Origin of the sequence: Nocardia alba NBRC 108234, assembly GCF_001612665.1 — a bacterium.
Classification (GTDB): Bacteria; Actinomycetota; Actinomycetes; order Mycobacteriales; family Mycobacteriaceae; genus Nocardia; species Nocardia alba.
In genome coordinates, this window is sequence record NZ_BDAX01000004.1 from 1 (window position 1) to 55,839 (window position 55,839).

At 66.7% G+C, this 55,839-nt stretch carries 56 protein-coding genes and 2 tRNA genes (1 of these 58 only partly in view); 27 read left to right on the forward strand and 31 right to left on the reverse strand.

From position 1 onward, the window contains the following. Positions 1-92: 92 nt before the first annotated feature. The 7 genes from rpmE to argS form a co-directional block, all read right to left on the reverse strand. Entirely contained in the window at positions 93-329 is a 237-nt protein-coding gene (rpmE, locus tag NA12_RS07345) for a 50S ribosomal protein L31 (RefSeq protein WP_067447685.1), read from the reverse strand. 260 nt (positions 330-589) lie between these two features. After that, positions 590-2,683 carry a transcription termination factor Rho gene (gene rho, locus NA12_RS07350; RefSeq protein WP_424453548.1) on the reverse strand — a complete coding sequence of 698 codons (2,094 nt, stop codon included), beginning with the start codon at positions 2,681-2,683 and terminating at the stop codon, positions 590-592. A gap of 361 nt (positions 2,684-3,044) precedes the next feature. After that, entirely contained in the window at positions 3,045-3,971 is a 927-nt protein-coding gene (gene thrB / locus NA12_RS07355) for a homoserine kinase (protein WP_067447979.1), read from the reverse strand. Between the two features lie 25 nt (positions 3,972-3,996). Next, positions 3,997-5,091 carry a threonine synthase gene (thrC, locus tag NA12_RS07360; RefSeq protein WP_067447689.1) on the reverse strand — a complete coding sequence of 365 codons (1,095 nt, stop codon included), beginning with the start codon at positions 5,089-5,091 and terminating at the stop codon, positions 3,997-3,999. Between the two features lie 94 nt (positions 5,092-5,185). Beyond that, positions 5,186-6,526 carry a homoserine dehydrogenase gene (locus NA12_RS07365; protein WP_067447691.1) on the reverse strand — a complete coding sequence of 447 codons (1,341 nt, stop codon included), beginning with the start codon at positions 6,524-6,526 and terminating at the stop codon, positions 5,186-5,188. Then, complete coding sequence (gene lysA / locus NA12_RS07370) at positions 6,523-7,944, reverse strand: diaminopimelate decarboxylase (RefSeq protein ID WP_067447693.1); 1,422 nt, start codon at positions 7,942-7,944, stop codon at positions 6,523-6,525. The genes NA12_RS07365 and lysA overlap by 4 nt, the downstream gene beginning before the upstream one ends. A gap of 34 nt (positions 7,945-7,978) precedes the next feature. Then, on the reverse strand, positions 7,979-9,640 hold the full coding sequence (gene argS, locus NA12_RS07375; protein ID WP_067447696.1) for an arginine--tRNA ligase: 1,662 nt from the start codon (positions 9,638-9,640) through the stop codon (positions 7,979-7,981). 89 nt (positions 9,641-9,729) lie between these two features. Between argS and NA12_RS07380 the strand changes: the two genes are divergently transcribed. From NA12_RS07380 to NA12_RS07390, 3 genes are all read left to right on the forward strand, one after another. After that, a complete protein-coding gene (locus tag NA12_RS07380) occupies positions 9,730-10,617 on the forward strand; it encodes a thioredoxin-like domain-containing protein (protein WP_067447698.1) in 888 nt (295 codons plus the stop codon). After that, on the forward strand, positions 10,618-11,337 hold the full coding sequence (locus tag NA12_RS07385) for a DUF305 domain-containing protein (protein ID WP_067447700.1): 720 nt from the start codon (positions 10,618-10,620) through the stop codon (positions 11,335-11,337). Positions 11,338-11,449: 112 nt separating this feature from the next. Next, positions 11,450-11,522, forward strand: a tRNA-Arg gene (locus tag NA12_RS07390). 61 nt (positions 11,523-11,583) lie between these two features. Here the strand turns inward: NA12_RS07390 and NA12_RS07395 are convergent. Genes NA12_RS07395 through NA12_RS07450 form a run of 13 tightly spaced genes read right to left on the reverse strand, consistent with a single transcriptional unit; the run spans position 11,584 to position 19,621 of the window. Then, complete coding sequence (locus NA12_RS07395; protein WP_067447702.1) at positions 11,584-12,783, reverse strand: tyrosine-type recombinase/integrase; 1,200 nt, start codon at positions 12,781-12,783, stop codon at positions 11,584-11,586. Further along, positions 12,780-12,959 carry a helix-turn-helix domain-containing protein gene (locus NA12_RS33545; RefSeq protein ID WP_067447704.1) on the reverse strand — a complete coding sequence of 60 codons (180 nt, stop codon included), beginning with the start codon at positions 12,957-12,959 and terminating at the stop codon, positions 12,780-12,782. Before NA12_RS33545 ends, NA12_RS07395 begins: the two co-directional genes overlap by 4 nt. A gap of 13 nt (positions 12,960-12,972) precedes the next feature. Continuing rightward, the gene (locus NA12_RS07405; RefSeq protein ID WP_174551056.1) at positions 12,973-14,751 is read right to left on the reverse strand and encodes a replication initiator; all 1,779 of its coding nucleotides are present in this window, start codon (positions 14,749-14,751) and stop codon (positions 12,973-12,975) included. Between the two features lie 35 nt (positions 14,752-14,786). Beyond that, positions 14,787-15,434, reverse strand: a complete 648-nt coding sequence (locus tag NA12_RS07410) for a hypothetical protein (protein WP_067447708.1) — start codon at positions 15,432-15,434, stop codon at positions 14,787-14,789. Further along, positions 15,431-15,607, reverse strand: coding sequence for a hypothetical protein (locus NA12_RS33550; RefSeq protein WP_157106382.1), 177 nt, complete (start codon positions 15,605-15,607; stop codon positions 15,431-15,433). Before NA12_RS33550 ends, NA12_RS07410 begins: the two co-directional genes overlap by 4 nt. Then, positions 15,604-16,281 (reverse strand): DNA cytosine methyltransferase, encoded by a 678-nt coding sequence (locus NA12_RS07415; RefSeq protein WP_067447710.1) that lies wholly within the window; start codon positions 16,279-16,281, stop codon positions 15,604-15,606. Before NA12_RS07415 ends, NA12_RS33550 begins: the two co-directional genes overlap by 4 nt. Beyond that, positions 16,278-16,472, reverse strand: coding sequence for a hypothetical protein (locus tag NA12_RS07420; protein WP_067447712.1), 195 nt, complete (start codon positions 16,470-16,472; stop codon positions 16,278-16,280). Before NA12_RS07420 ends, NA12_RS07415 begins: the two co-directional genes overlap by 4 nt. A gap of 2 nt (positions 16,473-16,474) precedes the next feature. Then, the gene (locus NA12_RS07425) at positions 16,475-16,795 is read right to left on the reverse strand and encodes a hypothetical protein (RefSeq protein WP_132370175.1); all 321 of its coding nucleotides are present in this window, start codon (positions 16,793-16,795) and stop codon (positions 16,475-16,477) included. After that, the gene (locus NA12_RS07430) at positions 16,792-18,099 is read right to left on the reverse strand and encodes an FtsK/SpoIIIE domain-containing protein (protein WP_067447717.1); all 1,308 of its coding nucleotides are present in this window, start codon (positions 18,097-18,099) and stop codon (positions 16,792-16,794) included. The genes NA12_RS07425 and NA12_RS07430 overlap by 4 nt, the downstream gene beginning before the upstream one ends. Further along, positions 18,099-18,278, reverse strand: coding sequence for a hypothetical protein (locus NA12_RS07435; RefSeq protein WP_132370173.1), 180 nt, complete (start codon positions 18,276-18,278; stop codon positions 18,099-18,101). The genes NA12_RS07430 and NA12_RS07435 overlap by 1 nt, the downstream gene beginning before the upstream one ends. A 25-nt stretch (positions 18,279-18,303) precedes the next feature. Then, positions 18,304-18,903, reverse strand: coding sequence for a DUF2637 domain-containing protein (locus NA12_RS07440; protein ID WP_067447721.1), 600 nt, complete (start codon positions 18,901-18,903; stop codon positions 18,304-18,306). 2 nt (positions 18,904-18,905) lie between these two features. After that, the gene (locus NA12_RS07445; protein WP_067447723.1) at positions 18,906-19,178 is read right to left on the reverse strand and encodes a hypothetical protein; all 273 of its coding nucleotides are present in this window, start codon (positions 19,176-19,178) and stop codon (positions 18,906-18,908) included. After that, a complete protein-coding gene (locus NA12_RS07450; RefSeq protein ID WP_067447725.1) occupies positions 19,175-19,621 on the reverse strand; it encodes a hypothetical protein in 447 nt (148 codons plus the stop codon). Before NA12_RS07450 ends, NA12_RS07445 begins: the two co-directional genes overlap by 4 nt. 150 nt (positions 19,622-19,771) lie before the next feature. Here NA12_RS07450 and NA12_RS07455 point away from each other — a divergent pair, with 150 nt between their 5' ends. From NA12_RS07455 to NA12_RS33555, 3 genes are all read left to right on the forward strand, one after another. Further along, positions 19,772-20,605 carry an RNA polymerase sigma factor sigma-70 region 4 domain-containing protein gene (locus NA12_RS07455; RefSeq protein WP_067447727.1) on the forward strand — a complete coding sequence of 278 codons (834 nt, stop codon included), beginning with the start codon at positions 19,772-19,774 and terminating at the stop codon, positions 20,603-20,605. Next, complete coding sequence (locus NA12_RS07460; RefSeq protein WP_067447729.1) at positions 20,602-21,411, forward strand: protein phosphatase 2C domain-containing protein; 810 nt, start codon at positions 20,602-20,604, stop codon at positions 21,409-21,411. Before NA12_RS07455 ends, NA12_RS07460 begins: the two co-directional genes overlap by 4 nt. 836 nt (positions 21,412-22,247) lie before the next feature. Then, positions 22,248-22,400: a hypothetical protein gene (locus tag NA12_RS33555; protein ID WP_157106383.1), complete on the forward strand. Its 153-nt coding sequence runs from the start codon at positions 22,248-22,250 to the stop codon at positions 22,398-22,400. Positions 22,401-23,949: 1,549 nt separating this feature from the next. Here NA12_RS33555 and NA12_RS07465 read toward each other — a convergent pair. Continuing rightward, a complete protein-coding gene (locus NA12_RS07465; RefSeq protein WP_067447731.1) occupies positions 23,950-25,029 on the reverse strand; it encodes an alpha/beta fold hydrolase in 1,080 nt (359 codons plus the stop codon). A 391-nt stretch (positions 25,030-25,420) separates the two neighbouring features. On the opposite strand from NA12_RS07465, the gene NA12_RS07470 reads away from it, so the two are divergent. Together NA12_RS07470 and NA12_RS07475 are read left to right on the forward strand one after the other, a co-directional pair. After that, positions 25,421-26,050, forward strand: a complete 630-nt coding sequence (locus NA12_RS07470; RefSeq protein WP_067447733.1) for an Rv0361 family membrane protein — start codon at positions 25,421-25,423, stop codon at positions 26,048-26,050. A gap of 86 nt (positions 26,051-26,136) precedes the next feature. Next, a tRNA-Cys gene (locus NA12_RS07475) sits at positions 26,137-26,211 on the forward strand. Positions 26,212-26,252: 41 nt separating this feature from the next. Here the strand turns inward: NA12_RS07475 and NA12_RS07480 are convergent. Genes NA12_RS07480 through NA12_RS07495 form a run of 4 tightly spaced genes read right to left on the reverse strand, consistent with a single transcriptional unit; the run spans position 26,253 to position 29,814 of the window. Next, complete coding sequence (locus NA12_RS07480) at positions 26,253-27,473, reverse strand: site-specific integrase (RefSeq protein ID WP_084472480.1); 1,221 nt, start codon at positions 27,471-27,473, stop codon at positions 26,253-26,255. After that, positions 27,473-27,682, reverse strand: a complete 210-nt coding sequence (locus tag NA12_RS07485) for a helix-turn-helix transcriptional regulator (RefSeq protein ID WP_067447735.1) — start codon at positions 27,680-27,682, stop codon at positions 27,473-27,475. Before NA12_RS07485 ends, NA12_RS07480 begins: the two co-directional genes overlap by 1 nt. A gap of 12 nt (positions 27,683-27,694) precedes the next feature. Continuing rightward, positions 27,695-29,428 carry a replication initiator gene (locus NA12_RS07490; RefSeq protein WP_067447737.1) on the reverse strand — a complete coding sequence of 578 codons (1,734 nt, stop codon included), beginning with the start codon at positions 29,426-29,428 and terminating at the stop codon, positions 27,695-27,697. Then, positions 29,425-29,814 carry a hypothetical protein gene (locus NA12_RS07495; protein ID WP_067447739.1) on the reverse strand — a complete coding sequence of 130 codons (390 nt, stop codon included), beginning with the start codon at positions 29,812-29,814 and terminating at the stop codon, positions 29,425-29,427. Before NA12_RS07495 ends, NA12_RS07490 begins: the two co-directional genes overlap by 4 nt. Before the next feature lie 113 nt (positions 29,815-29,927). Between NA12_RS07495 and NA12_RS07500 the strand changes: the two genes are divergently transcribed. The 4 genes from NA12_RS07500 to NA12_RS07515 all read left to right on the forward strand — a co-directional run bounded on the left by NA12_RS07500 (position 29,928) and on the right by NA12_RS07515 (position 33,785). Then, positions 29,928-30,713: a GntR family transcriptional regulator gene (locus NA12_RS07500; RefSeq protein WP_067447741.1), complete on the forward strand. Its 786-nt coding sequence runs from the start codon at positions 29,928-29,930 to the stop codon at positions 30,711-30,713. 5 nt (positions 30,714-30,718) lie between these two features. Then, positions 30,719-31,222 carry a GNAT family N-acetyltransferase gene (locus tag NA12_RS07505; RefSeq protein ID WP_207905653.1) on the forward strand — a complete coding sequence of 168 codons (504 nt, stop codon included), beginning with the start codon at positions 30,719-30,721 and terminating at the stop codon, positions 31,220-31,222. A 903-nt stretch (positions 31,223-32,125) separates the two neighbouring features. Further along, complete coding sequence (locus tag NA12_RS07510; protein ID WP_067447983.1) at positions 32,126-32,713, forward strand: MarR family winged helix-turn-helix transcriptional regulator; 588 nt, start codon at positions 32,126-32,128, stop codon at positions 32,711-32,713. 25 nt (positions 32,714-32,738) lie between these two features. Then, on the forward strand, positions 32,739-33,785 hold the full coding sequence (locus tag NA12_RS07515; RefSeq protein ID WP_067447745.1) for an acetate and sugar kinases/Hsc70/actin family protein: 1,047 nt from the start codon (positions 32,739-32,741) through the stop codon (positions 33,783-33,785). Here NA12_RS07515 and NA12_RS07520 read toward each other — a convergent pair. Then, on the reverse strand, positions 33,782-34,576 hold the full coding sequence (locus NA12_RS07520) for an enoyl-CoA hydratase (protein ID WP_067447748.1): 795 nt from the start codon (positions 34,574-34,576) through the stop codon (positions 33,782-33,784). The genes NA12_RS07515 and NA12_RS07520 overlap by 4 nt on opposite strands. 142 nt (positions 34,577-34,718) lie before the next feature. Here NA12_RS07520 and NA12_RS07525 point away from each other — a divergent pair, with 142 nt between their 5' ends. After that, the gene (locus tag NA12_RS07525; RefSeq protein WP_067447750.1) at positions 34,719-35,270 is read left to right on the forward strand and encodes a hypothetical protein; all 552 of its coding nucleotides are present in this window, start codon (positions 34,719-34,721) and stop codon (positions 35,268-35,270) included. A 43-nt stretch (positions 35,271-35,313) separates the two neighbouring features. Here the strand turns inward: NA12_RS07525 and NA12_RS07530 are convergent, their stop codons facing one another. Then, positions 35,314-36,273: a DUF2157 domain-containing protein gene (locus NA12_RS07530; RefSeq protein WP_067447752.1), complete on the reverse strand. Its 960-nt coding sequence runs from the start codon at positions 36,271-36,273 to the stop codon at positions 35,314-35,316. 135 nt (positions 36,274-36,408) lie between these two features. On the opposite strand from NA12_RS07530, the gene icmF reads away from it, so the two are divergent. The 3 genes from icmF (at position 36,409) to NA12_RS07545 (ending at position 41,225) form a co-directional block, all read left to right on the forward strand. Then, a complete protein-coding gene (gene icmF, locus NA12_RS07535; protein ID WP_243655062.1) occupies positions 36,409-39,618 on the forward strand; it encodes a fused isobutyryl-CoA mutase/GTPase IcmF in 3,210 nt (1,069 codons plus the stop codon). 82 nt (positions 39,619-39,700) lie between these two features. Beyond that, positions 39,701-40,768, forward strand: coding sequence for an amidohydrolase family protein (locus NA12_RS07540; RefSeq protein ID WP_067447985.1), 1,068 nt, complete (start codon positions 39,701-39,703; stop codon positions 40,766-40,768). A 49-nt stretch (positions 40,769-40,817) separates the two neighbouring features. Next, positions 40,818-41,225, forward strand: a complete 408-nt coding sequence (locus NA12_RS07545) for a DUF3224 domain-containing protein (protein WP_067447756.1) — start codon at positions 40,818-40,820, stop codon at positions 41,223-41,225. A 48-nt stretch (positions 41,226-41,273) separates the two neighbouring features. On the opposite strand, the gene NA12_RS07550 is transcribed toward NA12_RS07545, so the two are convergent. Together NA12_RS07550 and NA12_RS07555 are read right to left on the reverse strand one after the other, a co-directional pair. Further along, on the reverse strand, positions 41,274-42,023 hold the full coding sequence (locus NA12_RS07550; RefSeq protein ID WP_067447758.1) for an SWIM zinc finger family protein: 750 nt from the start codon (positions 42,021-42,023) through the stop codon (positions 41,274-41,276). Then, positions 42,024-44,861 carry an SNF2-related protein gene (locus NA12_RS07555; protein WP_174551058.1) on the reverse strand — a complete coding sequence of 946 codons (2,838 nt, stop codon included), beginning with the start codon at positions 44,859-44,861 and terminating at the stop codon, positions 42,024-42,026. 197 nt (positions 44,862-45,058) lie between these two features. Between NA12_RS07555 and NA12_RS07560 the strand changes: the two genes are divergently transcribed. The 4 genes from NA12_RS07560 to NA12_RS07575 all read left to right on the forward strand — a co-directional run bounded on the left by NA12_RS07560 (position 45,059) and on the right by NA12_RS07575 (position 46,950). After that, entirely contained in the window at positions 45,059-45,421 is a 363-nt protein-coding gene (locus NA12_RS07560; RefSeq protein ID WP_067447762.1) for a hypothetical protein, read from the forward strand. Between the two features lie 93 nt (positions 45,422-45,514). Further along, positions 45,515-46,201 (forward strand): HNH endonuclease family protein, encoded by a 687-nt coding sequence (locus NA12_RS07565; protein ID WP_067447764.1) that lies wholly within the window; start codon positions 45,515-45,517, stop codon positions 46,199-46,201. A gap of 87 nt (positions 46,202-46,288) precedes the next feature. Beyond that, positions 46,289-46,546 (forward strand): CopG family transcriptional regulator, encoded by a 258-nt coding sequence (locus NA12_RS07570; RefSeq protein WP_067447765.1) that lies wholly within the window; start codon positions 46,289-46,291, stop codon positions 46,544-46,546. Continuing rightward, the gene (locus NA12_RS07575) at positions 46,543-46,950 is read left to right on the forward strand and encodes a PIN domain-containing protein (protein WP_067447767.1); all 408 of its coding nucleotides are present in this window, start codon (positions 46,543-46,545) and stop codon (positions 46,948-46,950) included. Before NA12_RS07570 ends, NA12_RS07575 begins: the two co-directional genes overlap by 4 nt. A gap of 6 nt (positions 46,951-46,956) precedes the next feature. Here the strand turns inward: NA12_RS07575 and NA12_RS07580 are convergent, their stop codons facing one another. Next, a complete protein-coding gene (locus tag NA12_RS07580; protein WP_243655065.1) occupies positions 46,957-47,763 on the reverse strand; it encodes a sulfurtransferase in 807 nt (268 codons plus the stop codon). A gap of 357 nt (positions 47,764-48,120) precedes the next feature. On the opposite strand from NA12_RS07580, the gene NA12_RS07585 reads away from it, so the two are divergent. Continuing rightward, positions 48,121-49,323: a benzoate/H(+) symporter BenE family transporter gene (locus NA12_RS07585; RefSeq protein ID WP_067447769.1), complete on the forward strand. Its 1,203-nt coding sequence runs from the start codon at positions 48,121-48,123 to the stop codon at positions 49,321-49,323. A gap of 102 nt (positions 49,324-49,425) precedes the next feature. Here the strand turns inward: NA12_RS07585 and NA12_RS07590 are convergent, their stop codons facing one another. Beyond that, entirely contained in the window at positions 49,426-49,917 is a 492-nt protein-coding gene (locus NA12_RS07590; protein ID WP_067447771.1) for an Lrp/AsnC family transcriptional regulator, read from the reverse strand. Between the two features lie 171 nt (positions 49,918-50,088). On the opposite strand from NA12_RS07590, the gene pdhA reads away from it, so the two are divergent. The 6 genes from pdhA to NA12_RS33565 form a co-directional block, all read left to right on the forward strand. After that, the gene (gene pdhA / locus NA12_RS07595) at positions 50,089-51,171 is read left to right on the forward strand and encodes a pyruvate dehydrogenase (acetyl-transferring) E1 component subunit alpha (RefSeq protein WP_067447773.1); all 1,083 of its coding nucleotides are present in this window, start codon (positions 50,089-50,091) and stop codon (positions 51,169-51,171) included. Beyond that, positions 51,168-52,142, forward strand: coding sequence for an alpha-ketoacid dehydrogenase subunit beta (locus NA12_RS07600; RefSeq protein ID WP_067447775.1), 975 nt, complete (start codon positions 51,168-51,170; stop codon positions 52,140-52,142). The genes pdhA and NA12_RS07600 overlap by 4 nt, the downstream gene beginning before the upstream one ends. Before the next feature lie 14 nt (positions 52,143-52,156). After that, positions 52,157-53,476, forward strand: a complete 1,320-nt coding sequence (locus tag NA12_RS07605) for a dihydrolipoamide acetyltransferase family protein (protein WP_067447777.1) — start codon at positions 52,157-52,159, stop codon at positions 53,474-53,476. A gap of 108 nt (positions 53,477-53,584) precedes the next feature. After that, positions 53,585-54,319, forward strand: coding sequence for a DUF4064 domain-containing protein (locus NA12_RS33560; protein WP_132370171.1), 735 nt, complete (start codon positions 53,585-53,587; stop codon positions 54,317-54,319). Positions 54,320-54,405: 86 nt separating this feature from the next. Further along, positions 54,406-55,782: a uracil-xanthine permease family protein gene (locus NA12_RS07615; protein ID WP_067447781.1), complete on the forward strand. Its 1,377-nt coding sequence runs from the start codon at positions 54,406-54,408 to the stop codon at positions 55,780-55,782. A 45-nt stretch (positions 55,783-55,827) separates the two neighbouring features. After that, positions 55,828-55,839, forward strand: partial view of a hypothetical protein gene (locus NA12_RS33565; RefSeq protein ID WP_132370169.1) — the 5' end (the start) only. The gene runs 402 nt beyond the window's last position; 12 of the gene's 414 nt are visible here — the first part of the coding sequence; its start codon is at positions 55,828-55,830; its stop codon lies beyond the right edge, outside the window.

Consider the following 55,839-nt stretch of genomic DNA (forward strand, 5'->3'; position numbering starts at 1 on the left):
TCGAGGCCGAAAGGCCGAGAACCCGCGGCGCCCGCGCCGCCAATAACCAACGCCCGGCCTGCGTGAGCAGTACCGGGCGTCGGAAGAGGTAACTAGGAGGCGTCTTCGGCCTTCTTGGCACCCGCGCGCTTGCCGTAGCGAGCCTCGAAGCGAGCCACGCGGCCGCCGGTGTCGAGGATCTTCTGCTTGCCCGTGTAGAACGGGTGGCACTGCGAGCAGACTTCGACCGAGATCTGGCCGGACTCCTTGGTGGAGCGAGTCTGGAAGGTGTTGCCGCAACCACACACAACGGTGGTCTCGACATACGTGGGGTGGATTCCTGCCTTCATGGGCGTCCTCTCGATAATGGTCGCCGGGTCGTAGCCCCATGGAGTGGAGTACGTGAACCGGAACCGACTAGGCGGGATGCCTGCGAACTCGCAGACACACAGTTGTCCAGTATGCCAGACAGACCGCACCCTCCCAGAACACCCCCACCCCCGGCTTTGTTCCCGGTGACATGGCGGCTGGCGCCGCGTGTTCTCGGCCTGTTGGCCTAGAACGAGCAAGGGCCCCGCCGAAGCGGGGCCCTTGTCGTGGTTCTAGACGATCACTCGTCGATCGCGCCCGGTGCGGTCTTGGCGACCGTCATCAGGAACTCGAGGTTGTTCTTGGACTTGCGCAGGCGATCCATCAGCAGATCGATCGCCTGGTGCGAGTCCAGCCCCGACAGCACGCGCCGCAGCTTGTGCACAACGGCCATCTCGTCGGGCGAGAGCAGCAGCTCGTCGTGGCGGGTGCTCGACGGGTTGATGTCCACCGCGGGGAACACGCGCCGCTCGGCGATCTTGCGGTCGAGCTTGAGCTCGGCGTTGCCGGTGCCCTTGAACTCTTCGAAGATCACCGTGTCGCCGGTGGAACCGGTCTCCACCATCGCCGTGGCGATGATGGTGAGCGAGCCACCGTTCTCGATATTGCGAGCCGCGCCGAGGAAACGCTTCGGTGGGTACAGCGCGGTCGAGTCGACACCACCGGAGAGGATGCGGCCCGAGGCAGGCGAGGAGTTGTTGTACGCACGGCCCAATCGGGTGATCGAATCGAGCAGCACCACAACGTCTTTGCCCATTTCCACCAGACGCTTGGCGCGCTCGATGGCGAGCTCGGCGACGGAGGTGTGGTCGCCCGGCGGACGGTCGAAGGTGGAGGCGATGACCTCACCCTTCACCGAACGCTGCATATCGGTGACCTCTTCGGGACGTTCGTCGACCAGGACGACCATGAGGTAGCACTCGGGGTTGTTGACCGAGATCGCGTTGGCGATGTCCTGCATGATCGTGGTCTTACCCGCCTTGGGCGGGGACACGATCAGCGCACGCTGACCCTTACCGATCGGCATGATCAGGTCGATCACGCGCGTGGTGAGCTTGTTCTGCGTGGTTTCCAGGCGCAGTCGCTCGTTCGGGTACAGCGGGGTGAGCTTCTGGAAGTCCGGTCGACGACGCGCCGCTTCGAGCTCGCCGCCGTTCACGGTGTCCAGGCGAACCAGCGGGTCGAACTTCTGGCGCTGGTTGTTCTGCTCGCCGTCGCGCGGGGCGCGCACCGCACCGGTGATCGCGTCACCACGGCGCAGGCCGTTCTTGCGCACCAGGTTCATCGACACGTACACATCGTTGGGACCGGCGAGGTAGCCGGAGGTCCGCACGAACGCGTAGTTGTCGAGGACATCGAGGATGCCCGCGACCGGCTGGAGAACGTCGTCTTCGCGAATGTCGTAGTCGCGGGCCTCGGACTGGCCGCCGACGGCGGGGCCCCCATCGCGGTCACGACCACGACGACGCTCGCGGAATCGACGACCCCGGCGACCGCGGCCGCCTTCCTCGTCATCACCACCGCGGTCGTCGCGGGGTCCGCGATTGCCGCCGCCGCTGTTGCCGTTCTGGCTCTGGTTGCGCTCGTTCTGATTACGGTCGCCACCGGTGCGCTCGCCACGGTCGTTGCCGTTGCGGTCGTTGCCGGTGCGCTCGCCACGCTCGGCGCCGTTGCGATCGCGACGACGATCGCCTTGATCGCCGCCCTCGGCCTTGTCGGCCTGCTTGGTCTCCTCGGCGCGGTTCTCGGCCGGGGCACGGTTCTCGGCGGGGGCGTTGTCGCCGCCACCCGAACGGGCCTGGTCACGGCCACGACGCTGCCGACCACGGCCACGCTGACCACCGTCGCGGCCGGAATCCTCGCCTGCTTCGGCGGGGGCGTCGGTCTTGACCGGCTCGGTCGCGACCTGCTCGGCCGGAGCCTCGACAGCCTTGGTCTCGACAGCCTTGGTCTCGACAGCCTTGGTCTCGACGGCCTTGACCTCGGGGGCCTTGACCTCGGCGGGAGCCGGCTTCTCGACGGGCGCGGCCTGCTTGTCGGCCTTGGCGGACTTCTCCACCTTCGCGGGCGCTTCGCTCTTGACGGGCGCTTCGCTCTTGGCAGGCGCTCGGTCCTTCGCGGGCGCTTCGGTCGCGACAGGCGCGGCGGCCGTAGCCGCGGCGGGCTTGTCGCCCTTGGCGGGCGCTCCGGATTGATTTTCCTTGATAGCGGCGATGAGATCGCCCTTACGCATTCCGGAGGTACCTCGGATACCGAGCTCCCCCGCCAGTGCGCGCAACTGCGGCAACAGCATTCCAGTCAGCCCCGATCGTGCGACGTCGGTTTGTTCGCTCATTTTCGAAATCTGTCCGGATTCACTTTCGCGGCTGCCCGAGTTCGTAGGGTTGGAATCCACCCCGGGTGTCGCGAGCAGGTCCGTTTCTGTCACGGAAGTCCTTTCCTTCCCTCGAATGCCGTGTGCTGATTCGAGGGTTCCGTTCCGTAGACCCGGCAATATATGCCGAGCTCGGATTATGCGTCCATGTTCGACGCCTGTGCCGTACTACCCGCCGCGGGAGGACCGGAGGCCTTCGCCACCAGAAGACAGTGGTGAGGGGAGCGATTGCCCTGATGATGCACCGGCGTCTGATGCGCACGATGTACGGACTTGCTCAGAATAGCTGCCTATTGCGAACAACGGCAAGGCAGGCACGCCGTCAGTCGATCGATACCCCGTCGGCAATCCCGGGTGCGACCACGCGCAAACCGTCCGATTCGGCCTGTTTGCGCAGGTCATCGGGGAATTCTCCGGTGGTCAGGGCGAGCACGGTCGGGCCGGCGCCCGAGACGGTCGCCGCGATTCCCGCAGCGCGCAACAGCTCGATCCACTTCGTGGTGAGCGGTAGCGCGGGGGCACGCTGGGTCTGGTGCAACCGGTCGGCGGTGGCCGCCATGAGCAGATCGGGGCGTTCGGTCAGCGCGACGACGGCCAGCGCCGCCCGGCTGACGTTGAACGCCGCGTCACCGTGGGGCACCTGCTCGGGCAGCAGCCCTCGGGTGTGCGCCGTGGAGGAGCGTTCCTGGGGGATCAGCACCACCGGGCGCAGCGCGGGCGACGGGGCGAGCCGCACCGCCCGGTAGTCGCGGGCCCGCGCGGCATCGGTTTCGGTCCACGACACCACGATCGCACCGAGCACGCTGGCCGCGGCGTTGTCGGGATGTCCCTCGAACTCCGAGGCGAGCTGCACCAACCGGTCATCGTCCATGCGCAGCTCGGGGTCGAACTTCGCGGCCAGCCCGGCGCCTGCGGCCAAGCCGCCGACCACGGCCGACGCGCTGGACCCCAGGCCACGCGAGTGCGGAATCACATTGCGACACACCACGTCGAGGCCGTCGGCCCACACACCCAGCGATTCCAGCCCACGCTCGATCGCGCGAACCACCAGATGCGTTGGACCCCAGGGCACGTCGTCGGCGCCTTCACCCTCGACACGAATGTCGAGTCCCGATTCGGTGGTACGCACCACGATTTCGTCGTAGATGCCCAATGCCATTCCCAGGCAATCGAATCCGGGACCGAGATTGGCCGTGGAGGCGGGAACGCGCACGGTCACCTCGAGACCGGCGGGCAGCGTCGCTGTCATCAGCGTGGGCTCGGGTGCGGCCAACTCAGGCCAGCTCGAGTTCACGGGCGATGGCGACCGGGTCGACGGCGATCGGCTTGACCTCGGGCATTCCGGCCAGCGCGTTGTCTGGGTCCTTCAAACCGTTGCCGGTGACGGTGCACACGACGGTCAGGCCCGAATCCAGCCAGCCTTCCGCACGCGCGGCCAGCAGGCCGGCCACGCTCGCGGCCGACGCGGGCTCGACGAAGACGCCCTCTTTCGCGGCGACGAGGCGGTAGGCGGCCAGGATCTCGTCGTCGGTGGCCGCGCGGAACGCGCCACCGGACTGTTCCTTGGCTTCCATCGCACCGTTCCACGACGCGGGAGCGCCGATCCGGATGGCGGTCGCGATGGTTTCCGGGTCCTTCACCGGCGCGCCGTTGACCAGCGGCGCGGCACCGGCGGCCTGCACACCGAGCATGCGCGGCAGCACCGAGGTGATGCCGTCGGCGTAGTACTCGCGGTACCCACGCCAGTAGGCGGTGATGTTGCCCGCGTTACCGACCGGAAGCACGTGCACATCGGGCGCCTTGCCGAGCACGTCGCAGATCTCGAACGAGGCGGTCTTCTGGCCTTCGATCCGCGCCGGATTCACCGAGTTCACGAGGCCGACCTGCGGGAACTCCGCGGTCACCTTGCGCGCCAGCTCGAGACAGTCGTCGAAGTTGCCCTCGACCTGGATGATCTTGGCGCCGAGCATCACGGCCTGGGCCAGCTTGCCCATCGCGATCTTGCCCTGCGGGATCAAGACCGCGCACTCCATGCCGGCGCGGGTGGCGTACGCCGCGGCCGAGGCCGAGGTATTGCCGGTCGACGCGCACAGCACCGCCTGCTGGCCACGGTACTTGGCGTCGGTCATCGCCATGGTCATGCCGCGGTCCTTGAACGAACCGGTCGGGTTGGCGCCCTCGACCTTGAGATACACCTCGCACCCGGTGAGCGCGGACAGGTGCGGCGCGGGGACCAGCGGGGTACCGCCCTCGAACAGGGTCACCGGCTCCCAGTCGGCCGCACCGGCCAAGCGATCGCGGTAGGCCGCGATCAGACCGGGCCAGCGCGAGTGCACGCCCGACTGCGGGGCAATTCCGGTCGTGCTCATGCCATCGCTCCCTGCGTTACGACGCGACCACGCGCGTACGTGTGGTCTGCGTACGATGCGGTGCGAATGTCGGCGACGCCGCGCACATTCCGCGTCATTCTTCGGTGCCTTCCAATCTCAGAACGCTGGTCACAGCGGTGACCGATTCCATCTCCGCCAGTACCGCGACAGTATCCGCCAGCGACGACTCCACCGCATGGTGGGTGACGACCACCAGTCGGGCGCCGTCGCCGTGACCCTGCTGACGCACGGTCGAGATGCTCACCCCGTGCTGGGCGAAGGTGTCGGCGACCGCGGCGAGCACGCCGGGACGGTCCTCGACCTGCAGGTTCACGTGGTAGCGGGTGGGGGTGTCACCGATCGGCGCGATCGGCAGTTCGGCGTACACCGATTCGCCCGGCGCGCGACCACCGTAGAACTTGTTGCGCGCGGCCATCACCAGGTCGCCGAGCACGGCCGAGGCGGTGGGGGCGCCACCGGCGCCCTGCCCGTAGAACATCAGGCGACCGGCGTTGTCGGCTTCGACGACGACAGCGTTGAACGCGCCGTTGACCGAGGCCAGCGGGTGCTTGCGCGGGATGAGCGCCGGGTAGACGCGCACCGAGACGCGATCCTTGCCGCCCTGTTCCAGCGTCGGCTCGCCCGGACCGGCCGAGACGCGCTCGCAGATGGCGAGCAGCTTGACCGTGCAGCCGACGGCCGACGCGGTCTCGAGGTCTTCGGCGGTGATCTTGGAGATGCCCTCGCGATAGACATCGGCGGCGGTCACGCGGGTGTGGAACGCCAGCGAGGCCAGGATCGCGGCCTTGGCGGCGGCGTCGTAGCCCTCGACATCGGCGGTGGGGTCGGCCTCGGCATAGCCGAGCGCGGTGGCCTCGGCGAGCACATCGTCGTAGGCGGCACCGGTCTCGTCCATCGCGGAGAGGATGAAGTTGGTGGTGCCGTTGACGATGCCGACGACCTTGTTCACCCGGTCACCCGACAGCGACTGGATCAACGGCCGGACCACCGGGATCGCACCGGCGACGGCGGCCTCGAAGTACAGGTCGGCGCGGCTGCCCTCGGCGGCGGCGGCGAGCTCGCCGGTGTAGTCGGCCAGCAGCGCCTTGTTGGCGGTGACGACGGACTTGCCCGCGTTGAGCGCGTCACCGATCAGCTTGCGGGCGGGGTCGATGCCGCCCATGACCTCGACGACCAGGTCGACATCATCGCGAGCGACGAGCGCGGAGGCATCGGTGGTGAGCAGTTCGGCGGGCAGCCCGCGATCCTTGCTGATGTCGCGCACCGCGACACCGCGCAGCACGAGTGGCGCGCCGACGCGTGAGCGCAGGTCATCGGCGTGATCGCGCAGCACGCGAACCACCTCGGTGCCGACAGTGCCCATCCCGAGCACGGCTACGCCGAGCGGACGTCCCGCGTCCTTGGTGCCGTTCATTCTTCCACCTCCAGGCTGAGCAGGTCCGCCACCGTTTCCCGGCGCAGAATCAGTCGCGCCGCACCGTCACGCACCGCGACCACGGCGGGTCGGGTGAGCAGGTTGTAGCGGCTCGACATCGAGTAGCAGTACGCACCGGTCGCCGCGACGGCCACCAGGTCGCCGGGGGCGGCATCGGCCGGCATCCACGTGTCACGGATGACGATATCGCCACTCTCGCAATGCTTTCCGACCACGCGCGCGACGACCGCATGGGCGTCCGACGAGCGCGAGACCAGACGACAATCGTAGTCGGCCTGATACAGCGCGGGGCGGATATTGTCGCTCATCCCACCGTCGACGCTCACGTAGCGACGGCGTGCGCCACCATCGAGTTCGACATCCTTGATGGTGCCGACCTCGTACAGGGTGACCGTGCCGGGACCGGCGATGGCACGCCCGGGCTCGACGGCGATGGTCGGCTCCGGCAGCCCCGCCCTGGCGGCTTCGGCGCCGACGAGCGCGCGCAGATTGGTGGCGAAATCGCCCAGCGGCGGCGGATTGTCGCTCGGCAGGTACGAAATGCCGAGGCCGCCACCGAGATCCAGGGTCGAGATCTGCGCGGTGCGGTCGATGCCGAACTTGTCGATGGCCTCGCGCAGCAGGCCGAGCATGCGACGCGCGGCGATCTCGAAGCCGTCGAGTTCGAAGATCTGCGAGCCGATGTGGCTGTGCAGACCGACCAGGCGCAGGTTGTCGGCCTCGAAGACGCGCGCGAGGGCCTGCATGGCGTCGCCGCCCGCGATCGAGAAGCCGAACTTCTGGTCCTCGTGCGCGGTGGAGATGTACTCGTGGGTGTGCGCCTCGACGCCGACGGTGACGCGGACCAGCACGTCCTGCACCACACCCGCCGCACCGGCGACGGTTTCGAGCCGCTCGATCTCGTAGAGCGAGTCGACGACAACGTGCCCGACACCGGCCGCGACGGCCGCTTCGAGCTCGGGCACCGACTTGTTGTTGCCGTGCAGCGCGATGCGCTCGGCCGGGAACCCGGCGTTCAGCGCGACCGCGAGCTCGCCGCCGGAGCACACGTCGAGGGAAAGGCCCTCGTCGCGGATCCAGCGCGCGATCTCGCCGCACAGGAAGGCCTTGGACGCGTAGTGCACGCGGGCGTTGGGTCCGAACGCGGCGACCATGTCGCGGCAGCGCGAGCGGAAGTCGTCCTCGTCGATCACGAACAGCGGCGTGCCGTACTGCTCGGCGAGTTCGGTGACGGGCACGCCGGCCAGCCGGACCACACCGTCGTCACCGCGCGAGGCGTTGCGCGGCCAGACGTTCTCGGGGAGATCGATCATCTCCCGAGGGTCGGTCGGGCGCTCGGCCAGACTCGGTGCGTGCGGGATCTCTGCGTGCCGGGGACCGGCCGGGTGTGCACTCATCGGGGTGCGTCCTTCCTGAAAAGCTTGCCGGTGTTCACATGCGCTCCGGTGCGCTCACGCCGAGCAGGGCAAGGCCGTTGGCCAGTACCTGCCGGGTCGCCTTGACCAGTTCGAGGCGAGCCGCGTTGAGCGGGGTGACGGCGTCGTCGCCCTTGGGGAGCACGCGCATGTCGTCGTCGGACTGGAACGGGTGGTAGACACCGGCCAGTTCTTCGAGGTATCGGGCGATGCGATGCGGTTCGCGGGCGTCGGCGGCGGTGGCGACGACGCGCGGGAAGTCGCCGAGGGTGCGGATCAGATCACCTTCGCGACCGGAGGTCATCAGCGCGAAATCTGGTTCGGCAGAAGAGAATTCGGGGTACTTCGCGGCATTGCCGATGATGCTGGTGGTCCGCGAGTGCGCGTACTGGACGTAGTAGACCGGGTTCTCGCTGCTCGCCTTGGTCCACAGGTCGAGATCGATGTCGATGCTCGAGTTCACCGAGGAGCGCACCAGCGAGTAGCGCGAGGCGTCGACACCGATCTGCTCGACGAGGTCGTTGAGAGTCACCACGGTGCCCGCGCGCTTGCTCATCTTCACGGCGACGCCGTCGCGCACCAGGTTCACCATCTGACCGATCAGCACCTCGACGGTGTCGGGGTTGTCGCCGAACGCGGCGGCGGCGGCCTTCAACCGGCCGATGTAGCCGTGGTGGTCGGCGCCGAGCATGTAGATGGCCAGGTCGAAGCCGCGACCACGCTTGTTCTGGAAGTAGGCGATGTCACCGGCGATGTAGGCGGCGTTGCCGTCGCTCTTGAGGACCACGCGGTCCTTGTCGTCGCCGTACTCGGTGCTGGCGATCCACCACGCACCGTCCTTCTCGTACAGGTTGCCCGAGTTCTTCAGCTGCTCGACGGCCTGTTCGACGGCACCGGAGGCGAACAGTTCGCTCTCGTTGAAGTACACGTCGAAATCAGTGCCGAACTCGTGCAGGTCCGCGCGGATCTGGGCGAACATCTGCTGCACACCCTCGCTGCGGAACACCTCGTGCCGCTCGTCGGCGGGCAGGGTGAGCACGTCGGGATGCGCGGCGACGATTCCGGCGCTGATCTCGGCGATGTACTCGCCCGCGTAGCCGTCCTCCGGGGTCGGTTCGCCCAGCGCCGACGCGACCAGGGACTTCGCGAAGCGGTCGATCTGCGCGCCGTGGTCGTTGAAGTAGTACTCCCGGGTCACGTCGGCGCCCTGAGCGGCCAGGATGCGACCCAGCGCGTCACCGACGGCGGCCCAGCGGGTGCCGCCGAGGTGCACCGGACCGGTCGGGTTCGCGGAGACGAACTCGAGGTTGATCTTGGTGCCCGCCAGCGCGGACCCGGTGCCGTAGCCCTGACCAGCTGCCAGGATCTGGCTCACGATCACACCCTGCGCCGAGGCGGCCAGACGGATGTTCAAGAAGCCGGGCCCGGCGATCTCGGCCACGTCGATGCCTTCGGTGGCCGACAGTGCCTCGGCCAGCCAGCCTGCCAGCTCGCGGGGGTTGGTTCCGACCCGCTTGGCCACCTGCATGGCCACATTCGTGGCATAGTCGCCGTGTTCGGGGTTGCGCGGGCGCTCCACTGTGACCTGCTCGGGCAGGACCGACGAGTCCAGTCCGCGTTCGACAAGCACCTTCGCCGCGGTGGTACGAAGGAGATCTGCAAGGTCAGCTGGAGTCACGAGTCTCTATCCTATTGGCTGGGCCCCTTGCAACCACTACCGCCCGCCACGAACCCACCGATCCATACGTCGAAAGAGCACAACGAGCGATGCCTAGCAGGACCAGCGCCACATCAGCCAAGGCCGTGCGGGCCGCGGGGAAGTCGTCTCCGTCCCGCAAGACGGGTAAGGGCAAGCTTCCGGGCAAGAAGCGGGACACCCCATGGGTGCTGATCGGCGCCGGCGTCGCCATCGTCGCGCTGATCGGGCTGCTGGCCTACAGCATCGTGCCCAAGTACCTGGACCAGGCCGCGATCCGCGAGGCGCAGACCGACCTCAAGGAATGGGTGCCCTCCAAGGAGAACCAGGATCCGTCGGCGAAGATCGCCGGCGTCGTGAAGATGGAGTACCCGGCGGGTCTGCACGTGGCCGCCACCCAGCGCGTGGCCTACGACAAGACCCCGGCCTTCGGCGGACCGCACGACGGCGCCTGGGCGAACTGCACGGGCACGGTATATGCCAAGCCGATCCGGATGGAGAACGCGGTCCACTCGCTCGAGCACGGCGCGGTCTGGATCGCCTACAACCCCGACAAGGTCGACGCGGCCGGTGTCCAGACGCTGTCGAACTTCGTCAAGGGCCGTCAGTACTCGCTGATGTCGCCGTACCCGGGCCTGGACTCGGCGATCTCGTTGCAGTCGTGGGGCCACCAGCTCAAGGTGGACAGCGCCGACGACGCGCGGATCAAGCAGTTCATCTCCGCCCTGCGCGAGAACCCCTACGCCTACCCCGAGGTCGGCGCGAGCTGCTCGAACCCGATCTTCGACGCGAACAACCCGCCGCCGTTCGACTCCTCGCCCTACGGCCCCGAAGCGGTCCCGATGGACGGTAAGGGCCTGACCCAGGACCAGACCGAACTCGGTGGCGGTGGCACCGGCTCCGGCATCCCCGGCCTGCCGAACATCCCGATGCCGGGCGGCCTGCCCCAGGGCCAGTAAGTGAGCACGGAGAACGCCGTCGAATCCGACGACACCGCACCCGAGCCGAGCACCCGTCGCCCGGCCGGGGCGGTGCTCGTCCTCGGCGCGATCGGCCTGCTGCTGCTCGGCGCGGTGGCGGGCGTGCTGTTGCGGATGCCACTGGAGAAGAACTCCGAACCGGAGCCGAGCGCTGTCGATATCGGATTCAGCCAGGACATGTCGGCGCATCACGCGCAGGCCGTCGACATGGCCGGGGTGGCGCTGATCGCCTCGACCGACAACGACGTGCGCCGCCTCGCCTACGACATCCTGACCACCCAGCAGAACCAGATCGGCCGGATGCAGGCCTGGTTGCAGCTGTGGGGCGAGTCCAACCAGAACGTCGACGGCTACATGGGCTGGATGACCGACGACCACGGCAAGGCGGGCCACCACGGTGGTTCCACCGCCGAGCACGCGATGTCGGGCCCGATGCAGTCCATGCCGGGGATGGCGAGCCAGGAGGAGATGACCGCGCTGCGCCAAGCCACCGGACCCGCGCTGGACACGATGTTCCTGCAGCTGATGCTGCGCCACCACCAGGGCGGCGTCCCGATGCTCGACTACGCCGCCGAGCACGCCGACACCTCCGCGGTCCGCGCCTTGGCCACCACGATGACGAAAACCCAAGCGGGCGAATCCCAGCTGATGACCAGCATGCTCGCCGCCCGCAACGCCACCCCCCTGCCCCTCAGCTGACAACCCCGGCCGGACCGGCCCAACCCCCGGTCCGGCACAGTTTTTGGCGCACCGCACTCGATGCGATACGCTGTCGCTGCCCGATCGTCTCACCGCGACCGGCATCTATCCCGCCCTCGTAGCTCAGGGGATAGAGCGTCTGCCTCCGGAGCAGAAGGCCGCAGGTTCGATTCCTGCCGAGGGCACACACAAGAAAGGCCCCCTTACCAGCGCTCAAGCTGGCGGGGGCCTTTCTCGTTGGGGCGATCAGCTGGCGTCGATGACACGAGATGACACAACTTCGCCCAAAGTGCGGGCGGCATCCCGCAGCGCATCGTCCTGGGAGTGCATGTAGATCCGCGCGGTGACACTGGCATCCGCGTGCCCGAGCCATGCCGCGATCACAGCCATCGGCACCTTGCGCAGGTGCATCGTCGTACCGCAGGTGTGACGAGCATCATGCAGCCGGATATGGCGTAAGCCCGCCCGCTTGACCGCTTTTGCCCATCGGTGAGTGATCGTGTCCGGGTGGTACGGAGTGCCGTCCTCGTTGCACGCCACATAGCCTCGGTCCTGGTAGAGCTCCCCCAATTGCAGTTTGTCAGCTGCCTGCCGGCGACGAGCCTTCCGAAGCACGTCGACCATCTCGTCATCCATCGGTAGTGTGCGCTCGCCCGCCTCGGTCTTCGGGTCGTCCTCCACCGCCTTACCACCCGCAGCAGACCGACCGATGTGCACAGTGATCGTCTTCGCCTTGAGGTCCACACCCGACCATCGCAGCCCGCCCAGCTCACCCCGACGCAGGCCGCACAGAGCCAGGAACCACAGGTGTGCATCGCGGTCACCCTCAAGGCTCGTCAAGAAGGTAGACACCTCAGCGGCGGTATAGGTCTGAGGCTTGCGCTTTCGCGCCGACTTCGGCTTGATCAGTCGGGCAACGTTGTGCGGGACGAGTTTTCGATCCTTGGCATACTCCATGACCATCGCGGTTGTCTCGACTGTCCGCTTGAGCGAGCGCGCAGCCCATGGGCGCCGGACGTTTCCCTTCGCCGTAGTTGTGCCGCCCGCCTTGAGCGCTGACACCAGGTCGTCAATGTGCTTGCGGGTGAGCTTCTGCACCGGCAGTTCGCCGTACTTCTCCCGCAGCGGTGCGAGGTTGTACTCATACCCGGCGACCGTCGTGGCGCGTCCCCAGTGCAGGCTCCCGAACCAATCGGTGCAGACCTGTTCGACAGTCACGTCCTTGCGGGGAACGAACTCACCAGCCACCGCATCGGCGAGGAACTTCCCGAGGGCATTCCGCGCTTCCTTCTCGGTGCGATACCGCCGTTTGATCTGATGCCGCTTGCCGGTCTCGGGGTCGACACCCGCATCCACGCGGACCTCATACCGGATAACCGACTTGCCGCTACCCCGCTCAAGGACCGTGATCTTCGTGATCTGCTGCGGCAGTTGCTGTCTGGTCACGCCGCTGCCGCCTCATCGAGCCCGGAGATGTAGTCAGCGATGGCCTGTTCGGTGACAAACCGACGTCGACCGATCCTGACCGAGCGCAGCGCACCGGAGCCGATCAGCTCGTAGTACTTGCTGTGCCCGATCGGGATCAGCTTGCGGACTTCGGCCTCATTGAGAAGCTTGGACATGACGAGTTCCTTCCTATGCTGCTGCGGATTGCTGAACGACTGAAATCTGTTGTGGCACAACGAATTCATGTGAAAGACCTGGTGGTCCTTCGTCCTGCGCGAGACGAGCCATCGTGTACTGGGCGCGTTGGTTGATCCGGCGCAGGACCAGGTTCATGACCAGTTGGGCTTTCGGAGGCGCGTCCTTGTCGCCGGGGCGTACCGGGGTGATCCGCAGGTGCGAGGTATCGGCCATGACGATGCCGACCGCGGCGAGGTACTGGCGCACGAATTCGAGCCGTTCGGCCTTGTGGTCGGGCAGGGTTTTGCCGGTCCAGTTCCGCGAGACCAAGCACCGTTGACCGGGCAGGCCGAGGGTGTCGCGGCGGTGGGCCTTCTTGTTGCACTTGCCCGGCTGGGTCTTCTCGGTCGCGCCGCGGGGAACGATGCCGTAGGTCAGCCACACCCCGCAGGTGTCCGAGCACGGCGTCACACTCAGCTCGGCGTGAAGCCGGTCGTAGTGTTCGGCGACCCGACGAGATCCGGGGGTCAGGAGTTCACCGAGGCTCTTGGTCAGGTACTTGGTCAGGTACCGAACGCTGTAGTCCATGCTGTCGGTGTTGGCCAGGATCTGGATGGGCTTGGACTGGGCGCCGAACTTGAGCGTGTGCGCGGGGTCCAGCTCGTCCACCTCGTCCATCACCGCCAGGGCGTCATCCCAGTACGTGAGTGGCCGACCGGTGCGGGGGTCGACGAAAGTGCCGGCGTCGTAGTCCCACACCGGCATCCGTCCTTCGCCGTAGACGGGTTTGTCGAAGTGGGGCCACCAGATCGTGCGGTAGGTCGCCGCGGTGACCTGTGTCAGCAGCTTTTTGGAGAACGACCCACGCAACGCCACATGCAGGTGTGGAGCGGCCCGGCGCTGCGGCTCGACGGTGGCGAAGTACTGGACGTTCCAGCCCACCGCCCGGCGTAGGTTCTCGATCCACGTCGAAAACAGCTTCGACATGTGGATCGTGTCGCGGGCCTGGCGAGCGTAGTCGTAGGACTCCGGATCACGCGGGGAACCATCGGAGACCATGGCGCCCTTGCCGTCCTTGCCCGCCTGGGGGTCCCACACCTGATTGATCCCGCCGAACGAGTCCAGGGTGAGCGTGAAGAACGTCGAAGGCCGGTGCTTGCCGTCCGCGTACGCCTTCCCGATCGTCAGCGTCTTATCGACTTTCAGACGCGGCAGATCCGGCAGGTCGGCACGGCGGCGGGTGGACTTGGTTTTGCGGCGCGGTTTGGCATCCAGGGCGGGGAGTCGGCCACGGACACCGAGTTCACGCAGCTCGATGTCGAGGTCGGCTACCAGAGCCTTGATGGACTCGGCGAGCTCGTGTTCCTCGGTGCGGCGAGCTTCGTGGTATTCGGTGAAAAGTGTTGCGCGAGTGGCGAGTACGTCTTGCTGCGCTTCGGTGATGACGGGATCGGCGTCGACGGGTTCGTGGTCGGCGCACCACCCTTCGCGGAGCTGGGTGATCCGCAGGTACTTGTTCGCCTTCGCGCAGGCCGGGCAGGTCGTTGCCACGGTCGCCTTGCACGGGGCACCGACGTAGGAGGTCCGGGAGGTGATCGGGTCGAACGCTCGCATCGGCACGACTCGCGCGCAGACGCCTTCTTTGTCGGCCATGTGTTCGGCGATGTCGGTGACGTCGGGCATCGCGCGACGATCGGCCGCGGTTTCCCGCTGCGGTGCCATGCCGATGATCGGGGTTGTGGATGGCTGTGGACGGCCGAGAGAGGCCGTTGCGGTGGTGTGTTCAGACATGGTGCGGCCTCCCTCGATCGCGGTGGTGGGGTTGGTCATGCGGCTTTGCGGGTCGACGGAATCGTCTTGAATCCGGCCATCGATTCGAACGGCACCACGACCGGGTCAGCCAACGAGTCCGAGCGCCGGAACGTGATCTCGACCAGCCCAGGGCCGACGAACCCGACCTTGGCTTTCTGAGCGCCGAACCCGTGGGCGAGGTGGTCAGCACGGTTGGTCCAGGTATCGGGGCAGTGACCGGGCAGCATCCGGGCCCGGACGATGTCGAGGGATTCGCCGATCTCGACCGAGACGAGCCGCGGGATGAACACCCGGTCGCCGTCACGGGTGGACAGCCCGCACGCGGCGGTCATGGTGGCCCAGCGACGCCGGTAACGGAACCAGGCCAGGAACCGGGACCGGACACGGCCGGTGAACCAGCGCTCGAAGGTCTGCGGGCTCGACACTCGCCACAGCACCATCCCCGCGACCGCCACACCAGCCACCCCGACCCCAGCAGGCCAGCCGAAGAACCAACCAGCCGCGACAGCGATGCCGGCGGGCACCGAGACCATCGGGAACAGGATCGCCCACCACGCCAGGGTGAACACCGACAGCAGCAGTCGACCGGCCGCGGTGAGGACGGCGTCGAGGATTTCGCCCGCCGGGTCATGCGTGGTCGTAGTCGTGGTGGTGGTGTTCATCGGTGGGCCTCCGGATCGAGGTCGGACACGGGAAACAGTGGAAGCTGTCCTGGCGTGGGATCGGTCGGCACGGTGACTACCTTCTTGCGACGCGTGCGGGTCTGGGCGGCAGCAGCGGCCACTACCGGGTTCGGTTGTCTGCGAGCGGTTTTGGGTGTGTCGCTGGTGTTCATGCCGCCTCCAAGTCGGTGGTGTTGTCGAGGTGGTCGAGCAGGTGCAGACCGAGGTGGTGGGTGTAGGCGGGTGGGATGGCCTGGGCGAGTTCGGGGCCGGTCATCCAGTCGATGCCCATGCACGCCGGTCCGAGCCAGGCGCCGACATGGCCAGTGACGGTGATGTGCATGCCGGCGTCGAAGTCCACGCGGCGCTTCTTGGAACTCGCTCGGACGGTGTGGGCGGGATGCCACGGCACCGCAGGCAACAGGGGAATCCGCGGGTCGATGGTGAACTGACGATGCCGGTAGGTCCGCAGCCCGAACATGCTGCCGCACAACACGATGTCAGCACGCATATTCGCACCCATGACGTTCTCGACTATCCACGGGACCGGCTGTGCGGCAAGAGCTTCCAGCGTGGCGGGTAGTAGCCATCCGGATCCCTTCGGACCCCACAACGCCGACAGGGTCGAATGGTCGTGGCACGGTGGGGACGCGGCGATGGCATCGAACTCGTGACCGTGAGCGGTCAGGAATTCGAGCGCGTCGCCCTGGTGGAAGGTGAACGGGTAGCGCGGTTGCGGTTCGATGTCGACACCGGTCACGTCGAAGCCCGCGCGGTGGTAGCCCATGGAAGCACCACCAGCCTTGCAATACAGATCCAGCAGGCGGGGGCGAGAGGGGCTGTTCATGCCGCGTCGTCCCAACCGGCGTAATCGTCGTAGTCGTTCCATGCCGGCGCGGTACCGGTTTCGGCGAGCATCGTGACCGCGACGGCGAGGGGGTCGAGGCCGCGGGCTTCGGACCGGCACCGGCTCCGGGCGGCGAAGTCGATGACGTCGGCGAGGTCGTTGTCGGTGCGGGTGGTGTTCTTGCGGGCCATGGTCAGTTCTCCTGGGTGAGTTCGGATTTGGTGATGCCGCACGTGTTGCAGGCGGCTTCGGCGGTGGAGGCGGGCCAGATCGCCTGCTGCCAGGTTGGGGGCCAGCGGTGCCCGTTCGCTTCGCATTCAGCGGTCGCGGTGCAGGCGTCGCAGGTGACCCGGTCGCCGTCGTAGACCCAGCCGCCGAGCTTCACGCCGAGGAAGGACACGGCTTGGTTGGTGGAGTCGAAGCAGATCGATTCACCATCGGCGTCGGTGAGGACATCGCCGCAGGTATCGCAGTAGATGACGACATGCGATTCGGTGACCAGGCCACGTTTCATGCCGCCCACCCCTGCCCGTCGTCCTCGCCAGGGATGTGGTCGGGGTCGAAGGTGGACGGGTCGAAATCGTCATCCACAGTGGCCGGAGGCGCCATCGGGATCGGGGCGTACGCATCAACGATCGCGTCGGCCTGGTCGTCGGAGATCCAGAACGCGCGGACCCGCACGAACTCGGTGGTCCCGTCTTCGCCGACGTAGCCGACACCGGGTGTGGTGTCGGGGATCTCGTGGCACAACGCACCCCGGTCTTTCGCCCCTTGGCCATGGACCATCGCGGTCTGAGTCGGCTCATCGAGGCGCAAACCGACCCGGACGGGGAACAGTTGCCGGTTCGGCATCGTCTCTTTCGACGGGTCCTGCAACGCCGCGATCACCGAGACACCGACCGCACGGCCTTTCGACAGCAACAGCCCGGTGAGCTGGCGGAACTGTTCTTGCTGCTCACGAGTCGCATACGACGACAGCGCGGCAGCCTCATCGATGACGATCAGGATCAGCGGCTCATCGATCGTCGGTACGTGTTTGCGGACGCCAGCGGCGCGCAGTCGAGCGGCGCGTTCGTCCATCACCGACACGGCCTCGGTGAGCATCGCCAAGATGCCGTCAGCGGTCGTTTCGAACCTGATCCACAGCCGTTCACCGCGACCGAATTCCATGCCGCCCTTCGGGTCTGCCATCCACACATCCACGAACCCGGCCTTGATCGCGGGACCGACCCCGTTGATCAGCGACCACAGCACTGAACCCTTGCCCGAACCCATCGCCCCGGCGAGCAGGATATGGGCGTAGAGGACACGCAACAGCCAGGTACGGCCGTCCTCACGAATCCCTACCGGGACGGCTTCCAGATCGACCCCGGTCGAGGCCACACCCGGCGCGGTGACCGACGCGGCGAGGGTGTCGAACGTGCGCAGCTCGACCCGCAGGAACCCCGGCGAAGTTTGGGACACCAGGACTTTCGGAACACCGAGGTACTGCGCGAGAGCATCGGTGGTCTCGTCGTTGGTCCAATCGGAGAGCTTCTGCCCGCCGACCATCTGCACATCGATCGCAGCGCCGGACTCGATCAGTTCCGCCGACAACACGTTCGGCCAGTTCCCCTCGGACCCGAGCCCCAGCACCGGCCACATCAGCGACAGGTGACGGGCATCGGTGAGGATCAGCGCGGCGGTACGCAAATCCGCCGGCACTCCTTCGAGGGGATCGCCCTGCTGGCCGGGGTAGATGACGCCGTCGAGGTGACGCCACCACAACAACACGCCCGCGGCGATCACCGTGGAGAGCGCAACAATGGTCGTGACCATCACCGCACCACCCGAAGGTTCGAGGAGTAGGTGTCCAAAGCAGTGGTGATCGCGTCGGACAACGCGGCCGCATCGAGCACCGACAGAGTGACCTGATGCGTGTCGAAGGTGACATCGACGGTGTTCCAGGTCGAGTCGTAGTTCACCGCGACGTAGCGTCCGGCGGATCGGCCAGACATTCGGACGGAGATGTGGTCGAACATGTCAGTTGCCCCCTGTCGGGATCGGAACCGCGACAGGCAGCAACGGAGCCACCGAACGCGGAGATGTGTGGAAGGTCTGCACCGGCGAGAAGGCCGGAGCGGGCGCCGGAAAGATGGGCACCACATCGGGCGCGGGATCGTCGGCGGAGTCGGGTTCCACCGCAGCGGCGATGGGCGTTGGTGCGGGTGCGGTGGTGTTGCGGGTGCGTAGCAGCACGGCCAGGCCGTGAGTGTCGACCAGCAGAGCGGCCGGGGCGATCACCGCCAAGACGGCAGCGAGGACGCCATGACCGGAGACCAGCGCGTGAGCGATGTTGCCGCCGATGGACACTGTTGCCCCGGCGACCAAGACACGAGTGAAGAAAGTTCGTTCGTCACTGTCGGCCAGGGCCAGCACAGCGATCGTGGCTTGAATGATGGTGCCGTCCACGATCACCGGGAACAGCCACGCGAGACCGGTTGGGGTGTGGGCCATGACCGCGAGGTCACGCAGGGCCGCGAACGACAGGACGAACGCGGCCCCTCCGATGGCCAGGACGATGAGGACGGCGGACCAGCGAGCCCACCGCATACCCGAGGACTGCTGATCCGCCGTGTCCATCGCTACGCCGCCTCAGCGATCGCGGCAGCCTGTTCCTTGGCGGCATGCTCAGCGGCATCGTGGGACATCAGCATGTCCGGCAGCCGCTCAGCCAGCAGGCGAACATCCTCGATATCGAGGATCAACTTCGCACTGCCCGCAAAGCTCACCCGGACATACGCCGCCATCTCGAACGGCTTGCCGATGCCGGTATCAGCAGTGTGCGCGGCCACGTATCGCACGCCCTCAACACCGGAATGCTCGCTATCTACAGTCAGGTACGACATGGCGGTCACGCGGCCTTGCGGGCGGCGGGCTCGTTGACCTTGGCACCGGAGTTGTCGCCGACGATGCCGGTCGCGCGGATGTAGAAGCCGATCGACTTGAACTCGCCGTTGCCGACCACACGCGGCTTGAGCATCAACCCCTCCAGCGCGATCGGGCAGAACCCGGGCGCGACCTCGTTTGCCGGAGGCGTCGGCATGGCATCGGAGATGAAGGTGATGTCCAGGCCGGTGTTCTTCGCACCCTTGCCCGCACCGGCCGGGTCCATGACCGTGGCCTTCCACATGCGCTTGCGGGAGCCGTTGCCATCGCGATCCATGTCGAGCTTCTGGCGCCGCGGGGCGTTGCGGTCGCTGCTGAACTCCTCGTCCGCCTCGATCGCGCCCACCAGCATCAAGCCCTGGGGGAAGACGGCGGCGAAGTCGGTCGGAATCCACATGTCCTTGAGTGCCATGTCATATCTCCTTGTCGAGTGGCATAAACAGATCTTCGGTTTACCCCCTCTAAACCATCAGGGTCTGCGGTAGTCCGTGGCGGTTTAGGGGGTATAAACCAAGGCTAGGGCACGCCGCGCAAGTCGTCAAGGGGTTCTAAACTCTGAGTCGTGGCTATCGAGGATGAGTTCGACGCAATCCGCAGCGACCCGGACCCGATCCGGCGCGGGCAACGCGCTGGCGAACTCATCGCGGTCTATCAGCAGCGCTCAACCGAGCTCGCCCGCCTACGCAAGGCTGCGATCGAGCAGGCCAACCGAGACCTTGGCCTGAGCTTCTCCGAGATCGGCGAACGGCTCGGTCTGACTAAGGGGCGGATCAGCCAGATACGTACGTCTGCCCCACCTCCCGAGCGGGCATTCTTCGGCGTTGGCCCCGTGGCGATCGGGGTGCCCCGGCGCATCGGTGTCGAAGAGGGGCGGGAACGCCCATACATCGACAGCAACGACGAGGCGACACGGGACCACCTTCTGCGCAAGCTAGGTGAATTGTCCTTTGCTACAACACAATTCGACATCAAGCCTGACACCGAACGTGTTCCACCTGGCGATTGCATCATCGTCTGTGGTCCGAAGTCGGCACCGATTGCTCGCAACCTGCTCGACAACGATCCGCTGCTGGCATTCGACCGCACCGAGGCCGGGTGGGCGATTGTCGACAACCACGGCGAAGGCCGACACTTGTCCCCATATCGCACTGACGGCACCCGCAAGGACATCGGCTATCTCTCACGCCGGATCACTGATAACCGCGTGATCGTCCACATCGCGGGCATCACCGCAGTCGGTTCTGAGGGAGTGGCGCACTGGTTAAGCGCCAACCTGTCCAGGGTCTATGACCCAGCCGCACAGCTCACCGACTGCATCATCGAGTGCGAGTTCGATGAAGACTTCCACGTCACCGGCAGTCGGCTTCTCGTCGGCCCGTACTCGGTAGCAACATGAGCATCACCGTCGAAACCGCGCAGCTACCTGCCAGCACCGACGAGGACCGTCTGGTCGTCACCGACGGCGCTATGATCGTCCTCGATGGCGCTACCGCTCACGATCCCGCGATGCCGTCCGCAGGGGCCTACGTCGACTTTCTCGCGTCAGACCTCGTTCAGTCGATCGATGATGAGTCGTCACCGTTGGCCGACATCCTCGAGCAGTCCATAGCGAGGGCGGTAGATGCGCTGGGAATCGAACCGGGGATCGCCCCGTCGAGCACAGTGGCACTCGTCCGCATCAAACCTGACACCGTCGACGCCCTGGTTTTGGGGGACTCATCAGTGATCGTCGGGTTGCGCGCCGGGGGTGTGAAAGTACATACCGACGATCGTCTTTCGCAGCTTCAACTGCCGGAGGCAGACCTGTACCGCCGATTCCTGGCAGACGGGCAGGGCTACAGCGGACGACACCGGAAGGTCTTGCAGGAGCTCCAAGCCGCCGAACGCGCACGGCGCAACCGACCAGACGGCTACTGGATCGCCGAAGCCGAGCCCGGCGCCGCCAAACATGCCCTCCATGTCCGGTATCCACTCGCAGAGGTCGCATGGGTCATCGCCGCGACTGATGGTGCTTTCGACCTCATCCCCACTCTGGGAATGCGGTGGCCCGAAGTCGCACATATGTCCACCCCGCAGTTGGCCCAGCTACTCCGCGACGTGCACATATGGGAGGCCCAGGCCGATCCCGATGGGCAGGCACTCCCGCGAGCCAAGCGCCACGACGACAAAACCATTGCAGTCATGCGTTTCGCTAGTTCGTAGCCACCGCTCTCGGTCACTGGCGCACACGGACACCTACGTAGATCAGTTCACCGCCAGGTTCACGACGCACCGAGCTGTACAGCTCCGTCACCTTCACGGAGTTGTTGCTGAAATTCGCTATATAGAGTCAAGAGCGCCTGCGGCGGCGCAGAGCGCCGCCGCCGCGCTTCGACGCGCAGCGGCCTTGCTCGTACCTCACCGTCCGGCGCGTCGGCACGTCGGCGGCACCCTGCGCCGAAAGCAGGCGAACCGGGACTCCAACCAGCTCACACAGCACCGACCCGAGCTGCTGACGAGGCCCCGGACACGGCCAGGCCGGAATTGCTGAACGGAATTTCCGGGCACGAATCGGCCGGCATCTGCCCGATCGACAGCTACCAGCCCACCGAGTCCCATACGGTGCTGCCGCACGACTTCGTCGCTTGCCTCATAGACCAGCCTGCCGCGCTCCCGGCGTGGTTGTCCTCGCTGATCCAGTCCCAGCCCATCGGTCGGCATCGTGTCCGTCGACCGGATGTGGTTGCGCCATACCCACCGCGGATAGCAGCGATGGTCACCAGGGTTCCTCTCCGCCTGGTGCGGCCTGTCTCCGTGTCGACGGAATCTGCCGATGGCATACCAGACCACACCCACCCCGGCAAAGACCAAGACGTGTCACCACCCGAGGTGGTCACCAGCGGCGACGGTATTTCGGGACGCTCTCTCCCCTTGAGCACTCTGCCGGGTGACCACCTCGGGTGGCGAGCCTTTGCCGGGGCGGGTGCGGCCTGGTCTGGGCGAGCCCAGATTCCACCGACACAGAGCCAGACCACCCCAACCGGAGAGGAACCCCGACCATGATCACCACCGCCACCTGCTCGGCCTGCACGGCACCCTCCACCACCGTCCTGCCCGAGCACACCCCCGGCCCCTGGGCTCCCGACCTCGCCTGCCAGGACTGCTACGACGCCTACATCGAGACCCGCGCACTGATGGCCGACACCTACTGACCGCCTGGGGGCTTCGGCCCCCTTCACTTCCTGGCCGCCGTCAACGAAGCCGGTAGCGGGTCGCCAACGACGTCGACCCCTCGGCCAGGAACCCCGCCCGGTGAATTGCTGAACGGAATCCGCGGTGAGAGTGGTGGTATCGCGACCGGTGGCCGCGTGGCCCTGTTCTGGGTTGGCCTGCATTGTGATCCCGCGCCCCTCACACCTCAAGGGCGCCGATGGCGTCAGCTTCGCTGATTGCTGAGCAACCCTTGACCTGCGAGCCTCTGCGCGGGAACGGCAGGCCGTAGCGGGCAGGCGGTGAGCCAGCCCAGGTGTGTGCACCCCAACCCAGAACAGGGCCAAAAGGCCGAAACCCCCAGCGCTGATAGCGGCTGAGGGCCTCGGATTCTGGAACTACTTCCGCTTCTTGCCGGCGTCGCTGCGCTTTTCGCGCCATCGGCCGTCGTTATTGCGGTCACGATCCTTCTGACCGCCGCCCTCCTTGGGCACCTGGGGAGGCTTACTCATCGCCCGCCCCTTACCGAGTCGGCTTCACGGTCACCGTGCGAACCACACGAGTGATACGGACGGGAACGCGAACAGTGCGCGTGGTGCGGGTAACACGAACAGTCTTGCGCTGTGGCACGATCTGATCCTTTCGAATGGCCAGGCCATCCGACACTGGCTACTCCGCATATGGCGAAGCAGCCACCAAGGTGTTATGGTCGCGCTTGCATTCCGCCAAGTTTGCGTACGCGACCAGCCTTACGTCGGATTCTCATCCAAGTGAGGCTGGTCGCTTTTTTGTGCGACCCTCGCCTGACCTGCCTGGAACACTACACCTTGTGTCGAGCCGTTCCGGGCACCACAACCGGTTGTGAATCACAATGTTGTGGTTTCGCCTTCGCCCCGAGCACCATCGTTGCAGCTAGACGGGTTTATCAAAAAAATATAGTGATCCTGCTCACATGCCGCTCACATGCTTTGACCTGGCACTACTCTCACGGCCAATCTAAGCCTCTACCCATCTTTTACATGCAAAGCATGTAATTTCGTCCGCCAGCGTTCCATATGGGACACCTTATGGACTTCGCCGAGTTTTCTTGTCGCCAAAAGACGCTCCTGTCGCCCCTGTCGCCAACGGTGTGCCGAATTGCGATCTTGGTAATTATTTGCTATCAGACCGTCGCGTGGGGACGGGCCGCTGGCCTCTTGCGCGAGTTGGAGACACTGACCGGGCCCGCATCAGCGCGCGCAGGGTCAATGACACGGCGGTGACACAACAGGGGCAGTTTCGGACGGACAGGGGCAGACATGAGCACCACGTTTTGCCTCACAACCAGACCTCTGGGTACACCCCCGGCCTGGCATAGTGTGCCTCCGGAGCAGAAGGCCGCAGGTTCGATTCCTGCCGAGGGCACACACGAAGAAGGCCCCCGACCAGCTCTCGAGCGGTCGGGGGCCTTTCTCGTCCGGACCGTCAGCCGGCCTCGATGTCACGAGTTGTCACAGCGTCGGCAGGCGTACCGGCGCACAGACCTGATCGGATCGGCCGCGGACAGATCGATCAGGCGGGCACGGGAGCCGTTGCCGTTTGTCCGCCGGTTGTCGATGCCTGGTCGACCGCCCCCTTCGGGCGGGGGTATGCCGCCTCGACCAATCGCGTCAGCTCCGCGTTGAATTCGCGGTGGGCTTCGATACTGCTGAGATGACCGGTAGGCAAGATCGCCATTCGAACGAGACTGCCTGTTGCACAGAGCATTTCGGCGATCCGGTCGGAGTGCGCGATCGGGATCACGTCATCGAAGGCACTGGCGACGATCGAGGTGGGCACCACCAGGTTTCGCGCGGATTCGCCCAGATCCATATCGGCTGCCAGCAACCCGAAACGAGCTCGAACCAGGGCCGGACAGGACCGGACGATATTCATACCGAAGGCGAGCAGGTCCCCCTCGGCGGCGGTGCTCATGATCTGCCGGGCGAACAGCCACTTCACCGGGGCGATCGGGGGAAAGACGATCGGGAAGCCGATGCCGACGCGGCCCAGGAGGAACGGCAGCGGCACTTCGCGTTTCAGCAGCCGGGATGGACGATTGAACAGCGGCACCACGGTGGTCTCGAGAATCAGGCGCGCGGCGGCGGTATTGGCGAGCAATACCGAATGTGCCTGTTTCACAACCTGTTCCGGGTAGCGGCCGGCCCACGCCTGCAGCGTCATACCACCCATGCTGTGGCCGACCAGTACCGCGCGTTGCCCGGTAGCGAGGGTCGCGTCGAGCACATCGGCGAGATCGTCGGCGAGCAATTCCATGCTGAGCTTGCTGGGGCCGAACTCGCTGGCACCGTGCCCACGCTGGTCGTAGGCGATGACGCGGTACGCACCGGCGAAGGCGTTGATCTGGGGATTCCAGTATTCGAGCGCGCAGGTCCAGCCGTGCACCAGGACGATGGCCGGTGCGTCGTCGGGCCCATAGGAGCGCACCCGCAGCCGAGCTCCGTCCCGGGTGACCACGGGGACGACCCGGCTGGCGACAGTCGGCGGATCGAACGCCGCGGTCGAGTAGGAACGCGACCGCAAGTTCGCGCGGTGAGCATCGAACAGCGCACTGGATATACCCGTCCACAACGACGTGAGCAAGGCAAGCATCGGACAGCTCCTTTATTGCAACTGAACGACACAGTAAGGCCGTGGATGTGCCCGCCCGGTAACGCCGACGGGGAATAGTTGCAAGCCACAGCGATTGCGACGAGTAGTCGTGATCGCTCCAGTGCCCGCGTCCACGACAGTCGACTGCGGCGCTTGCGCCTGACCCCTCCGGGGGCGTGGCGGATGATCGGCAAGATTTGGCCGGGCCGGATCGGCAGGTTACGGTACGCCGAGGGCTAGTTGTACCCGCACGAATAGGCCGAGGCTCGCGTCAGCGCAGAAGGTCGCGGTGCCGATTCCCGGCGTGAACACAGTTCGATTTTCGGTTTGATCTCGCACGATTCCATACGTTTTGGGGGCCGACGTCCCCGATGACATCAGGAGCGTTGCCATGACGAATCCGCCCGAGGGACAACAGCCTCCCTTCGGTCAACAGCCGCCACAGGATCCGGGGATCCCGTCCGGGCCGCCGGGCTATCCGCACGCGGGGTTCGGGGGGCCGCCGGGATCATCGGGCCCGCAGTATCCGGATGGGCCGGATGTATTCATCCCCGCGCCCGCGCCGAAGAAGAAGCGGACCGGGTTGTTCGTCATGCTGGGGATCATCGCGTTGGTGATCATCGGCCTGCTGGTGACGGGCGTCGTGCTGACATTGCAGGGGCGCACGCCGCTGTCGTCGGACGACAAGCAGATCGAGGTCGCGGTACGCGACTTCTACGACACGCTCGATTCCGACGGTTTCATCGCCGCCGCGCAGCTGGCCTGCCAGGCGGATCGCACGGAGATCGACAATCTCAGCCCCGAACAGCGGGCGCAGTTCGAACGGGCGACGGTGCAGGTGTCGATCGACGAGGTCAAAGACATCGTCATCACCGGCGACAACGCGAAGGCGACGGTCACCGGCCAGCTGACGCTGTCGGTGGAGGGCGAGGAGCCCAACACCGAGTCGAGCACCGAGGAGCACCTCACCAAGGAAGACGGCACCTGGAAGATCTGTTCGGCACCGGCCAACAAACACTGACCCGGCACCCGCCGCCGCCGACATTACGATCACGCTGATCTCAACCCTCGTCGCGAGCATCGCGGCACGGCAATATCAATGGCGAGGCGGGCGTGGCTGAGTGGTTGAGGCAACGGTCTGCAAAGCCGTTAACGCGGGTTCAATTCCCGCCGCTCGCTCCAAGGTCAGAAGCTGTTTTTCTGACGCCGGGGCTCGATTTGCCTCATGCGGTCCGCAGTTCGTCCGCAGCAGATCGAGCTCCGGCATCCATCGCGTCCGCGACCGTGTCCAGGTCGTCGGCGAAGAGGTGGCCGTACAAGTCCAGGGTCAGCGTGGCCGTTTTGTGCCCGAGCATCCGCTGAACAACCTTGATGTTCGCCCCGGCGCTGATAGCCAACGAAGCCGCAGTGTGGCGAAGCCCGTGGGGTATGACGCCATCGAGCCCGGTCGACTGCACCGCTTCATCGAAGAACTTGCGGAACTCGTTGGAGTCCACGACCGCGCCAGGCCCCCGGGAGCTCGCGAACAGCGGCTCATCGGCGGGGCGACCCTCGATGAGCGGTTCGAGATCCTTGCTCAGGGTCCTCGGCACAGGAACGGCCCGCGTGGTGTGGTTCTTGGTGTCGGTGATCACGGTCCCCTGGCCGGAAACGGGACTTGCTGAACGAGACACGTAGATGCGCCGATTGGGCAGATCAACGTCCTTGACCCGCAGTGCGGAGGCCTCCCCGAACCTGATACCCGTGTAAGCCAGGGTGAAGACCATCGGCCGGAACCGGTCGGCAGCTATCCCGAGCCTCAACACCTCGAGGTGGGTGAGGTACTGCCGCTCGCTGGATTTCAATGTCGGCAGCTCGACACCAAGCGCGGGATTGACCGCCAGCCGCTTCGACTTCACCGCGAACCGAAGAACCTGGCCGAACACCTGGTACGCCTGGATGACCCGCGACGCCGACAGCCCCTTGTCCTTGAACCGAACACTGCCCGACGCCGACAGGTTCACGATCCAGTCCTGAACGTCCTCGAAATCGATCTCCCGTAGCGGCACCGTTCGCCACTGCGGCAACACGAGGTTGTCCAACAACGATCGGTACCCGACGACCGTCTTCGGCTTCCTGAATTGCTTTGTGGCGATCCACCTTTCAGCGACAAGCTCGAACGTGACACCGCTACGGTCAGGGTCAACCCAGGTGCCGGTTTCAACCTTCGTCGTGACCTCTTTGTCAAGCCACGACTGAGCCTCCTTCTTGGTCGTGAAGGACTGCGACCGCTCGGCCCCATTGGGGTCGACGTACCGAGCCCGCCACCGTTTTCCCTTGCCGTACCGCTCCTCAGACTTGACTTTCTGCTTGTGCGGTTCGCCCGTCGCAGGGTCGATGACCGTGACAGTCGGGAACCACCGATCCTCGATACCAGTACGCGGGTTGCGCTTCGTCTTAGCCATCACGCAGCCATCGAGTTACTGCCGGTGGCCCGTTCCTGCTCAGCGATCCAGGCCAGCACGACGGACTTACGCCACACCCGCCGACGAGCGCCGAGCTTGAAGCTATCCGGCCCCTTGCCGACGTGCGCCCACCAACGCCAGGTGCCCTCAGGGATGCCGGTCAGGGCTTCGCAGTCCTTGGCCCTCAGGTACGAGTCTTCGGCATTCATCGTGGTTCCTCCCTATGCTGCTTCGGATTGCTGAACATCTGAAATCTGTTGTGGCACAACGGTTTCACGTGGAACACCTGGTGGTCCTTCGTCCTGTGCGAGACGGGCCATCGTGTACTGAGCGCGTTCGTTGATCTTGCGCGTGACCAGGTTCATGACCAGCTGCGCGCGAGGAGGCGCGTCCTTGTCGCCTGGTCGTACCGGAGTGATCCGCAGGTGTGAGGTATCGGCCATGACGATGCCCACGGCGGCGAGGTACTGGCGCACGAACTCGAGCCGTTCGGCCTTGTGGTCGGGCAGGGTTTTGCCGGTCCAGTTCCTCGAGACCAAGCACCGTTGACCGGGCAGCCCGAGGGTGTCGCGGCGGTGGGCCTTCTTGTTGCACTTGCCCGGCTGGGTCTTCTCCGTCGCGCCGCGAGGAACGATGCCGTAGGTCAGCCACACCCCGCAGGTGTCCGAGCACGGCGTCACACTCAGCTCGGCGTGAAGCCGGTCGTAGTGTTCGGCGACCCGACGAGATCCGGGGGTCAGGAGCTCGCCGAGACTCTTGGTGAGGTACTTGGTCAGGTACCGAACGCTGTAGTCCATGCTGTCGGTGTTGGCCAGGATCTGGATGGGCTTGGACTGCGCACCGAACTTGAGCGTGTGCGCGGGATCGAGTTCATCTACCTCATCCATCACCGCCAGCGCGTCATCCCAGTAGGTCAGCGGTCGACCGGTCCGGGGGTCGGCGAAAGTGCCGGCGGAATAGTCCCAGACCGGCATCCGACCCTCGCCGTACACGGGCTTGTCGAAGTGGGGCCACCAGATCGTGCGGTACGTAGCCGCGGTGACCTGTGTCAGCAGTTTCTTGGAGAACGAGCCACGCAACGCCACATGCAGGTGTGGAGCGGCCCGGCGCTGTGGTTCGACGGTGGCGAAGTACTGGACGTTCCAGCCCACCGCCCGACGAAGGTTCTCGATCCACGTCGAAAACAGCTTGGAGGTGTGGATGGTGTCGCGGGCCTGGCGGGCGTAGTCGTAGGACTCCGGATCACGCGGGGAACCATCGGAGACCATGGCGCCCTTGCCGTCCTTGCCCGCCTTGGGGTCCCATACCTGGTTGATCCGGCCGAACGAGTCCAGGGTGAGGGTGAAGAACGTCGAGGGGCGGTGTTTGCCGTCCGCGTATGCCTGCCCGATCGTCAGCGTCTTATCGACTTTCAGACGCGGCAGATCCGGCAGGTCGGCACTACGGCGGGTGGACTTGGTTTTGCGGCGTGGCTTGGCATCCAGGGCGGGGAGTCGGCCACGGACACCGAGTTCACGCAGCTCGATGTCGAGGTCGGCCACCAGAGCTTTGATCGACTCGGCCAGCTCGTGTTCCTCGGTGCGGCGAGCTTCGTGGTATTCGGTGAACAGGGTTGCGCGAGTACTGAATACGGCCTGCTGCGCTTCGGTGACAACCGGTTCGGCGTCGACGGGTTCGTGGTCCGCGCACCAGCCTTCCCGGAGCTGGGTGACGCGCAGGTACTTGTTCGCTTTCGCACACGCCGGGCAGGTCGTTGCCACGGTCGCCTTGCACGGGGCACCGACGTAGGAGGTCCTCGAGGTGATCGGGTCGAACGCCCGCATCGGCACGACCCGCGCGCAGATCCCTTCCTTGTCGGCCGCGTACTGAGCGATGTCGGTCAGGTCGGGCATCGCTCGGCGGTCGGCGGCGGTTTCACGGTTCGGCGCCAGGCCGATGATCGGAGCCGTGGTCATGCCACGCCCTCCCCTGCCGCCAGTTCGTACTCCTCGGCGTAGGCGTCGAGGTCGACCGGCTCGACTCCGTGCACGGTGTAGAGGACCCATTCCACGGCGTCCATGCCCATCACCATCGCGGCGAAGTCGGTCGCCCTCGGGGCGTGGGTCTCGTACTCCTCCACCCACACCGCGTCCAGGAACCCGTAACCGCGCCACCGCTTCGACATCTGCCGGAAGGCATCCGATCCGACACCCAGGCCGGACTCATCGGCCAGCCACAGCGAGGACCGACCAGGCTGATCCAGCAGCCACCCCAACAACGCCTGCTCGTGCGGCGGCAGAACCTCACGCCCGAACAGGAGCACCGCCGCTTCGTCTTCGGTCCCGACCGTCTGAGCGTTCATGGTGTGCCCCCTGGATCGCGGTCTAACTGGCTTGAGCCAGTACTGGCTTAAGCCAGTAGACCACTGCAAACGCTACCGAGTCAAGGGGTGGCTTGAGCCAGTACCATTGAGGCATGAACAGCGCAGAGTCCAAGTCCCGCGAATTGCCTCCAAGCAGGCGAGTCGCTGACGAGTTGCGCCGTGCCATCACTGGGGGCGACCTCGCACCAGGTGACCAACTACCGTCCGAGCGGGTACTGGCGGAGCGCCACCAGGTCGCCCGGAACACAGCCCGAGAGGCGATACGCATCCTCGCCGACGAAGGGCTTGTGACGGCCGTCCATGGCAAAGGCGTATTTGTCCGAAAACCTCAGCGGCTCTTACGATTTGGCAGCGACCGATATTCCAACCGGCTTCGCGAAGAGACCGGGCTGTCGCCATACCGATCCGAGGTCGCGAAGCAGGGGCGAACGGCAAGGGTCGACTGCACCTCGATCACTCGCGTACAGCCGCCCGAGGATGTCGCCGCCCGACTGAACCTGAATCCGGAAACCGACACGGTCGCCCGTCGAGAGAACTGGTACTTCGCAGACGAAGAGCCTGTCCAGGTCGGCGTGACGTACATCCCCTGGGCGATTGCTGAACACTCTCCACTGGGCACCTCCGCACAGATGGGCAAGGGAAGCCTCTATGCGCGCTTCGAGGAGCGTGGCCATCGAATCACCCGCGTTCGTGAGGAGATTTCCGCTCGAATGCCATCTCCCGACGAGACGCGCGGCCTAGCGATTCCCGATGGGGTACCGGTGGTCGACGTGTTTCACACCGGCATTGATCAAGACGGACAGCCGTTCGAGGTCACGCATTTCGTCATGCGCGCCGACCTGAACGGCCTCGACTACAACATGCCTGTGGAGGACTAATGCCCGTGACCGTACGACCCCGCACTCAGCTCGACCTCGACGAGTGCGCACGCCTTCTTGTCGAGGTACACGAACGAGACGGCTACCCGGTGGAAGGTGTTGCCGATCCCGTCTCGTGGCTGACGCCAACAACACTTGTCCGTGCATGGGCAGCAGAACTGACCGGATCGGTTGTCGGGCATGCGCTTGTGACAAGGCCGACCCCTTCCGACGATGCAGCCACAATGTGGATTGAGCACGGCAGTGGCGTCGAGGCAGACCTTTTGGTATTCGGACGCCTCTTCGTCGGTTCTGCTGGCAGAAACCAGGGCGTTGGAACGCTTCTCGTTCACACAGCCATGACCTACGCGAAGGCCCAGGGCAAGACGTTGGTTCTCGACGTCATGGAGAAGGACCAAGCCGCGATCCGCCTGTATGAGCGGCTCGGCTGGAGGAACATCGGGTCAGCGGTGCATCGGTTCGGCGATAACCAACAGACCACAGCACAGTGCTACGTCGCTCCCAGCTGATGCCACGCTGTACGGAGTTGTTGCTGAAATTCGCTATATAGAGTCAAGAGCGCCTGCGGCGGCGCACAGCGCCGCCGCCGCGCTTCGACGCGCAGCGGCCTTGCTCGTACCTCACCGTCCGGCGCGTCGGCACGTCGGCGACGCTGAGCGCCGAGAGCAGGCGAACCGGGACTCCAACCAGCTCACACAGCACCGACCCGAGCTGTTGACGAGGCCCGACCAATGGCCCGGCAAGAATTGCTGAACGGAATTCACGAGCCCGATCGTGTCGGCACCCTGCCCCGATCGACAGCCACCAGCGCACCGAGTCGCATACGTACTGCCGCACGACTTCGTCGCTTGCCTCATAGGACCAGCCTGCCGAACCCGTGCAGGTGGTCACCGAACCGTCACCGGTCCCAGCCGAAAAGGCCGGCATAATTCCCGATCACCTTGGCCGGTCACCAGGTCGGCGAATTGCTGAACGAACGAAGCCGCGGTGAGTCGGTGGGAAAACCCCGTGGGTTGAGTCGGCTCCTCATGGCCCAATTGTCTGACCTCACTCAGCCGAGTCAAGGGAAAGAGCGCCCTTGACACGACCTCCCTCAGTTCAGGGATGGCCAGTATGAGGAAGCCGGGGAAGTGAAGTCCCCCAGGGCATCAGGGTCCAGGCATGCGTGTAGCCCGGCGGGGTTCTCCCAGCCGGGCTACGTCCGCAATTCGTCCGCACGAGTGCCACACACGACCAATAGCACCAACGGTAAATGCACCCGTTTCGCCAGGTCGGCTATCGCGCCCAATAACAGCCAACGATGCCGTGTCCTGCACTTATACAATCAATCGAACTGCAAAGCCGTTAACGCGGGTTCAATTCCCGCCGCTCGCTCTGTGGAAAAGCGGCTGGGTCGTGGAATGATCGTTTTCATGTCACGGCCCAGACCGCTCACCCATGACCCCATCGCCGAGGCTCACCGGCAGTGGGTTGCCCACGGTTGGGAGTCGGTCGCCGATGGCATGGCCCTGGTGACGTCACTGGTTCGAGCGCAGCAGATCGTCATGGCGAGGGTCGACGAGGCGCTCAAACCCTCCGGGCTGACGTTCTCCCGCTACGAACTCCTGCAATTGCTCAGTTTCAGCCGCACCGGCGCCCTGCCGATGGCGAAGGCGAGTGCGCGTCTACAGGTGCACCCCACGAGTGTGACCAATACCGTTGATCGGCTCGAAACGGCCGGGCTGGTCGTCCGCGTCCCGCACCCCAGTGACCGGCGGGCAACACTCATCGAAATCACCGATGCGGGAAGGAAATCCGTGGCCGAAGCCACGGCGGCGCTGAATGCCGAAGTGTTCGCCGAACCGGGCCTACCCGCCGACCAGGGCCGCGACCTGCTCCGACTGCTGGCACAATTCCGTCACGACGCGGGCGATTTCGAGGTCGACGATGCAGAAAACCTCGCATTCCAGGCGACCTGGCAATCGACCGGAGAATCTTCGGGCGACCCCCTTGGCAGCTAGCTCGAAAGGGTCCACCATGTAGCCCATGGTGCTGATCCTCGGGGTATCGGCGGGCGCGGGTGGAGCCCGCGCGCTGCTGACCCATTCCGATCAGCCCCACATGCCGCCCGTCGACCGGATCCACGTCCCGCGCCGGGCGGGCGGATCGGTGGCGGAATCGGTACTCACCGCCATCCACCGCATGCGCACCGCCGCCGCCGCACGCGACGAATACATCTCCGGCACCGCGGTCACCTGCCGCGACGAGTCGCAGGCCGACGCGATCAGAGCGGCAGCGGGCCGAGCCGACTTCGTGATCGTCGACGAACCGCTGGCCCAGTTGCGCTATCTGCGCTACAGCGGACTGCTCCCCGCCACCGACTCGGTGCTGCTCTACGACCCCGGCCGTTCCGGTTTGACCATCACCCACGCCGATTGCCGAGCCGAAACCATCCTCGCGGGCACACGCAGCACCGCCCTCAGCGGCGACGGCTACGACGCGCTCCTGCGTTCGCGACTCGCGCGCAGTGGTGTCCGCACCGACGCGCACGCCAGTCGCGAACATCGAGAATCGTTGAGCCGCAAGAGAGTTGTCACCGCGGCCGATGCCGACACCGGCGACCGCACGGTGCTGACCCGCAGCGATCTGGCCGCGCTCTGCGAAGCGGGACTGCGTCATTCGGCGTCGTTCGCGCGCCTGCTGATCGAGGAGACCGGGGCGAAGCCGGGAGCGCTGGTCCTGCTCGGCGGCTGCACCCGCAACCCGAGTCTGCGCACCGATCTGGCCCGGCTGATCGACCTGCCGATCGTGTACGACCCTGAGCCGGAATATGTTTCGGCGCGCGGTGCGGTGCTGCTGTGCGCCCGCCCCTCGGCGCGGTTACGGATGCCGTGTCGCGGTGCGAGCGTGGGAGTACCGCCGCCGCGGGGCCACCGAAAGCTTCTCGCCGCGGTCGCGGTGACGGCGACCCTCGGCGGCACGGTTGTCGGTCTGCTCAGCAATACCGCCCCTTCGGCGCGGTCCCCTGAACCGGGCACCGCGCCGAGTACGGCGCACTTCATCGACGGTGCGCCGCACTGGAAACCGAACTAGCTGTTGGTGAAGTTCGGCGGACGCTTCTCGACGAAAGCGGCCATGCCTTCCTTCTGATCCGCGGTCGCGAACAGCGAATGGAACACCCGGCGTTCGAACAGCAGGCCCTCGGCGAGCGTGGTCTCGAACGAGCGGTTCACCGCCTCCTTGGCGATCATCGCGACCGGCAGCGACATCGACGCGATGGTCTGCGCGGCCTCTAGCGCGACGTCGAGCAGGTCGTCGGCGGGCACGACCCGCGAGACGAGCCCGGAGCGCTCGGCTTCCTCGGCACCGATCATCCGCCCGGTCAGGATCAGATCCATCGCCTTGGCCTTGCCGATCGCCCGGGTGAGACGCTGCGAGCCGCCGATGCCGGGGATGACGCCGAGCGTGATCTCGGGCTGACCGAACTTGGCGTTGTCGCCGGCGATCAGGATGTCGCACAGCATCGCCAGCTCACAGCCGCCACCGAGGGCGTAACCGGAGACGGCGGCGATGGTGGGCTTGCGGAAGTTGGCCAGGCGATCCCAGCGGGCGAAATAGTCGGCCAGGAACATGTCCATGTACGACTTGGGGGCCATCTCCTTGATGTCGGCGCCCGCCGCGAAGGCCTTCGCCGAGCCGGTGATCACGACGGCGCCGATCGAGTCGTCACGGTCGAGCTCGTCGAGCGCGGCGATGACGTCGTCGAGGACCTGGGCATTGAGCGCGTTCAGCGCCTTGGGCCGGTTCAGGGTGATCCAGCCGACCACGCCCTTGCCGTCGGTGCCGCCTTTGCGCTCCAGCAGAATCGTCTCGAATTCGGTCACAGCCAACCTCTTGTCAAATCAACGGTCACGGACGATGCAGACGATACCGAGCCTCGACGTGCCCCGGGTAACGAGGATCTGTACCGTGGCACGCCGCCTGTGACACATTCCACCACGCCCGATTTGCGGCACAATCGTCGACATGGGCAGCGACCACTTCGTGCGGATCACCCGCCTGCGCGCACTGATCGACCACGAGAACACCGGTGCGGGCGAGCGCGCCACCGCCGAGCGCATGCTCGACCGATTGCTCCGGAAAACCGCGGACCACGCTGCCTCGGGTGCCGCGCCGGACCGCGTCTACGGTTCGCGGCACCACCGGGCGGGCAGGCACGCGAGCACCGCCTCGATCGTCGAATCGGTCCGCGAGGACATCGCGTTCGCCCGCACGTTCGTCGCCGCGGGCGCCCCCGGCGAGGTCACCGTGCACAGCCCTCTCGCGGCGGCCCCCGCCGAGCTCACCGTGGCCGTGACGACCCCGTTCGCCGACCAGATCGTTGTCACGATCACCGACATCCCGCCCGCGTGGGGCTGGGAACCCGACGAATTCGACCGCATCACCGCCACCGAGGACCTACGCCGGTTCGCCGACGAACTAGCCGAGATCATCGACAGCTACAACCACGACGGCGCGGATGTGGGCCCGCGCTTCTTCCGGACGATCCGCGCCCAGGAAACCACCCTGATCCGCTGATCCGAACCGTCGCCGACGGTCCCGTCCCCAGCCAGGACGCGGGTCAAGCGGTCCGACCGAGCACGACCACTACCCCGGCGGTGAGCACCAGCGCGCCGATCCCCAACACCACACTCGCGACGACCGGCCCACCCGCGGTGTAGTCGGCCACCACCTGCGCGACCGCGACCGCGATGGCGCTCGCCCCGCCGAGCACCAGCACGCCCTCGCGACGCCGCGCGTACAGCACCAAACAGAGCACCCCGATCAGCCCGGTCAGCGCGGGTCGCCACAGCGATTCACCGAGCGTCACCGATTGCGCGCCGATCACCGCGATCACCCCGCCGAGCAGGTATCCGACCCAGTCGACCACCAGCAGGTGAGCCGACCCGAGTCCGAACCAGAGCGCACCGAACACCATGAGCGCGATCCCCTCCCACGGCGAACCCACATCGAACAGCTCCGAGGCGACACTCAGAATGCTCGCCACCCCGAAGCAGGCCACGGCGACCATCCCGAGCGCGCTCGGCACCAGCAGATATCCGAGGACGGCGATGAGCAGTCCCGCGATCGAGGCCGCGATGGCTGTCGCGTCGCCGTGGTGCCCGTCGAACGCCGTCGCCACCGCGCCGGTCATTGCCACCGCCGCCAGCACGAGCAGCACCGCGGCCAACCGCACCCGCCCCGCCGACGCGATCGGCACCCTGCGAAACACTCCAGCGCGTCCCTCGGCCAGCACCACCGCTCCCCATACCGCGCACCCGGCCACCGCCACCAGCAGAACCACCCGCCCCGACTGCGCCACCTGCGCCCACGCCGTGTCGACGAACAACCCGAGCCCAGCGGCCACCAGCCCGGCACCCAGGTACGCCACGATCTCGGCGGCCACCCGTCCCCCACCGGCGCGCCCGGCGCGATCCTGCGTGTCGACCGCCCGTAGCACGGCTGCCCGCTGCTCCCCGCTGATCACCCCGGAAGCCACCAGCCGCTCCAACGCCACATCCACCCGGTGCTCGCGAACCATCCGTCGAGTATGTCGACCTGCGGCGGCGTTTCCACCACAAGCCGCGGGTAGCGTTTCGCGACGCAGTGACACAGTTCACAGTAGAATTAGTTTGATGTCCTAGTATCGGGCGATCTATCAATGGCGGAGGCAGTCATGAGCCTGCATGTTCCGGTGAATCCCGTGCGATTCGTGACCTCGGCGGCGCTGTTCGACGGGCACGACGCCGCGATCAACATCATGCGTCGGATCCTGCAGGCCCAGGGCGCCGAGGTGATCCATCTCGGACACAACCGTTCGGTGCGTGAGATCGTCGACGCGGTGCTGGAGGAAGACGTGCAGGGCGTCGCGGTGAGCTCCTATCAGGGCGGGCACATCGAGTTCTTCGAATACCTGGCACTGGCACTGCGTGAGGCGGGCGCCGGTGACGTGCGGATCTTCGGTGGCGGCGGCGGGGTGATCGTCGCCGACGAGATCGACCGCCTCGCGGCGAGCGGCGTGCGGATCTTCTCCCCCGAAGACGGTCAGCGTCTCGGCCTGCCCGGCATGATCAACGAGCTGATCGAGCTCTGCGATGTCGACCCCGCGCGGACCGCTCCCGATCTGGACGCGCTCTACACCGGTGATCGACATGCCCTGGCGCGCACCATCACCTGCCTGCAGCAGGGCTCGTTGCCCGAATCCGATCGTGGCGCGATCCTCGCGGCCGCCGCCAAGCGACGCGTACCGGTTCTCGGGATCACCGGCACCGGCGGGTCCGGAAAGTCCTCTCTCACCGATGAATTGGTGCGCAGGCTGCGCACCGACCAGCAGGACAAACTCCGCATCGCCGTCCTCGCGGTGGATCCGACCCGTCGGCGAGCGGGCGGCGCCCTGCTCGGTGACCGGATCCGGATGAACGCCCTCGACGGCGATCATGTGTACTTCCGGTCACTGGCCACCCGCGGCAATCACGAACTGCCCGACGATATCGACACCATGATCGCCGCCTGCCGCGCCGCCGGTCACGACCTGGTCATCCTCGAGACCCCCGGCATCGGCCAGGGTGACGCGGGCATCGTCGACCATGTGGATGTGGCGCTGTATGTGATGACGCCGGAATTCGGCGCCGCCTCGCAGCTGGAGAAGATCGATATGCTCGACTACGCCGATGTCGTCGCGATCAACAAGTACGAGCGCCGCGGCGCGGCCGACGCGGTGCGCGATGTGGCCCGCCAATTGATCCGCAACCGTGCGGAATTCGGCGCGAGTCCCTCGGACATGCCCGTTTTCGGCACCAGCGCGGCGACTTTCGACGACGACGGCGTCACCGCCCTGTACCAGCACCTCACCGGCCTGCTCACCGAACACGGCCTGGCGCTCGAGCCCGGCGCCCTGCCGCGGGTGGACACCTCGGTCTCCACCCGCTTCGCTCAGCTCGTGCCCCCGTCACGAGTCCGGTACCTGGCCGACATCGCCGACACGGTCCGGGGCTACCACGCCGATACCCAGCGTGAAGTCACTGCCGCCCAACGGATTCAACGGCTGACGCTGGTGCACGACGAACTCCCCGACGACGCGGCGGTCACCGACCTGCTCGCGCAGGCCCGGCCCACCCTCTCCGAGTCCTCGACGGCGGCGCTGGCCGAATGGCCCGCGGTCGCCGAGAACTATCGCGGCGACGAGCAGGTGGTCCGCATCCGTGACCGCGAACTGCGCACGCCGCTACGCCGCGAATCCCTGTCCGGCACCAGCATCGCCCGTGTCGCCCTGCCCCGCTACACCGACGACGGCGAACTCCTCCGCTTCCTGCGCGCCGAGAACCTGCCCGGCCGATTCCCTTTCACCGCAGGCGTTTTCCCCTTCAAACGCGAGAACGAGGATCCCGCGAGAATGTTCGCGGGCGAGGGCGATCCGGCCCGCACCAATCGCCGTTTCAAGGTCCTCAGCGCCCACGCCGAAGCCACCCGCCTTTCCACCGCCTTCGACTCCGTCACCCTCTACGGCCACGATCCCGCGCAGCGCCCCGACATCTACGGCAAGGTGGGCACCTCGGGCGTCTCGGTGGCCACCATCGAGGACATGCGCACGCTGTTCGACGGTTTCGATCTCGGCGCCCCGACCACCTCGGTCTCGATGACGATCAACGGCCCCGCCCCGACCATCCTCGCCTTCTTCCTCAACACCGCGATCGACCAAGCGCTGCATCGCTTCGCCGAGGTCGAAGGCCGCGAGCCGACCTCGGCCGAAGCCGCCGATATCCGCGCCACCACGCTGTCGACCGTGCGCGGCACCGTGCAGGCCGACATCCTCAAGGAGGATCAGGGCCAGAACACCTGCCTGTTCTCCACCGAATTCAGCCTGCGCATGATGGCCGACGTCCAGGAATGGTTCGTGCGCAACGACGTCCGAAATTTCTATTCGGTCTCGATTTCGGGATATCACATCGCCGAGGCGGGCGCCAACCCCATCAGCCAGCTGGCGTTCACTCTCGCCAACGGATTCACCTATGTGGAGACCTATCTCGCGCGCGGGCTGGCGATCGACGACTTCGCCCCGAATCTGTCGTTCTTCTTCTCCAATGGCATGGATCCCGAATACACGGTGATCGGCCGGGTGGCCCGACGTATCTGGGCGATCGCGATGCGCGACCGGTACGGCGCGGGCGAACGCGCCCAGAAACTCAAGTACCACGTGCAGACCTCTGGTCGTTCGCTGCACGCGCAGGAAATGCAGTTCAACGATATTCGCACCACCCTGCAGGCGCTGATCGCCGTCTACGACAATTGCAACAGCCTGCACACCAATGCCTTCGACGAGGCGGTGACCACCCCGACCGAGGACTCGGTGCGCCGCGCGCTGGCGATTCAGCTCATCATCGCCAAGGAATGGGGGCTCGCCGTCAACGAGAATCCGCTCCAGGGCAGTTTCATCGTCGACGAACTCACCGATCTCGTCGAAGAGGCCGTGCTGCTCGAATTCGAGCGGATCAGCGAACGCGGCGGCGTACTCGGGGCGATGGAGACCGGCTACCAGCGCGGTCGCATCCAGGACGAATCCATGCGCTACGAGCAGCGCAAACACGATGGGTCATTGCCGATCGTCGGGGTGAACACCTTTCGCGGCCGCGACGACGACGGCGCGCACGCACCGCTGGAATTGGCTCGCGGTACCGAAGCCGAACGCCGCTCCCAACTCGACCGGCTGCACAGTTTCCAGGCTGATCACGCCGAGCTGTCCCATCGCGCGCTGGCCCGGCTCACCGAGGTGGCGCACACCGACGGCAATATCTTCGATGTCCTCATGGACGCAGCGCGCGTATGCACATTGCAGCAGGTCACCGATGCCTTCTTCGCGGTGGGAGGACAATATCGGCGCACGGTTTGAGCAGCGTAATCCGCCGCTGCGCGTGGTGGGCGTGTGACAATCGCCGTGAGCTCTGGCAGCGGCGGCGATGGGACCCCACAGCATGAATCCGACCGACTTCGACATCATCGATGCTCATATTCACCAGTGGGACCCGCATGCCACACCACGAGAGTTCAGCAAACTCGCGAAATTGATGCGCTACCTTCCGATACCGGTCGATATCGCCGCGAAACTGGCCCCGCTGCGTGACCGCGAATTCATCGGCGACCCCAGCGCCTATCTACACCCGTATCTGCCCGCCGACTACCGCGCGGACCGGGGGAATACGCCGGTCGAATCGGTGGTGGAAATCGAGGTGCAGTGGGCGGGCTGGAAACCCGACGAGACGCGGTGGGTGGCGAGCCTGCCCTTCGGTGTCGACACACCCGCCTTGTCCACGATCATCGGCTCCGCCGACCCCGCCGCCGCGGACTTCGGCGCGGTGCTCGACGCGCATCAGTCCGCGTCACCGCTGTTGCGTGGCATTCGGACGATGGTCGCCTACCATCCAGATCCCGCTGTGAAGTCCTTCGCCGCCGATGACGGCGCGCTCACTGCCCCGGCGTTCCTGAACGGCTTCGCCCAGCTCGCCGAGCGCGGGCTCTCGTTCGACGCGTGGGTGTATTCGGGGCAGCTCCCCGAGGTGACGGCGCTGGCCGAACGGTTCCCCGAGGTGCCGATCGTGCTCGATCACCTGGGGACGCCGGCCGGCATCTTCGGTCCGGTCGGCAAGGACACCGGGCACACCGCCGCGCAGCGCAAGGCACTGTTCGATCGGTGGTGCGAGGACCTCACCGATCTGGCCGCGCAGCCGAACGTGGTGGCCAAGGTGAGCGGGCTGATGATGCCGGTGCTCGGGCATCCGGTGCCGCCACGCGGTACTCCCACGCCGGTGCCGACGCTGCTCGCGCGGGTGAGTCCGCTGCTGGCGCACGCGCTGGCGGTGTTCGGCGCCGATCGGCTGATCTGGGGGTCGAATTTTCCGGTCGACAAGCCGATCACCAGTATCGCCGGCGCGGTCGAGACCGTGGCCACCGCGCTGAGCGACGCGCGGGCGAGCACCGATGACCTGCGAAAGGTGTTCGGCGGCAATGCTATCCGGTTCTACCGGATCGAGCCGACCGCGTGAATCGCCGCGCGCGCCGGTTTGTGTCGGTGGCCGGGTTTAGCATCGGCGCATGAAAGCCATCGGCACCTTCGAGGTCACCGCGTTCGAGCCCACCGAGCTGACACCGCAGCCTCCCGTCGTCACCGGAATGCCGGTCGGTGTCTCGACCATGACGAAGTCCTACGCGGGCGAGATCGAAGGGCTCTCGGCCACGCTGTTCACCGCCGCCTTCGACATGAGCACCGGCGCGGGCACCTATCTCGCGATGGAGTCGTTCGAGGGCGCGCTCAACGGCAGGGCCGGTGCGTTCAACTTCGTCCACTCGGCCACCACCGGCGGTACCGACCGCACCGACGAGTTCTTCCATATCGTCCCCCGCAGCGGCACCGGGGAGTTGACCGGCCTCACCGGTACCGGCGCCCTGTACGTGGATGCCGAGGGCGGACACCACATCTGGTTCGAGTACGAGTTGGGCTGACCCACGCCGATCAGCGCGTCGGTGCCGTGTTGCCCGGTCCGGCGCGCATCAGATGTCGAATTCGGCATAGAGCGAGCGCAATTCGCGTAGGCCGGTGGCCGCGGTCGGCTCGTCCTCGGCGCTCATCCGCAGCGCGCGACGCAGCGCGATCGCGTCGAGGTCGTCGATGACGGCATGGAATTCGACGCGAGGCAGCTCGGGCAGGACCAGTTCGTCACCGTAGATGTCTGCGGAATCGACGATGCGCGCGGACTTCTCGACACCGCCGATGAGGGTGTCGAGGTCGAGACCGCGCAGGGTGAGGATCACCCCGGGCTGCTCGTCGAGGCGCTCGGCGAGCAGATAGCAGACCGCCGCGACGTGCTTGCACGGCCAGCCCATGTCCGGACAGCTGCAGGTGAAGTCCAGTTCGGCGGCCGTGGTCGGCAGAAGGTGCGGGCCGAGCGCGGGCGGGAGCGCGCCCGAGGCGATCTCGGCGAGCATGCCGGGCGCCTGCCCGATCTCGGCGAGCAGCAGTTCCACCTCCTCCTCGCGCAGCGGCCGGATCGACAGCACCGAGGTGAACGGACTCGGTTGGCTGCCCTGCACCTCCGCGGTCACCGCGCCGCGTTCGATCCGGTAGTTCACCACCTGCCCGACCCTGGCGTAGGTGCGTCCACGCGAGAGCCTGCCCGCGTCGGCCACCTTCTCCACCGCCTCGAGCAGTGCCTTGCCCCACCAGGTCCGGCCGAACCCGCCGCGAGCCTGGGCGCCGCCGCGAACCGGTTTGCGGGGACCGAACTGGCTGAAGTCGGCCATCTACTCACCCACCGCCTCGGCGCCGAGGGTGAACAGCTCGCGCAGTTCGTCGGTGCTCATCTCGGTGATCCAGTTCTCCCCCGCGCCGACCGCCAGATCGGCCAATTGCTTCTTCCCGTTGATCATTTCGTCGATCCGCTCTTCGATGGTGTCGACGCACACCAGCTTGCGGACCTGCACCGCGCGCTGCTGGCCGATCCGGAACGCGCGGTCGGTGGCCTGGTTCTCGACGGCCGGGTTCCACCAACGGTCCAGGTGGATAACATGATTGGCAGCGGTGAGGTTGAGCCCGGTACCGCCGGCCTTGAGCGAGAGCAGCATCAACGGCGGGCCGTCCGCCCCCTGGAAGCCGGTCACCATATCGTCGCGACGCTGCTTGGCGACACCGCCGTGCAGGAACGGGATCGGGGTGCCGAATCGCTCGGTGAGGTAGGGCAGGATCAAGTCGCCGAACTCACGGAACTGGGTGAACAGCAGTGCTTTCTCGCCGTCGGCGAGCACCGCGTCGAGCACGTCCTCGACCAGCGCCAGTTTGCCGGAGCGGTGCGCGCTCCGTCGCAGGATCGGCGAACCGTCGCCCAGGTAGTGCGCGGGGTGATTGCAGACCTGTTTGAGCCGGGTCAGCGCGCCGAGCACAGCGCCCTTGCGCGCCATGCCTTTCGCGTCTTTGAGCTTCTCCAGCATGTCGTCGACAACGGCCTGATAGAGCGCGGCCTGTTCGACGGTGAGGTTGGCCCGCACCGTCATTTCCAGCTTCTCCGGCAGGTCGCTGATCACCGTCGGATCGGTTTTGAGCCTGCGCAGCACGAACGGATCGGTGATCAGGCGCAGCCGGTCGATGGCCTGCTGGTCGCGTTCACGTTCGATCGGCACCGCGAACCTGGCACGGAACGATTGCGGGCTGCCGAGCAGTTTCGGCATCGCGAAGTCGAACAGCGCGCGCAGTTCCTCGAGCCGGTTCTCCACCGGAGTTCCGGTGAGTGCCAAGCGATGTCGCGCGGTGAGTGCCCTGGCCGCACGCGCCTGTCTGGTCACCGCGTTCTTGATGTGCTGAGCTTCGTCGAGCACGATCCGCTCCCACCGCTGTTCGTTGAGCAGGGTGATATCGCGGGCGAGCAGTGCGTAGGTGGTGATAACCAGATCCGAATCCGCCACCGCCGCGGCGAATTCCGGGCCTTGGCGGCGACCGGGACCGTGGTGCACGAGCACGCGCAGGTCAGGGGCGAAGCGTTGTGTTTCGCGTTGCCAGTTGCCGACCACCGACATCGGACACACCAGCAGCGTCGGTCCGACCCGCGCCTCGGCGTCACAGGTCGGGAGCCGCGTCGACGCACCCGACGTGGCGACCTCGCGCTCGTGCACCAGCAGCGCCAACACCTGCACGGTCTTGCCGAGGCCCATGTCGTCGGCCAGGATCGCACCGCAGTTCAGCCTGCTCATCGTGGCCAGCCAGCTCAGGCCGCGTTCCTGGTAGGGCCGCAGCTGGGCTTTCAGACCGACCGGAACCGGAACCGGCTCGGGTTCGCCTTCCCTGGCGAACAATTCGGCCGCCCAGCCGTCGGCGGTGACCTCGGTGACGGGGACATTGTCGACCCGCTCGGCGGCGAGTTCACCGATCATGTCGGCCAGGGTGATCGGGCTGTCGTCGGCGTGCTGGGCGACATAGCGCGCGGCGGCGGCCAGTGCTCGATGGTCGGCCTGCACCCACTCGCCGCGCAACTGGACCAGGTCGGATTTGCTGCTGATCAGCCGTTCCATCTCGGCCGGAGTGAGTACGAGATCACCGAGCGCCAACTCCCACCGGTAGGACAGCAGCCCGCTGAGGCCGACCGTGGATTCGGCGGCGGCGGGACTGCTCACGCGCAATCGCATGCTCGGTTCGGCGATGTTCCACGCGCGCGGCAGCAACAGGCGAATTCCGGCTTCGCGCAGGGCATGCGCGCCGTGGGCCACCAGATCGACGACCACTTCGGTGGGCAGCAGCAGGTCAAGGCCGCGCGCATCGGTCGGCAGGTCACGCAGGCGTGGGTAGGCCTTGCGCGCCTGGCCGAGTTTCTCCGCCGCTGTGCGCACCAGCACCGGATCATCTTCGAAGACAATGGGTTTGGGCGCGTCGTCGACCGGGCGTAGGCACACCTGCAGGCGCCACAGTGCCACCGATTCGTCGACCGTGCCGAATTCGCCGTCGGGTTCGCACAGGCGCAACACCAGTTCGGGCTCATCGGCGGCATAGCCTTCGCGCCACTGCGTCAGGGTTTCCGACAGGCGATAGGAGCCGCCGTCCAACGCGGTATCGGCGACCAACGCGGCCAGCAGTGGGTGCGTCATCGTGCGATGCGCGAGATACTCGCGGGCGATCGGGTCGGTGAGGTGGGTGCACAGGTCGTCGAGCACGGCGGACGGCGGGCCGGCCACCCGCAGCGCCTGCGGCATCGCGGCGGCCAGCTCGGCCAGCCACGCCCGTTGGCGTTGTCCGCCGACGAGCCGCCAGCGCACCCACCACTGACCGTCGGCTCGCTCGAGCTGCGGCACCACGCGTCCAGCCCGCACCCACCGGTCGATACCGCGCGTCACGTGCGCGAGAAACCGCAGATCGCCGGAGATGTGCTCGCGCGGCAGCCGACTGCGCAACACGGCGGCCGCCGTCGGTGGCGCGAGCGCGTGCGCGCGAACCTCGGTGGTCTCGGGCTGTCCCTCGGCATCGACGACGAGGACCTGCGCGCGGTGCCGGAACCTGGCCCGATCCACGATGTCACCGAGTATCGACCCCACGGCCACCGGCTGCCCGTCGTGCCACAGCAGCAGGCCCGATTCGGGGGACCACAGACCGTGCAGCATGGGTTCCATCCAAGCAGGCGACTCCGACACCGATCACGGCCGCTATGCCCTGGCTTTCTCGCCGCAACGAGAACATACTGAGATAACCCCTGGTCACGGGCCGGAACACCCACCGGCGACAACTCAATACCGACCCAGGCGGACCGGACGGATCCGGTTCGACCGATGACCCCTTGTAATTCGTGCGGAGGGCAGCGATGACGATTCTGCTCCAGGTTCTAGAGCAGAGCTACACCCCCAACACCCCGTGGGAACGGCGCAAATTCACCTTCATCGACACCACGAAGATCCTCGGTATGCGGCTGGACGGTCAGGCAGGCGTCTGGCTGGATCTTTCGCGGCCCGGCGAATCCCAGCGCCTGGCCAACACCGTCGACCCGAGCGAATCCATCACCTTCCTGCTCACCGTCTTCGCCAAGATCGCCGAATGCGAAGACCGTGGGGGTTCGTGGCTGGTCGGCCACGACGGTGCCCACGTCTCCTCGATAGCGGCCACCCGATTCCCGCCCAACCCGGCCGAGCAGGCGGCGGACGACCTGCTGGCCCGGGCGTGGTTGTAGGCCGCACCGTCGACTGACACTGCCCGCCCCCACCCCGGTGCCCATCGACCGAAGCGCGGTTGTTGTCGGTACCACCGGCTACAACATGCGGGTATGGGGAAACCGGCGTGGTTGCTCGTCATAGTGCTCACGGTTGCCGGGTGCACGGTGATCGGACCGGATGAGCCGGTCACCCCCGCACCCGGTAGCCCGACGCGCGCCCAGCTCACCGCCTTGCTCGACACGGTGCGCGTGATCGCCGCGCGCCCTCGGCCCGGCGGCTACGAACGCGGGTGCAAGGCGGGCCGAGCCTGCGTTTTCGGCCCGGCCTGGACCGACGATTCCGACGCACCCGGCGGTCACGACGGCTGCGACACCCGCAACAACGTGCTGGCGACGCAGCTGCGCGAGGTGGTGCATCGCGGCCGCTGCGTGGTGGTGGAAGGAATCCTCACCGACCCCTACACCGCCACCGATATCCGTTTCACCAAATCCGACGCGGGCCGGATCCAGATCGACCACGTCTACCCACTGGCCGCCGCCTGGGACATGGGCGCCGCGACCTGGACCCCCGACAAGCGCCGCCGCTTCGCCAACGACCTCGCGGTGAACCTCCTCGCGACCGGCGCCGCCGCCAACCAATCCAAGGGCGACGACACCCCCGCCGACTGGCTCCCACCCGCACGCCCCAACCACTGCTTCTACGCCGCCAAGTACCTCACCGTGGCAGTCGACTACGACCTCCCCGTCACCGCCGCCGACAACGCGACCCTCCACGACATCGCCCGGCGATGCCCGTGAGTCCAGTCGATCCAGCGCAGTTTCGACTGCCCTCGCTGTTTACCGAGCACTCCGGGTCGCGGTAGCATTTCAGGTAGGATACATAGCATGAGCGAGAATACTGGCAAGTATTCGATCACGATGCCCCGCGATATCGCCGAGGCCGCCCGCGCTCGCAGCGGGCCGTCCGGACTGTCTTCTTATGTAGCCGCGGCGGTTGCCCGTCAGATCGAGCGGGACAACCTCGATGAGATCATCGCGGTCGCCGAGGCCGAACACGGCCCCGTGACCGACGAAGAGGTCCAGGCGCTGCGAGAACAACTCCATCGGATTCGCGCCGCGCAGGGCGGAGTCAGCGCGGCATGAGCGCTGCCGGACCCGGAGGCACGCTGGTACTGGACTGCGAAGGGCTGGCCAAGGCGGTGCTGCGAGATCGGACGATCACCGGATGGCTCGCCCTCGCCAAAGCCGATGACATGCGAGTCATCACGTCCGCGGCGACGCTCGTGGAAGTTGTTCATCCGCGGATCAATCGCGCGGCCCTGGACTGGATCCTGTCCCGATTGGTTATCGAACCGATCACCGAGCAGATCGCCCGGAACGCGTCAGCATTGCTGGGCGAGGCAGCACGCCACGGCCACAAATACGCTATCGACGCGATGCTCAGCGCGACCGCCCGCGCCGCGCCCGGGCCCACCACGGTGCTCACCTCCGATCCCGAGGACATCGCGGCGCTGTGTGGGTCGCGGATCGCGGTCGTGAAGATCTAGCCTCTCTCACTCGCCGGTGGCCACGGCCCGCTTCGGGTCGTTCGACCACTGCGAATACGAGCCCGGGTAGAGGGCGGCGTCGATGCCCGCGATGGTGAGGGCGGCGATCTGGTGGGCGGCGGTGACGCCGGATCCGCAGTACACCGCGACGGGGCCTTCGCCGAAGCCGGCGAAGCGGGCGCGCAGCTCTTCGGCGTTGCGGAAATGCCCTGTGCCATCCAGGTTTTCGGCGGTCGGGGCGCTGACGGCGCCGGGGATGTGGCCGGGACGCGGGTCGATCGGTTCGACCTCGCCGCGGTACCGTTCGCCCGCGCGCGCATCGAGCAGCACACCCGACCATTTCGCGGCGGCGTCGGCGTCGATCACCGGCAGTCCGCCGGGTCGAACCACCAGGTCACCGCCGACCGGATCCGGTTCGGCGCCGGTCGCGATGTCGCCTCCGGCCGCGATCCACGCGGGCAGCCCACCGTCGAGGATGCGCACGTTGTCCACGCCGGCCCAGCGCAGCAGCCACCACGCCCGTGCGGCGGCCATCGCGCCGGTCGCGTCATAGACCACCACGGGATCGCCCGCGCTCAATCCCCAACTGCGCGCGCACTTCTCGAAGGTACCGGGATCGGGTAGCGGATGCCTGCCGCGCAGGGGCGCGGGCGCGGCGGCCAGTTCGGATTCCAGATCGACGAACACCGCGCCCGGAATATGCCCGTCGAGGTAGTGCTGCGGGCCGTTGGGGTCGCCCAACGCCCACCGCACGTCGAGCAGATGAATCGCCCTGTCCGCCAACTCTTCCCGAAGCACGTCCGAGGAAATCAACACCGCGCCCAATTCCACTCCTCTGCCAAGCCCCCGCCTGCGAAACCGCTCCCGATACCCTACGCATCGAACCGACTTCGCGGCACCTATCGGCGTATGACCCAACCCCATGCCGAACGCACACCCCAGATCGTCGAGCACCCGATGCAGGCATGACGCATTGGTCGACTGACCGCGCGCGAACCCGCGCAGACCGACGACAGCACGCAACGCAGGCGCACGGCAGCCCACCCGGTCGAGACGCGGAGCCGATCGCCGCCGTTCGCTCAACTGGACCGGCCCACGCCCACGCGAATCAGGCCACTTTCCCGACACTGGCAGGCGACGGCCCCCACTTCGTCGGGCAGGATCGACACAATGTCGCAGGTCTCCGCCACTACCCCCGAAGTCGCCGATACACCGGCGGGCATCGCGCAGCCGCTCGGCGCGGGCGTTATCACCGCACTGGTCGGCTTCACGAGCTCGTTCGCGGTGGTACTGGGTGGCCTGCGCGCGGTGGGGGCGAGCCCGGCGCAGGCCGCGTCGGGGCTACTGGTGCTGTGCTTCACGCAGGGCGTCGGCATCCTGCTGCTGAGTTTCCGGTACCGGATCCCGATCACCCTGGCCTGGTCGACACCCGGCGCGGCGCTGCTGGCCAGCACCGGACTGGTCGTCGGCGGATGGCCCGGTGCGGTCGCCGCCTTCGCGTTGACCGGCGTGTTGTTCGTGATCACCGGACTGTGGCAGCGGCTCGGCTCGCTGGTCGCGGCGATTCCCGTGCCGATCGCGCAGGCAATGCTGGCCGGTGTGCTGCTGCCCCTGTGTCTGGCCCCGGTACAGGCGCTGCGCACGTCCCCGGCCGTCGTAGTACCGGTCGTGCTCGTCTGGCTCGTGTTGCAGCGGTTCGCGCCGAAGTGGGCCGTGCTCGTGGCATTCGCGACCGCGGCCGTCGGTACCGGCATCGACATCGTGGTCAACGACAAGAATCTCGTGCTGGCCGAGATGGTACCGACCGTGGAATGGACTGCGCCGCAGTGGCATTGGCAAGCCATCATCGGCATCGCCGTTCCGCTCTACATCGTGACGATGGCCTCCCAGAACATTCCGGGCGTCACGGTGATGCGTTCGTTCGACTTCGACGTCCCGTGGCGCCCCGCCATGCTCGTCACCGGCATCGGCACCGTCCTCGGTGCGGCTGCAGGGGGCCACGCGATCAACCTGGCCGCCATCAGCGCCGCCCTCGCGGCAGGCCCGGCGGCCGGTCCGGAGCCCAAACGCCGATGGATCGCCGCGGCCACGGCGGGCGCCACCTATCTCGTCCTCGGGCTCGCCTCCGCCGCCCTGGTCACACTCATCGCCGCCGCTCCCGCGGGCACCATCGAAACCGTCGCGGGGCTGGCCCTGCTCGCCACCCTCGCCGCCGCCCTGACCGGGGCCCTGAGCGATCCCGCCCACCGCATCGCAGCCCTGGTCACCTTCCTGGTCGCCGCCTCCGGCACCACTGCGTTCGGCATCGGCGGCGCCTTCTGGGCTCTCGTAGCGGGCCTGATCGTCCGCCGATTCCTCCCCAGCGGCACCTGACCGAGCTGCGTTCGCCGAAACGGACACGAGGTCAGCGACGCGCGGATCGGTGGTCGCGATCGACATCCCCGGAACGACGGACAGACCCTCGTCGTCGCGACGTCAGCTCGGACCGGCGAGTCGGTCGAGGAGCGGGCCGGTGCGTGGGCCGACCAGTTCGCGCATGACCAGGGCCATGTTGGTGCGCTCCACGCCGGGGATCTTCAGGATCGCGCCCGCGATGCGGTAGAGGTCGTCGGCGTCGCGGGCGACGATCCGGACGGTGAGATCGGTAGCGCCGGTCATGCCGCAGACCTCGGTGACCTCGGGGACATCGGCCAGCTCGTCCACCACACCGTCGAGTCGGTGCTGGTCGACCACCACCGCGACGAATGCTGCCAGCGGGTAGCCGAGGGCGCGAGGTTCCACTCTGCGTTCGAAGCTGCCGAGCACCCCGCCGCTGTCCCACCGGGCCAGCCGCGCCTGCACCGTATTGCGCGACAGGCCGAGGCGCGCCGCGAGTTCCACCCCGGTGGCACGGGGATTCGCGATCAACTCGCGCAGGAGCCGCGCGTCGGTGGCGTCGAGTGTCACGTCGGGTTCGCGACTGGTCATACAACGCAGTATGACAGCAAGTTACCCCCGCGTACCATGCATTCTGCTCATTCTCGCGCGTAACACTTGCGCATACCGCATTATCGTGGATGCTGAGTGATACACATCGCACTCAGCGGAGTCACGTACCTGCATCGGCCCACAAGGCCCGGTAGCGAGGAGGCGATCACGATGTCGCAGAAGCAGACCTACCCGGTCCAGCTGATTCAGCCCGACGGCCGCCGGGTGTTCGACCGAGAGCACGGCGCGCTGGTCGCCGACATCGATGCCCAGCGTTTGCGGCAGCTGTATCGAGACATGGTGATCACCCGCCGGATCGACATCGAGGCGACCGCGTTGCAACGCCAGGGCCAGCTCGGCTTGTGGCCGCCGCTGCTCGGCCAGGAGGCCGCACAGGTCGGCTCGGCGCACGCGCTGCACCCCGACGACTACGTGTTCTGCTCCTACCGCGAGACCGCCGTCGCCTATTGCCGCGGTGTCGCGCCCGAGCAGCTCACCGCACTGTGGCGCGGCGTCTCCCACCACTGCTGGGACCCCGATGAGGTCAAGATGACCAATGCCAATATCGTCGTCGGATCCCAGGGGCTGCACGCGACCGGTTACGCCTTCGCCGCCCACCTCGACGGCGCCGATATCGCCACCATCGCCTATTTCGGCGACGGCGCGACGAGCCAGGGCGATCTCGCCGAGGCACTCGGGTTCGCCGCGACGTGGAGCGCGCCGGTCGTGTTCTTCTGCCAGAACAATCAGTGGGCGATCAGCGAACCGGTGGCCGTGCAGAGCAACATCGCGCTGGTGCGCCGTGCCGACGGCTACGGGATCCCGGGCGTGCAGGTCGACGGCAACGATGTGCTCGCCGTCCTCGCCGTCACCCGCCAGGCCGTGGAACGCGCCCGCACCGGTGGCGGCCCCACCTTCATCGAGGCGATGACCTACCGGATGGGCCCGCACACCACCGCCGACGACCCGACCCGCTACCGCACCGCCGCCGACACCGAGTACTGGGCACAGCGCGACCCCATCGACCGCGTTCGTCTGCTCCTCGAACGCGAAGGCGAGCTCTCCGGCGAGTTCACCGGACAGGTCACCGCCGAGGCCGACGAGGCCGCCCGCCGCCTGCGCACCGCGACGATCGAGATGCCCGACCCCGATCCCCTGCGCATGTTCGACAACGTCTACGCGACCGAGCACCCACTGATGACCGAAGAGCGCCGACAGCTCTCGGCCTACCTCGCCGAAGGAGCGCAGTCATGATCACCACCTTCGCCGCCGCCCTCAACGCCGGCCTGCGCACCGCGATGGAAGACGACGCCAAGGTCGTCTTGCTCGGCGAGGACATCGGCCAGCTCGGCGGCGTGTTCCGGGTGACCGACACGTTGCAGAAGGACTTCGGCGGCAATCGCGTCATCGACACGCCATTGGCCGAATCCGGCATCGTCGGAACGGCTTTCGGGATGGCGTTGCGCGGTTACCGTCCCGTGGTGGAGATCCAGTTCGACGGTTTCGTCTATCCGGCCTTCGATCAGATCGTTTCCCAGGTGGCCAAGATCCACAACCGGACCGACGGAAAAGTGAAGGCGCCGTTGACGATCCGCATTCCGTTCGGCGGCGGCATCGGCGCGGTCGAGCACCACTCGGAATCACCCGAGGTGTACTTCGCGCACACCGCGGGCCTTCGTGTGGTCTCGCCGAGTACCCCCGCCGATGCGTATTCGATGATTCGCCAGGCGATCTCGCTGGACGACCCGGTGATCTTCTTCGAACCGAAACGTCGCTATTGGGACAAGGCCGACGTAGATTTCGAAGGCGAACCGGATCTGCCCCTGCACAGGGCGCGGGTCTGCACCCGTGGCGCCGACGTGACTGTCGTCGCCTATGGCGGTACCGTCGCCACCGCGTTGACCGCGGCGAAGATCGCTGCCGAGGAAGGGCATTCGCTCGAAGTGATCGACCTGCGCAGTCTCTCGCCGATCGATGTCGACACGATCGCGGAATCGGTGGACAAGACCGGCAGGCTGGTCATCGTGCACGAGGCGCCCGTGTTCGCCGGGCTCGGCGCCGAGATCGCCGCACGCGTCACCGAACGCTGCTTCTATCAGCTCGAGGCGCCGGTGCTGCGCGTCGGCGGCTACGACATCCCCTACCCCCCGGCTAAGCTCGAGAAGCACCACCTGCCCGACCCCGACCGTATCCTGGCGGCGGTCGACCGCTGTCTAGCCGCGTGACGAAAGGTGCCCCCGTGCCGGAACCAGCCGCCGACGACGACGGTCATGTTCTCGAATTCCGCCTCCCCGACCTGGGCGAGGGCCTGGCCGACGGCGACCTGGTGTCCTGGGCCGTCGCGGTCGGCGACACAGTGGAACTGAACCAGACCATCGCCGAGGTGGAGACCGCGAAGGCGGTGGTAGCGCTGCCTTCACCGTTCTCCGGGGTCGTGGTCGAACTGCTGGCCCAGCCGGGCGACACCGTGCTGGTCGGCGCGCCGCTGATCCAGGTGCGCAACGATCTGGAGGTGTCCGCGCCACCGGCCGCGCAGCCACGCACGAACGTGCTGGTCGGGTATGGCCCCGAGGCCGAATCAACTTCGCGGAGAAGGAAAGCCACGCCGTCCATGGCCGCGAGCACACCGAGTACCCATCGCGCCGCCGCGACCCCGGCGGCACGCAAACTGGCCAAGGAACTCGGCATCGACCTCTGGTTCGTGGCGGGGTCGGGCCCGGAGGGCGCGGTCACCGTCGACGATGTGCGCGCGGCCGTGCCGGTGACCGGGCCGCGTACCCCCGCCCGCCTCGGCGATGTCGTGCCCGCACCGTCGAACGGCCATGTCACCGACGGCGACGGTCTGATCGAGCCGACCGCCCGCGAGGAACGCACCCCCATCGCGGGCATCCGTAAACGCACCGCCGCCGCGATGCAGGCCAGTTCGCGCACGATCCCCCAGGCCAGCACCTTCGTCACCGTCGACTGCACGGCCTCGATGGAACTGCTCGACCACCTGCGCACCACCTCGACGTTCGAGGGCCTCACGCTCACCCCGCTGGCGCTGGTCGCCAAAGCCGCGCTGGCCGCGATCGCGCAGTACCCGGGGATCAATACCGCGTGGGACGAACAGAATCAGGAGATCGTCACCAAGCACTATGTGAACCTGGGAATCGCGGTAGCCTCCGATCGCGGCCTGATGGTGCCCAATCTCAAGGAGGCGCAGTCGCTGAGCCTGCGCGAGCTGTGCCGCGAGATCAACTGGGCGGCCGACACCGCCCGCTCGGGCAACGCCACTCCCACCGACCTGCGCGGTGGCACCTTCACCCTCACCAATGTGGGTGTCTTCGGTGTCGACAGCGGAGTCCCGCTGGTGAATCCGGGCGAGGCCGCGATCCTGTGCCTGGGCTCGATCCGTAAGCGTCCCTGGGTCTTCCGTGACGAGCTGGCCGTCCGCTGGGTCACCACCCTCGGCCTCAGCTTCGACCACCGCATGGTAGACGGCGAACTCGGTGCCCGTTTCCTCGCCACCACGGCGGGTTTCCTGGAGGATCCGTTGACGCTGCTCAGCCGCATCTGAGCACGCGTCGGGGCCCCGCCGTATAGTTCGGGCCGGTGCGCGTCCGAACGGGCCGCGCACCGCGCGCACGAATATCGGCAGGTGTATCCGAGGAAAAAGGGGGGCGTCATGGGGTATCCCTATGGGCAGCAACAAGGTCAGGGCTATCCGCCGGTGGGTCAGCAGGGCTACCACCCACAGGGCGCTCCCGGGTACGCGGCACCGAACCCCGGCGCACCCGCCTTCGGTGCTCCCGGCCAGGGCGCTCCCGGTGTCCCCGCGCATGGCTTCGGTGGACATGGATACGCAACGCCTCCCCCCGGCTACCACGGCTCACCGGGGAACGGCGGCTTCGGCGCGCCCGGCGGGCCGGTCACCGGAACGACGGGGATCATCGCAGCCGTTGTGGCCGTGCTGCTTTCGCTGATCTCAGCCGTCAGCGCGGTGATCGTCTACAACTCACCGGCCGCGATCGATCTCGACGCGGGCGATTTCGTCGCGAACTCCGACGGCTCCTTCGGCAATACGAGCGAGACCTTCCAATCGACTGCGATCGGCTACATGGTGGTCTGCGCCGTCGTCAGCGTGCTGCTTCTCGTCGGTGCGATTCTGCTGTTCATGCGCACCACAGCGGGGCGGGTGATCTCCATCGTCGCCGGGGCGCTGAGCGCGCTCGTCGGAGCCGGATCGTTCGCGCCAGACCTTGTTTCCCCGGCGAATCTCGAAGGACGGATCTACGGCCTGGCCCAGCCCGTGCTCTCGCTGGTGCTGCTCGCCCTGGCCATCGCGCCCTCGACCGGCCGCTGGATCCGGGCAGCTCGGCAGCGCCCGGGCTACCCGCAGGGTAACTACCAGCGGTATTGACCCCCGCGAGTGATATATCCGACCCGCAACGCCGACGAAACACGGCGCTCACTCACGGTAAAGAACGGGGACTACAAACCTGATACATGAGTGAGGCCCATCCCGTCGACACCCGGCTGCCGTTCGCTCGGCAACTGGCTTTCGGCATTCAGCACGTCCTGATCATGTACACCGGCTGCATCACGGTGCCGCTGGTCTTCGGCGCGGCGGCGGGGCTGGACCGGGCGACGATCGCGCTGTTGATCAGCGCTGATCTGCTGGTCGCCGGCATCATCACACTGGTGCAGAGCCTCGGCGTCGGCAAGTTGGCCGGTGCGCGGCTGCCGATCGTGTGTGGTGCCACCTTCGTCGGGCTCAATCCGATGATCCTGATCGCCGAGGAATACGGGCTCGACGCCGTATACGGGTCGATGCTGATCGGCGGCGTGGTCGGGGTGGCGCTGGCGTGGCCGTTCGCGCGGGTGGTGCGGTTCTTTCCGCCGCTGGTCACCGGGACCGTGCTGACCGTGGTCGGGGTATCGCTGATCGGGGTCGCCGGGGGCCTGATCATCGGGACCGATCCGAAGTCGGCGAGTTTCGCCTCGCCGTCCGCTATCGGGCTGGCGGCGGTGGTCGTGCTGATCGCGGTCGGCTTCGTCTGCCTCGGTCGGGGCGTGTGGTCGCAACTCGGTGTGCTGATCGCGCTGATCGTGGGCATCGTGATCGCGCTGCCGATGGGCCTGATCACCACCGCGGGGGTCGGCACCGCCGACTGGATCGGCATTCCGCAGCCGTTCCACTTCGGGTCGCCGCAGTTCCCGGTGACCGCGGTGGTGGCGATGAGCATCGTGATGGCCGTGGTGTTCGCCGAGTCGACCGCGAGCATGCTGGCGATCAGCGAGATCACCGGAAAACCGCTCAGCAGAGGCGATCTCGCGCGCGGTCTGGTGGGCGACGGCCTGTCGGGTGTGCTCGGCGGCGTCTTCACCGCGTTCGTCGACACGATCTTCAATCAGAACGTCGGCGCGGTCTCGACTACCAGAGTCTTCAGCCGCTACGTGACCGCGGTGAGCGGTGCGATCCTGGTGGTGCTGGGTCTGGTGCCCCGCATCGGCGAGGTGGTCGCGGTGATTCCCGAGCCGGTCGTCGGCGGAGTCGGGCTGGTGCTGTTCGCGACGGTCGCCGTCGTCGGCGTCACCACCTTGTTGAAAGCCGATCTGACGGACCGGGTCAACGCCACCGTCGCCGCCACCGCCATCGGCATCGGTCTGCTGCCGGTCTTCACCAAGGGCATGTTCGACAAGTTCCCCACCTCGGCGCAGATCCTGCTCGACAGCGGCGTCACCCTCGGCGCGGCCACCGCGTTCCTGCTGAATCTGGTCTTCAACCACACCCGCCTGGGCACCCTCGCCCGCTCCACGACCACTACCCCACCACCGACTCCGCTGCCCACCACCCCGAAACCCGCCGTGGCCACCACCTGATCGAGCCGATGGACGCGGGCGCGGCACTCCCCCGAGGTACCGCGGATGTACCGCAAC

Coding starts and splice junctions, on each gene's coding strand:
- NA12_RS07600 (WP_067447775.1), top strand. CDS start 51,168: ATGATCACCACCTTCGCCGCCGCCCTCAACGCCGGCCTGCGCACCGCG.
- NA12_RS07410 (WP_067447708.1), bottom strand. CDS start 15,434: ATGAACACCACCACCACGACTACGACCACGCATGACCCGGCGGGCGAA.
- NA12_RS07565 (WP_067447764.1), top strand. CDS start 45,515: ATGGGGAAACCGGCGTGGTTGCTCGTCATAGTGCTCACGGTTGCCGGG.
- NA12_RS33545 (WP_067447704.1), bottom strand. CDS start 12,959: ATGTCCAAGCTTCTCAATGAGGCCGAAGTCCGCAAGCTGATCCCGATC.
- NA12_RS07570 (WP_067447765.1), top strand. CDS start 46,289: ATGAGCGAGAATACTGGCAAGTATTCGATCACGATGCCCCGCGATATC.
- NA12_RS07435 (WP_132370173.1), bottom strand. CDS start 18,278: ATGTCTGGCCGATCCGCCGGACGCTACGTCGCGGTGAACTACGACTCG.
- NA12_RS07425 (WP_132370175.1), bottom strand. CDS start 16,795: ATGAAACGTGGCCTGGTCACCGAATCGCATGTCGTCATCTACTGCGAT.
- lysA (WP_067447693.1), bottom strand. CDS start 7,944: ATGAGTGCACACCCGGCCGGTCCCCGGCACGCAGAGATCCCGCACGCA.
- NA12_RS07485 (WP_067447735.1), bottom strand. CDS start 27,682: ATGAATGCCGAAGACTCGTACCTGAGGGCCAAGGACTGCGAAGCCCTG.
- NA12_RS07550 (WP_067447758.1), bottom strand. CDS start 42,023: ATGGCCGACTTCAGCCAGTTCGGTCCCCGCAAACCGGTTCGCGGCGGC.
- NA12_RS07500 (WP_067447741.1), top strand. CDS start 29,928: ATGAACAGCGCAGAGTCCAAGTCCCGCGAATTGCCTCCAAGCAGGCGA.
- NA12_RS07480 (WP_084472480.1), bottom strand. CDS start 27,473: ATGGCTAAGACGAAGCGCAACCCGCGTACTGGTATCGAGGATCGGTGG.
- NA12_RS07560 (WP_067447762.1), top strand. CDS start 45,059: ATGACGATTCTGCTCCAGGTTCTAGAGCAGAGCTACACCCCCAACACC.
- NA12_RS07590 (WP_067447771.1), bottom strand. CDS start 49,917: ATGACCAGTCGCGAACCCGACGTGACACTCGACGCCACCGACGCGCGG.
- rpmE (WP_067447685.1), bottom strand. CDS start 329: ATGAAGGCAGGAATCCACCCCACGTATGTCGAGACCACCGTTGTGTGT.
- NA12_RS07430 (WP_067447717.1), bottom strand. CDS start 18,099: ATGGTCACGACCATTGTTGCGCTCTCCACGGTGATCGCCGCGGGCGTG.
- NA12_RS07490 (WP_067447737.1), bottom strand. CDS start 29,428: ATGACCACGGCTCCGATCATCGGCCTGGCGCCGAACCGTGAAACCGCC.
- NA12_RS07530 (WP_067447752.1), bottom strand. CDS start 36,273: ATGGTTCGCGAGCACCGGGTGGATGTGGCGTTGGAGCGGCTGGTGGCT.
- NA12_RS07615 (WP_067447781.1), top strand. CDS start 54,406: ATGAGTGAGGCCCATCCCGTCGACACCCGGCTGCCGTTCGCTCGGCAA.
- NA12_RS07450 (WP_067447725.1), bottom strand. CDS start 19,621: ATGGCACTCAAGGACATGTGGATTCCGACCGACTTCGCCGCCGTCTTC.
- NA12_RS07540 (WP_067447985.1), top strand. CDS start 39,701: ATGAATCCGACCGACTTCGACATCATCGATGCTCATATTCACCAGTGG.
- NA12_RS07460 (WP_067447729.1), top strand. CDS start 20,602: ATGAGCATCACCGTCGAAACCGCGCAGCTACCTGCCAGCACCGACGAG.
- thrC (WP_067447689.1), bottom strand. CDS start 5,091: ATGAGCACGACCGGAATTGCCCCGCAGTCGGGCGTGCACTCGCGCTGG.
- NA12_RS07470 (WP_067447733.1), top strand. CDS start 25,421: ATGACGAATCCGCCCGAGGGACAACAGCCTCCCTTCGGTCAACAGCCG.
- NA12_RS07575 (WP_067447767.1), top strand. CDS start 46,543: ATGAGCGCTGCCGGACCCGGAGGCACGCTGGTACTGGACTGCGAAGGG.
- rho (WP_424453548.1), bottom strand. CDS start 2,683: ATGAGCGAACAAACCGACGTCGCACGATCGGGGCTGACTGGAATGCTG.
- icmF (WP_243655062.1), top strand. CDS start 36,409: ATGAGCCTGCATGTTCCGGTGAATCCCGTGCGATTCGTGACCTCGGCG.
- NA12_RS07510 (WP_067447983.1), top strand. CDS start 32,126: ATGTCACGGCCCAGACCGCTCACCCATGACCCCATCGCCGAGGCTCAC.
- NA12_RS07415 (WP_067447710.1), bottom strand. CDS start 16,281: ATGAACAGCCCCTCTCGCCCCCGCCTGCTGGATCTGTATTGCAAGGCT.
- NA12_RS07555 (WP_174551058.1), bottom strand. CDS start 44,861: ATGCTGCACGGTCTGTGGTCCCCCGAATCGGGCCTGCTGCTGTGGCAC.
- thrB (WP_067447979.1), bottom strand. CDS start 3,971: ATGACAGCGACGCTGCCCGCCGGTCTCGAGGTGACCGTGCGCGTTCCC.
- pdhA (WP_067447773.1), top strand. CDS start 50,089: ATGTCGCAGAAGCAGACCTACCCGGTCCAGCTGATTCAGCCCGACGGC.
- NA12_RS07515 (WP_067447745.1), top strand. CDS start 32,739: ATGGTGCTGATCCTCGGGGTATCGGCGGGCGCGGGTGGAGCCCGCGCG.
- NA12_RS07465 (WP_067447731.1), bottom strand. CDS start 25,029: ATGCTTGCCTTGCTCACGTCGTTGTGGACGGGTATATCCAGTGCGCTG.
- NA12_RS07525 (WP_067447750.1), top strand. CDS start 34,719: ATGGGCAGCGACCACTTCGTGCGGATCACCCGCCTGCGCGCACTGATC.
- NA12_RS33550 (WP_157106382.1), bottom strand. CDS start 15,607: ATGAACACCAGCGACACACCCAAAACCGCTCGCAGACAACCGAACCCG.
- NA12_RS07420 (WP_067447712.1), bottom strand. CDS start 16,472: ATGGCCCGCAAGAACACCACCCGCACCGACAACGACCTCGCCGACGTC.
- NA12_RS07495 (WP_067447739.1), bottom strand. CDS start 29,814: ATGAACGCTCAGACGGTCGGGACCGAAGACGAAGCGGCGGTGCTCCTG.
- NA12_RS07380 (WP_067447698.1), top strand. CDS start 9,730: ATGCCTAGCAGGACCAGCGCCACATCAGCCAAGGCCGTGCGGGCCGCG.
- NA12_RS33560 (WP_132370171.1), top strand. CDS start 53,585: ATGGGGTATCCCTATGGGCAGCAACAAGGTCAGGGCTATCCGCCGGTG.
- NA12_RS07365 (WP_067447691.1), bottom strand. CDS start 6,526: ATGAACGGCACCAAGGACGCGGGACGTCCGCTCGGCGTAGCCGTGCTC.
- NA12_RS07545 (WP_067447756.1), top strand. CDS start 40,818: ATGAAAGCCATCGGCACCTTCGAGGTCACCGCGTTCGAGCCCACCGAG.
- NA12_RS07585 (WP_067447769.1), top strand. CDS start 48,121: ATGTCGCAGGTCTCCGCCACTACCCCCGAAGTCGCCGATACACCGGCG.
- NA12_RS07440 (WP_067447721.1), bottom strand. CDS start 18,903: ATGGACACGGCGGATCAGCAGTCCTCGGGTATGCGGTGGGCTCGCTGG.
- NA12_RS07405 (WP_174551056.1), bottom strand. CDS start 14,751: ATGTCTGAACACACCACCGCAACGGCCTCTCTCGGCCGTCCACAGCCA.
- NA12_RS33555 (WP_157106383.1), top strand. CDS start 22,248: ATGATCACCACCGCCACCTGCTCGGCCTGCACGGCACCCTCCACCACC.